Below are 43,105 nucleotides of genomic sequence, written 5' to 3'. Positions count from 1 at the left end.
AACTACTTCCAGGGGAGCGGCATCCCGTCTATGTTGGCGACCGTCCCAGGCGCTCCCTGCTGGCAGCGCCCCGTCCGGTGAAAAGCCCTCTAGATAGGGTCGCCAATTCCGTCAAACAGTTTTTTGAAACTTTCGTGAAAATTTGAGGAAAATCCTTTATTTACAGTGCATTACTATTCAACATCGGAGACGGGGCATCAGGCCAAAATCCGCGAAAACCGACTCAAATCCCGAATCAAGCTGCTGATTTGACACCAGAATCGGGTAATTTCCCTGATTCTGGAACGCGACTCACGCCAATGGCGCGATCACCTTATCCCCGGGGTGAGGTCCGGGGCGCTTGAAAGGCAACCAGCAGAACCTGAACTGACAATATGGCGAAGGCCGTGGCCAGGCTGGTCCACTGGGCAATGAAGCCGATCGCCGCAGGGCCAGTCAGCACCCCGGCAAAGCCGATCGATCCGGCAGCCGCGAGCGCGAGATTTTGCGGCATGATGGTCTGCCGCCCGACGGCGCTGTAAAGAAGCGGCACGATATTCGCCAAACCCGCCCCCACCAGCGCGAAGCCAGCGACGGCAAGAGTCCAGTGGACGGGCAGAATCGCGATCCAGAAGCCCAGCACCGCAACGATCGGCCCAAGGCCCAGCATGACCCGGTCGCCAAGGTGACGGACCAGACGGTCCCCCATCAGACGACCGGCGGTCATGGTTATGGCGAAGGCGACATAGCCCAGGCCCGCGCGCGCCGCGTCGAGATGGAAATGATCCGACAGAAGGAGAGCGCTCCAGTCCAGCACCGAGCCTTCCGCCATGAAGATGACGAAGCAGAACAGGCCGATCAGCAGAACGATACCGCGCGGGCGCGCAAAGGCCGGGCCGGAGGCGTTGCGTTCGTCCGTGATGTAAGGCGTCGAGAGGGTTACGCCGATGAGGATGGCGAGGGACACGAGCAGGATCGCGATCGCGGGCGCGACGCCGGATCCCATCAGGACGCTCATCGTGCCGGCGCCGAAGATGCAGCCCAGACTGTAGAAGCCGTGGAAGCCGGACATCAGGCGGCGGCCAAGGGTGCGTTCGGTGTGGATGCCGTGCAGATTGCGGGCGCAGCTGAGCAGGCCGAGCGAGATGCCGAGGGCAAACAGCGCCGCCGCCAGCAACCAGACCGAGGGGGCGAGCGCCAGCAGCGGCAGGATGAGGGCCACCGCATAGCCCGCGCCCGCAAACAGACGGCGGCAACCGAAGCGGCCGACAAGGCCACCGGCGATCGGCATCGTCGTCATCGACCCGGCGCCCAGCGCCAGCAGCGCCATGCCGAGTTGCCCGGCGTTGAGGCCGATCTGCGCCTGCACATGCGGGATGAGCGGCGCCCAGGCGGAAATGGCATAGCCCGGTACGACGAAGGCCAGACGGGTCGCCCGCAACAGGCCGGGGCGCGCGCTTTCCATGGTCGTCTTCGGTTCCAAATGCCGGTCCTTGCCCTGCTTCCTGTCGGCCATCCCCGATAGGCAAGGACAGGTCAAGGCATGCTACCAGCGCAGCAGACCGATCAGTTCCCCCTTCCACGGCCAGAGCAGGATGGCATTGAGCAGCAGCGTCACGATGCCGAACGCATATTCGACCACGCCGGGATCCAGCACGAAATTCCAGTAGCCGATAACGATGTTGAGCGGCACGCAGGCGAGCGCGGCGGGCAACACCGCCCGGTTCGCCAATATGAGCAAGGCCGCGACCACTTCCATGACCTTGATCCAGGCGAACAGGCCCGAATGGATCAGCGCCAGCGTGAATTCCTGCGCCAGCGGCGTGTTGCCCAGCGGCTGAAGATCGAAGGGGGTGAAATATTCCACCCCCGAAAAGAGGAACCAGCCGCCGAAGATGATCCGGGCGGCGGTGAAGGCCGCGCCGCTCCCGCGCCCCTGCGCATCGAGGGCGATCATGGTCAGAAGCCCGCAGGCGCCGCGTCGAGCAGGATCGTCTTGGTTTCCAGATAGAGATGCAGCCCCTCCACCCCGCCTTCGCGGCCGATGCCCGACTGCTTGAAGCCGCCAAAGGGCAGGCCGAATTCCAGCTTCATGCCATTCTGGCCAAAGCCCCCGGCCCGGATACGGCGGCCGATGCGATAGGCGGCGTCGGCGTCGTTGGTCAGCACCGATCCGTTGAGGCCGAAGGCGCTGTCATTGGCGATGCGGATCGCATCCTCCTCATCCTCCGCCGGGATCAGGCAGAGGACGGGGCCGAAAATCTCCTCCTGCGCGATGCGGCTGCTATTATCGACATTGGCGAACAGGGTCGGCTCGATGAAATAGCCCTTGTTCATATGCGCCGGGCGATTGCCGCCGGTGACGAGGTCGGCACTTTCGCGGCCCAGCGCAATATAGTCCTCCACCCGGTCCAGCTGCCGCTTCATCGCCACCGGGCCAAGCTGGGTATCGGGGGCGTCGCTATGGCCGATGCGGATGCCCTGCATCACCTTTGCGATGGCGTCGGCCAGTTCGTCATGCCGGTGCTTCGGCACGATGGCGCGGCTCAGCATCGCGCAGACCTGCCCGCTCATGATGGTGATGGTGTTGCCCAGGATCGCGGCGGCCACCTCGATCGGGAAGTCGTCGCGCACGATCGCCGCCGACTTGCCGCCCAGTTCCAGCGTGCAGCGCGCCACGCGCCCGGCGCAGACTTCGCCGATCCGCTTGCCCGCCAGCGTCGACCCGGTGAAAGTCACCTTGTCGATGCCCGGATTGCGGACCAGATGATCGGACGCATCGCGCCCGGCGGCGACCAGATTGACGACCCCGGCGGGCACCCCGGCCGCCTCCGCCGCTTCGGCCATGATATAGGCCTCCAGCGGGGTTTCCGGCGAGGGCTTCATGATGACGGTGCAGCCCGCGACCAGCGCATAGGCGACCTTGGCCGACATGATGCCATAGGGCGCATTCCACGGCGCGATCGCCGCGACGACGCCGGCCGGTTCCTGCACGACGATGGCGGTGTCCACCATATGCGACGGGCGGCGCTCCACGAAGGGATAGCTGTCCGCATAGCCGGCGATCGCCATCATCGTCGCGGTGGCGCCGCCGGTCATGATCGGCGCGAAGCTGGCGAGGCCGCCGACCTGCGCGGTCCAGGCGGCCGCCAGTTCGGGCGCGCGCTTTTCCAGTTCCGCGCCCATGCGCCGGACAATCGCGCCGCGTTCCGCCGGGGCCATGGTCGGCCATGGTCCTTCGTCGAAAGCCTTGCGGGCGGCGGCGACGGCGCGGTCCATATCCGCCGCATTGCCTTCCGCGACCTGCGCGACGACCTCCTCGCTATTGGGCGAGACGATGTCGATCATGCCATCGCCGGTCGATGCGACCCATGCGCCGCCGATGAACAGCCTGTCGGGATGGGCAATGCGAACGGCGTCGGGCAACATGATCAATCCTCTCCTGCCTGTGCGCCGCCTTCCCTGATCCGGGCGGTCGGCCAGCTGATGGAATCATCATAACGAACGTTATTATTATTGCAACGGCCAATCGGGCGGTTGGAGGGGGCGAGGATGGGGTGGCGTGTAGGATAGCGCCGAAGTTCACAATGTCGTCGGGGTAAAAAGGGCGGAACGCGCCTGCGAAGCGCTCGCGAAGCGTCTCCCAAGCGCCTGTGACGCGCCACCTGTCCCGGCGGAGACGCGCCTGCCCCGCGGCTGCAACGCCACGGGGAAGCGACAGGGACGCGCCAGCTTTGCGCCTGCGCCGCGCATGCCCCGCGCGTGGCGGAGGCGACCGATTTCAGGGGGGAGGATGGCTTCATCCGCCATGGTAGATCAGAAGAAATCCTACATTGTAAGAGTGTATCGGCGTGCGGGCGGTGGGACATATTCGGGATGGTGGGAAGGCGAGCAGAAGCGGCAGATCGCGACAGCGGCGCCTATTGTTCACGCGGAGGCGTTGCGATGTGCTCTGCGCCTTTGCGCGAATATGTTATGTGCTTTCGGCGCACGACGGCCATTCGCAGTCGTTCACGACCTTGTACTGCATAAGGAAAGCGTCCCCATAGGCTGGTCAAGCATTCACGATGGCCTTTCGCACTTCCCGCAATGTGCTAGCAAGCCTCAATGAAGAATCCAAAGCGATCAAAGTCGGCGCCGTTGGGGGACGTGTTCTATCCGCGCCACGACACCGTTTGCACCGACGCCTTTAGTCGTTTTCTTGGCGAATATCACGCCAACCTAGACCTCTTTTTCTTCGTTATCCATCTGGTCGCCAAAGCCGATGAAGCTCGCGTTACAGCTTCGACTGCTTTGCTGATGGCTGAAAGTGACCCGGCAAAACGGGCGCAATATGAGAAGATCATAATTCAGCCCGACGCGATGTTGGATCAACTAAAAAAGCATTCTACAGTTCAGTCACGCAATCTAACCAATGGTATCGTAAATGCATTCCAACGTTATTTTTCTGCTATAATAAATTCCGCAGCCATAAAGCGGCCAGAAATTATTTCATCATCCCAAACAATCAGAATAGATGATGTTCTCCGTTTCAAAAAACATAAAGAATTAATTGCATTCATAATAGATAGGAAAATTAACGAACTTTCTTATGGCGGCCTCAGTGATATGGAAAAATATTTTAATGATCGTCTGGGCGTTCGCATGTTTCCTGACAACCGTCAGCGGGAACTGTTGCGTCTTTTTGTCGAAGTTAGGAATATCAACGTTCATAATGGGGGGATCGTTAACGATATTTTTGCCAGCCGTGTGGGGATAGTGGAGGGTTTTGACTACGCCAAGGGCAAGACTTTCCACGTTGATATGGACGCGCTAGTAACTCTGTCCGAAAATGCAATGCGGGTCGCCATGCATATCGATGCAACTGTCGGCGCTAAGTTCAGCCTTCTGCGGAAAGCGCACCGAAGCTGGAAACAGCCGCAGAAAATGTCGATTAAGATTGAATCTAAGGTATTTAACCATGAGGCCGTTCACAAAGAGAGTGAGTAATTACTGCGTAGCGTCGCTTGATTGAGCGTCCGCTTTAGTAAATTCAATGTGCGAAGCCGTCATTCCGCTTCCCACCTGAAAGAGCAGAACATGGCTTCGACAGGCGCTCCTGAGTTTGTCGAAGGGCCGAACGGGGTTGGGTTATCCCCGATTGCGCGCATTCTGCACCGGAAGCATCTCAACACACGCCGCAATCCGAGTTCATGCCCCCCATGAAAAAGGCCCGCCCGCTTGTCGCGAACGAGCCTTCCTCCCCTTCCCTACGGCATCACCGATCCTTGTCCGGTCGCCGGAGATCGCCCCGGCCGGACAGGGATCAGAAATTCTTCTTCACGGTCACGGTCCATTCGCGCGGACGGCCGACGGTGCCGGTCACGACGCCGAAGGTGCCGACATTTTCCGCGACGCCATTATAGTAGAATTTGTCGAAGAGATTGGTGACGCCGGCGCTGAGCGACCAGTCCCTGTCCGCCGCCTGATAGGTCAGCCGCGCATTCACCAGGCTGGGCGGATCGATCAGATTATAGGCGTTGTTGACCGAATTATAATAGAAGTTGGAGCGCCAGGACCAGTCGATCCGCGGCGTCAGCGTGCCGTTGCCGCCCAGATCCGCTTCATATTGGATGCCGGCCGACAATTGCCATTTGCTGATGAAGGGGGCGATCATATCCTTCGTCACCAGCGTGGCGGGATTGGTGATCTTCGTATAATCGAAATCGAGATAGCCGACCGAGGCATCGATCGACAGGCCGTCGGCCGGATGGAATTGCGCTTCCGCTTCCCAGCCGAACACTTCCGCATCGCCCGCATTGGACGGGACGGAGCAGGACAGCACCACGCTTTCCGGGCACTGATAGCGGACAAGCTGCATATCCTTATATTTGTTGAGGAAGACGGCACCGTTGAGGCGCAGCATACGGCCCAGCAGGTCGGCCTTGAAGCCCGCTTCATAGGTAGTCAGCGTTTCCGGGCCGAAGGTCAGCACCTGATCCGGGGCGGACGGGCGCGGGTTGATGCCGCCGCCCTTGAAGCCGGTCGATATCTGGGCATAGGTCATCAGGTCGCGCGACCAGCGATAATTGACGCCCAGACGATAGTCGAGCCGATCGCCCTTGAAGGTGCCGGTCAGACCGTCCAGCCCCGCCAGCAGGAAATTGGGGGTGAAGAAGGCGCCGCTCGGCAGGCTGCCGTCCACATTGCGGCGGGAATAGCGGTACGTCTTCTTGTCGTCGGTGTAGCGCAGGCCGCCGATGATGTTGAAGGCGTCCGTCACATGAAATTCGCCATGGGCGAAGGCGGACACGCTGCGATTCTTGATCACGTCGTCGGACATGAAGTCGAACAACAGGGTCGGGATCTGGCTGCGGCCTTTGATCGTGTCGGTCGCGCTATAATAGAAGCCGCCCACGGTGAGATCGACCAGACCGCCCAAATTGGCGCTGAGGCGCAGTTCCTGCGTGAACTGTTCATGGCCATAGGTGAATTGCTGGAGCAGGATGGCGAGCGGCGATCCATCCACGTCGATCGCGCTGGTGCCATGGGCTTCGCGCCAGCCGGTGATGGATTTGAGTTTCAGGCTGTCGGACAGATCATAATCGATCGTGCCGGACAGGCCCCATGCCTTGACCGTGCTGGTCGGGCTGGCGGTGAAGCCGCCCGGTGCGACCTGGGTCGGGATGCCGAAGGCGGTCGTATAATTGCCGCCGGTCGCATAGGTGGCGTAGGAGGTGTAGCTCTTCGCCCCGGTCAGGAAGCGGCTGTCGAAGGGGATGCCGGCCGTCGCATCGCTGGCGTCATAGCTGCGCACCGATGGATTGTCGGCATAGAGCAATTTGGTGGCGACCACCTCGCTGTTGTCGCGCGACACATCGCCCACGATGTTGATTTCGAGCGGCGATCCGGCGGGGGCGTAGCGCAATGCGGCGCGCAGGCCCATCACGTCGATGCCGCCTTCGGTGCCGATCTTGCAATTTTTATTGCCGCTGCTGGCCGGGATGCCCGATGTCGGATTGACGCAGCCATAGTCGAGCAGGCTCATATAGCCGTCGACATTTTTCGACACGCCTGAGACGCGCAGGAAAAGGTCGTTCGTCAGCGGGATATTGGCGCTGCCGCGCAGTTCGATCCGGTCGAACCGGCCATAGGTCGCCTCGATAAAGCCGCCGGGGGTCGAATCCGGCTTTTTGCTGAACAGCTTGACCGCGCCGCCGACGCTGTTCTTGCCGGCCAGCGTGCCCTGTGGCCCGCGCAGCACCTCTACCCGTTCCAGATCGGTGAGGTCCATCACCGCGCCGAAGGTGGTGCCATAATAGATATCGTCGACATAGATGCCCACGCCCGGTTCCAGCGCGAAGCTGGCGTCGAGCTGGCCCACGCCGCGGATGAAGGCGGCGACGCTGTTGCCCTGAATGCTGGTCGCCGGGGCCAGCGCGACATTGGGCGCGAACTGGCCGAGATCGGTGACGCTGGTCTGGCTGCGCGCGGCGAGCGTATCGGCCGAGACGGCAGTGATCGCGATCGGCGTGTCCTGCAAATTCTGGGCGCGGAACTGGGCGGTGACGATGATGTCGGCGCTGTTGGCTTGATCAGTCGGTTGATCGGGTTGCGCCGTTTCCTGCGCGAAGGCCGGCGCGGCGGTCATGGCCGCGACCAGTGCCAGCGCTGCACCATGGCCCCGAAATGCGCACTTTCCAAAGGATGTCATGCTTGTCCTCCCTCTTTTCATGGCCGCAGGCATGGAGAGAGGGACCGGCGCCGCCTGTCGACGGCACCGGGCGGGCGGCGCTTGTGCGCCTGCCTTGCCCTGTCATCCTCTCATCCGCCCTGCTGGCCGGTTCTGCTTTGCAGTCCTTGTTGGAGGGGAGGACGCATCGCCTTCCCTCTCCTGCAATCAATAACGATCGTTACTATTATGTCAAGCCGGTTGGCGACTTTTTGCGGTGGCAAGCTGCGCCGCCGATACCCAGGCGCCATGGACCTGCGCCCGCATCGGCAGGGGCATGGGCACGCGGGCGATGGGGCCGGCGGCGATGGTATTGGCGTCCACGATCCAGAGCTCGGACCGGAAATCCGTGTCGCCGGTCTGGCGGTCGACCACCATCAGCAGCCAGCCTTCATGATCGGGCCGGGTCGAGGGCACATGCACCGGTTCGCTGATCGCCATGCCGGGTTCCAGCCCCATCATGTCGATCCGGCCATTGCCCGGCTCGATCTGCAACAGGGCGTTGAAGGCAAAGCCGACCGGACCGCCGAGCAGGGGCGGACCGCCCTGCGGATTCATCGACAGATACCAGGCCGATCGATAGGGGCGCCCCTGATCCGCGTCGCGCAGGCGGGGCATGTCGCCCGGCGGACCGACGACCCGCTCCTCATAGCCATCGCCCGGCTTTTCCATGTCGAAGGTCCAGCGGGTGAGGCCGCCCTGAATGTCGCGCTGGTCGCGCCGGATGCCCCCGGCCTCGCGCATGAAGCCAAAGGCATTGGTGTCCGACAGGCAGAGGTCGAGATGGATGCGGCCATCCTCCTCGAAGGCGTTGAGCAGGTGGAAGGCGGAAATGCCGGGGCGGCCTTTGAACCAGCGCATCTCCTCCACCTTGCCATAGCGGGGCATGATGCCGACCCAGCTTTCCAGTTCCTGCTGATGCGCCCAATGTTCGCCGCCCGCTTTCAAGCGATCAAGGTCGGCGGTGGTGGGGAAGATCGGGAAGATCGCGTAATTTTGCGTGATCGCGAAATCATGGATGGTCGAGCAATAGGGCTGATCGAACCATTGTTCCGACATCAGATGGCCGTCGCGATCGGCGATGGCATAGGCGATCCTGGTGGAGCAGAGGCCGTCCGCCTCATAGCCGAAGAAGAACATCTCCCCCGTGTCCGGATCGACGCGCGGATGGGCGGTGAAGGTCTGGGAGGTGAAGGCGCCATGATAATCCCAGCGGCCGATCGTCTCCAGCGTGTCGGGATCGACTTCATAGCCAAGCCCGTCCTCCTTGGTCATGAACAGGCGGCCGCCATGCCAGACCGGCGTCGTATTCGCGACGGTGCGGTCGCGGCCGGCGACGGCGGGGTCGTCGGTGAAGGGGTTGCGATAACGGCCGAACAGGGCGCGACGGGCGTCCTTCTCCAGCGCGTAGCGTTCGGTTTCGACATAGCGGATGGCATAGTCGACCTTGCCATCCTGAATCGCGAATTTCGCGACCATGCCGTCGCCCGACAGGACGATATCGTCGGCGAACATCGGCGCATGGGCGGGATCTGGCACGGCGCGGAAGAAGGCGCCGTCGATTTCAGGCGGAATTTCGCCGATCACGTCCAGATTGCGCGCCGACCATTCGACGCCAACGGGCGTGTTCAGGCCGATGAAATGGATGGTCTGGGGGTAGGCAGGCATGGCCTTTCGATCCTCTCTTATCTCGACTCATAGTAACAATCGTTACTGTTGTTGCCAAGAGGGAGAGTGGAGAGGCGCTTATTTCAGGTGTAGCGGCAGGCCGGCCGCGACGAAGATCACTTCGGGGCAATGGGCGGCGACCGCCTGGTTGATGGTGCCAGCCATGTCGCGGAAGCGGCGGGCCAGCGCATTGTCGGGGACGATGCCCAGCCCCACTTCATTGGCGACCAGAATGACCGGCCCTTTTGCATGGTCGAGCGCATCGATGAGGGCGGCGAGCGCAGCGTCCATGTCGCGCTCCGCCAGCAGCAGGTTGGACGCCCAGAGCGTCAGGCAATCGATCAGCAGGGTGTGGCCGGGCCGGGCTTGCCCCGCCACAACTTCCGCAAGATCGAACGGCGCGTCGATGGTCCGCCAGCGCGGGCCGCGATCGGCGCGGTGGCGATCGATACGGTCGACCATTTCGGCGTCCAGCGCCTGCGCGGTCGCGACATAGATGAGGTCGCCGGGCATCGCCTCCGCGCGCATCTGCGCATGGCGGCTCTTGCCCGACCGCGCACCGCCCAGCACGAACAGATGATTCATCTCCACGCCCAAGCCACTCCTCCCGCCAGCGCCGCCAACAGCAGGCAGGCCCGCCGGTAGAGGCGCAGCGCCCCGTCGATATCCTGCCCGTCCAGATCCCGGCGACCCGATCCGATCCAGTCCTTGTCATGGCGCACGCCGTCATAGGCGATCGGCCCGGCCAGCGACAGATCGAGCGCGCCCGCCATCGCCGCTTCCGGCCAGCCCGCATTGGGGGAAGCGTGGCGATGCGCATCGCGCAGCATGATGCGCCAGCCCCGCCCGGCCGCCAGACAGAGCAGCAGCCCCGCCAGCCGCGCCGGGATGAGGTTCAGCCCATCGTCCAGCCGCGCCGCCGCCCAGCCAAAGGCCCGCCAGCGGGCTTCCTTATGCCCGATCAGGCTGTCGGCGGTGTTGATCGCCTTATAGGCCCATAGGCCCGGCAGACCGCCGATCAGCAGCCAGAAGAGCGGCGCCGCCACGCCATCGCAGAAGCTTTCGGCCAGACTTTCGATCGCCGCGCGCGCCACGCCGGCGGTATCCAGTTGGGCGGTATCGCGGCCGACGATCATGCCGACCGCCGTGCGCGCCCGATCGAGATCGCCCGCGCGCAGGGGAATGGCGACGGCGCGGACGTGGCGATGCAGACTGCCCGCCGCCATGCCGGGCATCGCCAGCAGCGCGACCATGATCCAGCCCCAGCGGCCCAGCAGCAGATGTGCCATCCATTCCAGCAGCAGTCCGCCGCCGATCGTCACGGCCAGCAGGATCAGCACGCAGGCGACACCGCTCGCCCGCCGCGCGGCATCCGACCGTTCCGGCCGGTTCCAGCGTCGCTCGCACCCGTCGATGATCGCGGCGAACAGGCCGACCGGATGGCCGATCCGGCGCTGCACCGCATCGGGCCAGCCGATCGGCGCTTCCAGCGCCATGGCCAGCAGAGCGACCGGTTCAGCCATTGGACAGTGCCCGGTCGAGCCGATCCATTGCTGTCGCATCCTTCGGCAGGCCAAAGCGCAGCCAGTGCGGCTGGTCGGCAAAGGGGCGAGTCAGGATCGCCGCGCGCGCCAGCCGATCGAACAGCGCAGCCGCGTCGGCGCAGGCAACCAGCCGGAACAGCGGGCAGGCGCCGATCGGATCCAGACCATGGCGCCGCAACAGCGCATCCAGCGTCGCCGCCTGCGCATCTACTTTCGTCCGGGTCGCGTCGATCCACGCCGTATCGGCATAAGCGGCCCGCCCGATCGCCAGCGCGGCCGCGGATACAGGCCAGCTACCCAGCCGGGCGCGAAAGCGCGCGACGACTGCCGACGGCCCCAGCAGGAAACCCAGCCGCACCCCGGCAAGGCCAAAAAATTTGCCGAAGGAGCGAAAAATCAGCAGCCGCCTTCCCTCCCCTATCCGACTCGCCAGACTGAAGCCCGGATGGACATCGACAAAGGCTTCATCGATCACCAGCCAGCCGTTCGCGGCCTCCACATGGGCCAGCATCGTTTCCAGTTGCGCCGGCGTCAGCAGGCGACCGTCGGGGTTATTGGGATTGGCGAGCAGCAATATCTCGCCCGGCCCGCCGGGGCTTTCGTCAAGGGAGACGGGCCGCCCGGCCGGATAGATATCGCCATGGGTGCGATAGCAGGGCGTGGCATAGCGCGCCGCGCCGGGCAGCATGTCGGCGAGCATGCGCAGGCCGATTTCCGTGCCCGGCAGCGCGCAGATGTGGGCCGCATCCACCCCGAAATAGCGGCCGGCGCTGGCCTCCAGATCGACCCGCGCCGCTTCGTCGGGCAGGCTCGCCCAGTCGATCGGACCGGCGCGTTCTACCGGCCAGGGGTTGGGATTGATCCCGGTCGACAGGTCGATCCAGTCCGCTTCGCTGCCATAATGAAGACGCGCCGCATCCAGGCGGCCGCCATGATAGGTCCATGGGCTGGTCATAGCCGCCCCATGATGAGAGCCGCCAGCAACAGGCCGCTTTCCACCAGTTCGATGCCTGCACCATGGCCGTCGCCGGAGATGCCGCCTAGCAAAGTGCGAAGTCGCTTCATCCAAAGAAGGATCAGCAAGGGCGCGAGCAGCAGAGCCGGGACAAGCCAGCCCGCCGCCAGCAGCAGGACCGCCCAGCAAAGCAGGTCGACCGGTCGCACCGCATGCCGGAAGCGCGCGCCGAGCCCGTCATGCAGCGGCGGTAGCCAGCGGCTCCAGACCAGAGGCCCGATCCGCGCGGCAAAGGGGATGAGGATCAAGGCCGTCCATGCGCGCTGTTCCAGCAGGCCATGGAGCAGCACCAGTTTGGCCGCCACCTGCACCACCACCGCCACGACACCCATGGCGCCGACATGCGGATCGGCCAGTACCGCGCGGAGACTGTCCGGGCCTCTATGAATCGCGCCAGACGCATCGGCCAGATCGGCAAGGCCATCAAGATGCAGCGCCCCCGTCACCCAAACCCAGCCGACCAGCGCCAGCAGGGCGCCGGTCCAGGGATCGACCTGCGCACCGACCCACCCTGCCCCGCAGACCAGAGCCCCCACGACCAGACCCGCTGCCGGGAACCAGCGGATCGACGCCGCAAAATCGCTATCGTCCGCCGTCACGCGCGGCATGGGCAGGCGGGTGAGAAACTGGATCGCCAGCACCAGCTCCTTCATGTCGCCAGCCCGACGATCTGGCCCCAGCGCGGTTCGCCCGGCCAGACGCGCAGGGTGAGGCAGGCGGCATAGGGCAGGTCGATCGCCCATATCTGACGCTGGTCGAAGCCGCACAGGCTGGCCAGCGCAGCGCGCATCGCCCCGCCATGGGTGACGACCAGAGCGGGTTGCGACGGCAAGGCGGCGATGGCGGCCCTCACGCGCGCCACCAGCGCCGACCAGCGTTCCCCATCGGGTGGCGGGCTGGCATCCGGATCGGCGTGGAATTGGGCCAGCGCGTTCGCGTCCACTGTCGCAGGATCAGCCCCGTCCCACGCCCCGAAATCCAGTTCCCGCCAGCGCGCATCGATCCGGGGCGTCAAGCCGCGATCCTGCGCGATCACCGCTGCCGCCTGCGAAGCGCGGGACAGGTCGGAACAATGAATCGCCGACACTTCCAGCGCCCACGCACGCGCACGGCAGGCGGCGATGCCCGCATCGGTCGATGGCCAGTCGCCATGCCCCAGCAGACGCCCCGTTTCCACCGGCGCCCCATGCCGCATCAGATGGAGCAGCATGCCCTGCATCAGCCGGCCGACACGCCCGCATCGGCAAAGGTCGCCATCTGATCATGCATGGCCAGCGCGGAACGGATCACCGCCACGGCCACCGCGCCGCCGCTGCCCTCGCCCAGCCGCATGTCGAGATCGAGCAAGGGAGTCAGCACCAGTCGCTTGAGCAGGCGCCCATGCGCCGCTTCGGCGGAACGATGACCGGCGATGACATGATTGCAGATGTCGGGCGTACCCGCCGCCATCGCCCCCAGCGCGGCGGAGCAGACGAAGCCGTCCAGCACCACGGGGATATGATGATGGCGCGCCGCCAGCATGGCACCGGCCATCGCCGCGATTTCGCGCCCGCCCACGCAGCGCAGTGTTTCAAAGGCGGTCCTGGGCGCGTCGGCGTGGCAGGCCATTGCGAGGTCAAGCACCTGACGCTTCACCATCTGGCCATGAGCGTCAACGCCCGTGCCCGCGCCGACCCAGTCATCCGCCGTGCCGCCGAAGCTGCGCAGGCACAAAGCCGCCGCCGCTGTCGTATTGCCGATGCCCATTTCGCCCAGCAGCAGCAGGTCCAGCATCGGATCGACCGCATCGGCGCCGGCATTGAGGGCGGCGAGGCAATCCGCTTCGCTCATCGCCGGTTCGACGGTGAAGTCCGCCGTCGGCCGATCAAGATCGAGCGGCACGATGCGCAGGTCCAGTCCCGCCGCACCGGCCAGCGCGTTGATCGCCGCGCCGCCCGCCGCGAAATTGGCGACCATCTGTGCCGTCACTTCGGCCGGATAGGCGCTGACGCCATGGCGGGTCACGCCATGATTGCCGGCGAAGATCAGCGCCAGACCATGGTCGATCCGGGGCCGCACCCGCCGCTGCCAGCCGGCCATGAAGAGGGCGATATCCTCCAGACGGCCGAGCGATCCGGCCGGCTTGGTCAGTTGCGCCTGCCGGGCGGCGGCGGCATCGCGCGCTGCCTGATCGACCACGGGCAGGGACGCCAGCTTCGCCTCGAACGCGGCGATGGTGGGGAACAGGCTCATGCCGCGACGAAGCCGGGGGGCGGGGTGCGGACGATGAAATGGCCCTTCACCCCCTGTGGCCAGTCGGCAAAGGGCACGCGGCCATGCTCGCTGTCGGCATAATAAGCGGCATAGTCCAGGATCGCGCGCGCGGCCTCCTCATCCGGGGTGAAGCGGCCCAGCACATAGCCGACCTTGCCCGGCGCGCGCAGATGGACGGTGCAATGCTCCGAACAGGCGAACAGGCAGGGCATGTCCTGTACCGCGACGCCATCATAGCGGGGCGACTGGGCCTTTACCCGGTGCAGCGCCTCCACCAGCCGCGCGCCGCCGCGCACGCCCTCCGCATCTTCGCGGGCATCAGGCGAATGGCGGCAACTGTTGCACACCACCACCGCTGGCACATCCTCGACCGGCCGCAACATGGCTCAGGCCGCCTTCCGGCTGAAAAATCGATATTCGAATGACGCGCGCATCATGATCCCCGGTCCGTGACAGGACCGCGCGAAGACGAAACGACGATACCATGCGCACGGGCGCACGACATCCCCGCCGCGCTGCCGCACGGTCGGCTCGTCGTTGCGCGAGGGATGACCCCGTTCGGCCGGCACACCCTGTCCGGACGAAGAACGACCACGGCCGGCAGGTCTCCTGGCTTGCGGGTCAATGCCGGGGCGAAGCGCCTTCTCGGGACAGATACCCCAATGGCTTGTGCCTCGCTGGCTCGCCGCTCACAGTTGCAGGGGCAGCCGGGGTCTTGAACCCCGTTCCCTTTTGATCCCCTGGCGGGGAACCGGACGCAGGGCAGGCCCTATCGGACTATGCGGGGGCGATCAAGGCGCTTGAGGACATGGTCGGCGCCCTTGTCGCCGATCATGATGGCGGTCGCATTGGTGTTGCCGGCGGGCAGGGTCGGCATGACGGAGGCGTCGGCCACCCACAGGCCCTCGATGCCGATCACTGCCAGATCGGCATCGACCACGGCATGGGGATCGTCCGCCCGGCCCATCTTCGCGGTGCCCACCGGATGATAGAGCGGGATCGATGCCATCTGCACATAGGCGCGCAATTGTGCCGGATCGGTCAGGGCCGGACCGGGGCGCAGTTCGCTCTTTATATGTGTCGCGATCGGTGTCTCGTTCAGGATGGCGCGGGCGATGCCGATGCCCTCGACAATCTGGTCGATATCATCGTCGCTGCCGAGCTGGCGATGCTCTATCTTTGGGGGATCGAAGGGGTCGGCCGAGCGCAGGCTGATGCGGCCGCGATGGCTGGGGCGCATCAGCCCGACCAGCGTGGAGACAGATGGGGTCTTGCGCAGCATCAGGCGGCCGCGCTCGTCGAAGTCGAAGGCGAAGGCGGCGAAGCTGATCTGGAGATTGGGCGCTGGGAGATCGGCGCGGCTCTTAACGAAGGCCTGCGCGTGGCCGATCGCAGTGGTCAGCGCGCCGCGCCGGGCGAGGGCATAGCGCAGGACTTGCCATGCGCCACGCAGGCCCTGCGCATCGCTGTTGAGCGTGGACACATCGACTTCGTTGACGACATGGGTGCCGACATGATCCTGAAGATTAGCGCCGACGCCGGGGAGGTCGTGCACGATGGCGATGCCATGGGTGCGCAGATGATCGGCGGGGCCGATGCCGGACAACATCAGCAGTCGCGGCGTGTTCATCGATCCAGCGCTGAGGACCACGCCTTGGCGGGCGCGCAGCGTCTTTTCGACGCCGTCCTGCCAATAGACTATGCCGACCGCGCGACCGGCCTCTATCAGGATGCGCAGCAGTTGCGCGCCCAGCAGGATCGTCGGCGCCTTGCCGCCGCGCCGGTCGTGGAGGTAGCCGCGCGCCGCCGAACAACGTTCCCCTTTGCGTTGCGACACCTGCACATAATCGACGCCTTCGGCCTGTTCGCCGTTGAGGTCGAGCGATCGGGGGATGCCCGCCGCTTGTGCTGCCGCAATCCACTGGTCTGTGATCGGATAACGCGCGCGGCTTTCCGACACGGCGATCGGGCCGCCGGTGCCGCGCCATGTGTCGGCGCCGCGCTCATTATCTTCCATGCGTCGGAAATAGGGCAGGACCGCATCATAGTCCCATCCCGCAGCGCCCATCCGCGCCCATTCATCATAATCCCAGCGATGACCGCGAATGAACATCATGCCATTCAGCGCGCTGCCGCCGCCGAGCATCTTGCCCGCGGGCCATATGTCGGCCCGGCCGCCCAGCGACGGGTCCGGCTCGACCTGATGGCACCAGTCATAGGCAGGATTCTGCACGATGGCGCTGGTCAATGCCGGGATGCGCGACCGGACATGGCGGTCCGTGCCGCCTGCTTCGATCAGGGTGACGGACAGACCCGCTTCTGCCAGCCGTCCGGTCATCGCGGCCCCGGCCGATCCGCCGCCCACGACGATGATGTCAGTGTCTTCCATGATCGTTCCTAGAAATTGGACATGACGGCGGCGCTGGGCGCGTCGAGCGGCTTGCCGGCGGCCTTCAGCTTGCGTTCCCGTTCGCGGAGCGGCCCTTGCTCGGCGATCAGCCAGGCGTGGATGGCATCGACATCCCCCTCGCTCAGCAGATCGTCCCAGCGCGGCATGCCGTTGGGGAGCAGCAGCCCTTCGCGCACAATCTGGTTGAAGACATCATGCGTGCCCGGCTGCATCCGGCGCAGGTCCGGTGCGGTGGAACGGAGCTGGTTGCTGTGGCAGATGGCGCAATTCTGGAAGAACAGCCCCTGACCCCTGGCGATCATCGCGGGCGTGACGCCGGGCTTCTGCGCGGGGGGCGCGGACGCTGGCTCCAGCGGCGGCAAGGGCGTGGGCTGCGGCACCGGGCCGCCGTCCAGCCTGAACACCAATATGCGGTTGGCGTTACCGTTGCGATAGGCCGCCGAATAGCGCGGCACATAGCTCCACCCGCCCCCGCCAAAGCCCGCTGCGACCGCGATATATTGCACGCCCTTGACGCGATAGGTCATCGGCGCGGCCATGATCGCACTGCCGGTGTCGATGGCCTTGATCAGCTTACCAGTATCGGCGTCGCGGACGATCAGCTTGCCGCCGATCGTGCCATGGACGATCAGGCCCGACGCGGTGGAGAGCATGCCCATCCGGTCCTGCCAGCCCTCGGTAGGGACCGACCAGCGGGCCTTGCCGGTCAGCGGGTCGATCGCGCGCAACTCGCTACTATAGGGCTTGTCCTTCACCCATTGCATTTCGGGCAGCTTTTCCACCTGTTCCCGGATCGCGGGCGGCAAGGTGGGCAGCACCGCTTGCAATTGCGGGGTGAAGATCAGCGTCGTCTGGACGTTGAGCGCCTTGGGCCTGCGCGCTTCCGCCGGGGTGCCGGGGGGCACGGTGAACATCAGGTTCCCCATATCAAGCACGGAGGCATAATAGCTTTTGCGCTCCGCATCATAGGCGGCCGGATACCAGTTTCTCGCACCTGCGGAGGCCGGGAAGATGAGACGGGGGCCGTTCCAGAAATCGGTGCGGTCCGGCGTCATCTGCGGCACGCCATTCTTGTCGAACCCCTTGGTCCAGTTGGTCCGCACCAGCGGATTGACGCGCAGCGGCTTGCCGGTTTCGCGGTCCAGCACGAACAGATAGCCATTTTTGGGCGAATGGAGGATGACCGGGCGGACCTTGCCGTCCACTTCCATCTCCGTCAGCACCATCGGCTGGGTGGCGGTGAAGTCCCAGCTGTCGCCCGGCGTTTCCTGATAATGCCACTTCACCGCGCCGCTCTTCGCATCCAGCGCGACGATGGAGGACAGATAGAGATTGGTGCCGCCCTTGGGCGAGCGGGTTGCGATCGAATAGGGGCCGCCATTGCCGACGCCGATATAGACGGTGCCGAACTTGGGATCATAGTTGATCGCGTCCCACACGGTGCCGCCGCCGCCAATATCCCAGCGGCTCCTGGCGTCCCAGGTCTTGAGCGCAGCGTCGAGCGCCTTGTCCTCCTGCGGGCCCTTCGCCGGATCATGGGGCACGGTGTAGAACCGCCAGGCCTGCGTGCCGTCGGCGATGCGATAGGCAGTGACATAGCCGCGCGTGTCATATTCCGCGCCGGCATTGCCGAGGATGACGAGATCGCCTGCCACTTCGGGCGCACCAGTGCTGGTATAGCCGCGGCTGTGATCGACCACCGTGTCGACCTTCCACAGGGTCTTGCCGGTCTTCGCGTCGAGCGCGTAGAGCATGCCGTCGAGCGCGCCGACCATCACCTTGCCATGGGCCACGGCGACGCCGCGATTGGCCTGATCGCAGCAGGCGGACCGGTTCGCCTGCATGTCCACCTCCGGCTCGAAGGTCCAGAGCGGCTTGCCGGTCGCCGCGTCGAGCGCATAGACGCGGCCGAGATTGCCGCTGGTGTACATCACCCCATCGACCACCACCGGTGTCGCTTCCTGCACGCGGTTGGTGTTGAGATCATAGGACCAGGCAAGGCCGAGCTTTCCCACATTGTCCTTGTCGATATCGGTCAGCCGCGAATGATGGCTGCCCCACACGTCACCGCCGGTATAGGGCCAGTCGTCGCCTGCCCCCGCATCGCTGCCGCCGCGCGTGCAACCGGCCAGCGCCAATGCTGCGGCCAATATCAGAAACGCCCCTTTCACAGCGGCCAGCTTTCCTTGTGGGCCAGCATCACGTCGCGCAGGCTTTTCGGCTTGCGGCCGGTGATCCTTTCCACCCAGTCCGTCTTCTGCGCGAAATAGCCTTCGCGTATCGACTGGCCGAATGTCACCATGTCGTCGCTGGACCAGGGGATCGGGCCATCGGGGATGATGTCGGAGGCATGGCGCGGCGCGCCGAGCGAATCGAAATAGGCGAACATCGCCTCGTCATCGACCGCCTCTACGACGATCGGCTTGCCGGCCAGTTCGCTGGCCAGGGCCATCGCTTGTGGAATGGTGATGAGGTCGGGGCCGGTCAGCACATAGGCTTTATTCTCATGGCCCGGCTGGGTCAGCACGCCCACGGCGGTCGCGACACAATCGTCGCGGCTGACGAAGGCCACGGGACCATCCCCGCAATTGTCGGGCTTGCCGCCGAACATCAAGGCGGGGATCGTCATCGGGCCAGCAATCGCTTCGGCATATTGGCTGTCGCGCAAATGGGTCCAGGATGCGCCGGAGGCTTCGATGAGCTCTTCGGTCGCGCGATGGTCGTTCTTGACGATCGCCGGATTGCTGGGCGCATCGGCAGCGATGATCGAGGTATAGACGATATGCTGCACGCCAGCCGCAACCGCTGCCTCCACCGCATTTCGATGCTGGCCGACGCGGGTGCCGACGCGCGCCGTGCTGATCAGCAGCATCCTTTCTCCGCCGGCCATGGCGGCGGGCAGGCTGGTGGGATCGTCGAAATCGGCGAAGCGGACGTCGGCTCCGCGCGCGGCGAGATCGGCCAGCTTCGCCGGCGTGCGGGTCAGCAATATAGCGTCCTGTGGCGCGATCTTCTCCAGCAGCAATTCCGCCGCCGCCCGGCCGAACGAACCCGAAGCGCCTGAAATGATGATCTTCCCCATGCGTCCTCTCGCTTGCATGATCTGTCGTCTTGTTGCAGATAATCGTAACGAATGTTATTATTGCGTCAAGCCATAGATAATGAGGAGAGTGACTATCATGCCTTCCCTTCCGATCGAGGACCGGATCGCGCTGCAAGACCTGATCGCCGCCTATAGCTGGGCGCTCGATACCGGGGATGTCGACGGGCTGGTGGCCTGTTTCACGCCGGACGCGCGCATGGTGGAGGAGGTGTTCGACGATCCCGACATCTGGGAAGGGCATGAGGGGATTCGCGGCATCGCAGACCATTATCGTAACGCGCCGGGCTTTCCGGGGCGTCAGCATCATGTGACGCAGACGCAATATGAAGCGCAGGACGACGGAAGTTGCACGATGCGATCCTTCGCCTTCGTGACGGAATGCGAGGGCGAGCCGCCCTATCTGCTGCGCTTCGCTGGGTGGTATGACGATCATGCGGTGAAGGGCGCGGACGGCCAGTGGCGCTTTCATCGGCGAACGGTAAGGCTGTGGGATGGCGAGGTGTTGAAGAATTTCCCCGGTCGCGGGGCGTGGGTTCCGCGTAAACGGCCGGATTCGCTGATTATCAAGCGGTAACTGGTATATAAGGGCCGTTCGTCCTGAGCTTGTCGAAGGACCGTTCTTTCTTTCGAGATTGCGAAGAAGAACGGGGCTTCGACAGGCTCAGCCCGAACGGGGGATAGGGTTTGTTATTTAACCAGCACCCAACTGAGGGCAGTCATGATGCGACTGTCGGGTGCAACGGTGCACTGGCCGATCTTATCCAACGCCAGTTCGGCAAAGGATTCCGGCCATGATGCGCCGGAAAGGTGCGCTAATCTGGCAACGGCAGCGCCATCCGACCCACAGTTAGCCGTCATACGCCCATTATCATGACAAACCAACGCAACCCCGCGATAGCCCGCCTCGGCCGCGATCTCACCGACCAGCAGTTCGTCACTCCGCCGTGTCACGGCAAAGATCGCCGCCGGTGCAGAAGCGAGCAAAGCCTGCATCTGCCGCACCCGATCGCCATCCAGCGCCACAGCCTGTCCGCCCAGATATTGCACATGGGCGGCGAAGCGGCGGCCGGCCGCCAATTGCGCATCGTGCAGCAGAAGCGGCGACGTAGCCGCCTCTGCCCGCCCGCCAACCAGCGCTGCCGAAGCGACCGCCGCGCTCGCCAGAAAGCCGCGTCGCGACAGGTCGATCATGGCTTTGCCCCCTTGGCCAGATGCTGCGCAATCAATTGCAGGTCCGCGTCGCTCACTTCTCCGCGCGGGATGGCGGGCATATTGCCGATGCCCATGCGCGCCGCCTGCACCACATAATCGACTGTCAGATCGGTGCGCTTTTCCAGCAGGGGCTGGTCGGCCCGCCGCGCCAACAGGCCCGTTCCCATGCCGCCCGGCCCATGGCACATGGCGCATTTTTCCAGATAGAGCCTCTCGCCCGGCGCCGCTTGCGGCCGCGACGAAAGGGTTTCGGGCGCGGGCAAGGGCGGTGGTCCCTTTGGCGCCTCCTTCGGCGTCTCGGTCGCGCGGCCACAGGCGGCCCCAGCCAATATCAGCGCGGCGCCCGCCAGCGCGATCATGCCCCGGCGCATCAGCCCTGCCCTCCCGCACGGCTGCTGGGCCAGATGCCGCTCTTGCCCGGCGCGATGATGCCCCTGGGATCGAGCGCATCCTTCACCTTGCGGTTGAGCTGCCCCAGCGCGCCCTTGTTATAATCATAGGTGCCCGCGACCGCGTCCATATAGTCGAGATGGGTGCGATATTCGCCATAACCCTGCGCCTTCGCGTCGGCGATCAGATGTTTGAGGAAGGGATCGACCCGGCCCATCAGGTCCGCATCATCCTTGTTGATCAGCACGGCGTTGACGTTGATGAGGTGGCGCTCGCCAAAGGCGAAGCTGGCCTGATAATCCATGCCATATTCCTTGTAGCGGGCGTAGGTGCGCTGGAACTGGGCCTGCGCCGCCGCGCCCGATTGCGGCAGGATCGGCGAGAAGCCGATATGGCCGCCCCGCCCGCTATGCCAGTTTGCATTCTGCATCGGCATGGTGAGCGGCGTGCCGGTCCAGCCGGTCGCCTCCAGCGGCTCGCCCGTCTTCCATGTCGTGGGGCGCAGCGACATGGGCTTCAGCTTGCCCAGTTCCTGCTCCAATATGGCATAGGCCGCCTTATTGACGGACTCGCGGCCGTAGAGGCGCAGGCTCACCCCCCACCAGCCGACGTTGAATTTCTTGCGGATCGCGGCGATCACATCATCGGGCAACGCGCCGGGCTTGTCGGTCCACTGGTCGCGGGTGGTGACCACGGCGGCGGCGCGCAGCCAGTTGCCGATGGTGGGCGACTGCTGCAACAGCCCTTCGCGCCGCAGCGGCGCGATCGCGTCGATGAGTGGCCCCAGATCCTCCGGCCGGTCGAATTCCAGATCCATGCCCATCAGTGATTCCGGCGCGGGCATCAGCCACAGGCCCATCTTCGTCACGATGCCGAAATTGGACTGGACGAACATCTGGTCCCAGCCGGGGCCGAAGCCGAAGCGATAAAGCTGCCAGGTCGGCGCGCCATCGAGCGCGCCCATGCCGGTGCGCACGACCATGCCGTCCGCCATCACCGCCTCTATCCCGCAGATGCGGGTCGCATGTTCGCCATAGGGGGTATAGCCCATGCCGCGATCCAGCGCATTGCCGACCACCGATCCCCAGCTATTGCCGGGCACCGAGAGCCAGTGCTTCATGCCTTTGGATTTCAGGAAGTCGTAGAGATCGTAGAAGCCGACGCCCGGCTCCAGCAGGACCGTGCCGTTCGCCTCGTCATAATCGATCTTCTTCATCCGGCTGAGGTCCAGCACCACCGATCCCGCCATTAGCGGCGCCGACCCGCCATAGCCCAGATTCTTGCCCCGACTGATCGGCCAGAGCGCGACGCCCCGTTCGGACGCGATGCGGACGATCGCCTGAATCTCTTCCACCGTCGCGGGGGCGACCGCGCCGGCGGGATGGTGGCGGGCGTCGTCGATGGCGAACTTGTCCTGATAGCTGGCCTGATCGGCCTCATCGAAAAAGACATGATCCTTGCCGACGATCGCCGCGAAGGCGGCGATGGTGGCGGGGGAGAGCGTTTGGGCCATGCTGTGTCTTGCCTTGTGGTGAAAGGGGTTCAGGCCGCCGCGGTCCAGCGCGTCCGCGCTGGCGGGCGCGCGCCGCCGTCGAGCCGCAGGACTTCGCCATTGATCATGGGCTGGCGGATCAGGAACAGGGCAGCCTCGGCAAATTCCTCAGTCGTGCCGGCGCGGCGTGGAAATTCCATGCCGCCGACCAGTTCATCGACCAGCGCTTGCGGCATGTCCGCGGTCATCGGCGTCGCGAAGAAGCCCGGCGCGATGCCGACGCAGCGGATCGCATGGCGCGACAGGTCGCGCGCCCAGATCAGCGTCAGCGCGGCGAGCGCCGCCTTGGACGCGGCATAGGCGCCCATGCCCTCCTGCCCTTCAAAGGAAGCAATCGAGCAGGCATTGAGGATCACGCCGCGTGTCCCATCGGGACCATCGGGCATATTGCCGATCATGCGATGCCCGACATGCGCGGTGACGTTGACAGCGCCGATCAGGTTGACGTCGATCAGGCGGCGGAAAGCGACGACATCGCCAGGCCCCGCAGGCGTGGCGATGGGTCCGATGCCGCCAATCCCGGCCATGTTCGCCAGGATCGAAACCGGGCCGATCTGCGCCATGGCGGCGCGCACCGCCGCCTCATCCGTGATGTCGCACAGGATCGAACGCACGCCTGGCATGCGGCTGGCCTGCAAATCGAGCACCACAATATCGGCGCCTGCGGACAGCAAGTTGGACACCAGTGCGGCGCCTAAACCCGATGCGCCGCCGGTGACGAGCGCCGTCTTGCCTTGTACATCCATCTCACCTCACTCGCCGACCATGTCGATCTATTAATAACGATCGTTATCATCTCGTGCTATGACCTGATTGTCAAGCGGACGGCTGGAGGGCGAGCCTGCAAAAAGCGCTTGCCTGCCTGTTGCATCAGATTGTATGCTAGTGATACATATTGCAGGAGCAGGACCATGGAAGAGCAGGACGTCGTTTCCGTACATGTCGAGGACCGCATCGCCTGGGTGAATTTCGCCCGCCCCGCCAAGCGCAACGCGATGAGCCCGACGCTCAACCGGCGCATGATGGAAGTGCTGGACGAACTGGAGTTTCGCGACGATGTCGGCGTGCTGGTGCTGGGCGGCGAAGGCAGCGCCTGGTCGGCAGGCATGGACCTGAAGGAATATTTCCGAGAAACCGAAGCCAAAGGCCTGCGCGGCGTGCGCAAGTCGCAGGCGGAAAGCTATGGCTGGTTCCGTCGCCTGCGCTGGTATCAGAAGCCGACGATCGCGATGGTCAATGGCTGGTGTTTCGGCGGCGGCTTCGGTCCGCTCTTCGCCTGCGATCTCGCCATCTGCGCGGATGAGGCGCAGTTCGGTCTGTCCGAAATCAACTGGGGCATATTGCCCGGCGGCGGCGTGACCAAGGTGGTGGTCGACCTGCTCCCCATGCGCGACGCCATGTGGCTGACGCTGACCGGCGACCTGATCGATGGCAAGGCGGCGGCGGCGATGCGGCTGGTCAATGAAAGCGTGCCGCTGGACCAGCTCAAGGCGCGGACCACGCAGGTTGCCGAACTGCTGCTGAAGAAGAACCCGGTCGCGCTGAAATTCGCCAAGGATGCTGTTCGCCGCGTGGGCACCATGACCTATGACGAGGCGGAGGATTATCTGGTCCGCATGCAGGAAGCCGCCAATTTCCATGACAAGAGCGAAGGCCGCAAGGAAGGCATCCGCCAGTTCATCGACGAAAAGAGCTATAAGCCCGGCCTGGGCAGCTATGATCTGGAAAAGGGCAAGGCTTCAGCATAGATTTTCATATCTATGATATATCCATATCCGTGAAGTTATGGCAGGGTGATCCGCTATCAGGAGAAGGATCACCCCATGCCCATCGCCACCACCCATGTCGGCAGCCTGCCGCGCGGGGACGCTCTGACGCCCCTGCTGCTCGCGCGGGACAAGGGCGAAGCCTATGACGCCGTTGCCTTCGACGCCGCGGTGCAGAGCGCCGTCACCGATGCGGTGGCGAAGCAGCGGGAAGCCGGGGTCGACATCGTCAGCGACGGCGAATTGGGCAAGGTCGGCTATTCCACCTATATGATCGAGCGGCTGTCGGGCTTTGGCGGGCATATCGACCGCAAGCCCGCCGCCGACCTCGCCCCGCTGCCCGAACTGCGACAGAAGCTGGCGGCGATCATGGGCAGCCAGGAGTTCACCCGCGCCTCCTGCATCGGGCCGGTGAAGCTGGTGACGCTCGATCCGCTGCATGAGGATATTGCCCGGTTCAAGGCGGCGCTGGCGGCGGGCAAGGATAGCGGCCGGGCCTTCATGAATGCCGCTTCGCCGGGCCTGATCACCGCCTTTCAGGTGAACCGCCATTATCCCAGCCATGAAGCCTATCTGGCCGATCTGGTCGATGCGATGCGGGAGGAATATGAGACGATCGTGGCGGCGGGATTCGACCTGCAACTCGATTGCCCGGACCTCGCCATGTCGCGCCACACCGGCTATCAGGAGGCGAGCGAAGAGGAATTCCTGAAGATCGCGGCCGCCAATGTCGAGGCGCTGAACGCCGCCACCGCCAATATCCCGGCGGACCGGATGCGCATGCATATCTGCTGGGGCAATTATGAAGGGCCGCACGATCATGACATTCCGCTGGAACGGGTGATCGACATCATCCTGCGCGCGCGCCCGGCGACCGTGCTGTTCGAAGGGGCCAATCCCTGCCATGAGCATGAATGGACGGTCTGGCGCGATGCGGCCGATCGCGGCGTGCTGCCCGGCGACAAGATATTGGCGCCCGGCCTGATCGACACCTGCTCCAACTATGTCGAGCATCCCGAATTGATCGCCCAGCGGATCGAGCGCTTTGCCGGGATCGTCGGCAAGGACCGGGTGATCGCCAGCACCGATTGCGGATTTGGCACTTTCGCGGGCTATGGGAAGATCGACCCGGCCGTGACCTGGAAGAAGCTGCGGTCGCTGCGCGCGGGCGCCGATATTGCGGATGCGCGGCTATGACGGCGGACGAACGTCGCGCGATCGAGCAGGATTGCGCCCGGCTGGTGGCGCTCTACGCCAATCTCAACGATGCCGCGCGCTGGGAGGATGTCGCCGCGCTCTATGCCGAAGATGGGCGGATGGCCCGGCCCACCGCGCCCGATGACTGGATTGTCGGGCGGGACGCGATCCTGACCGCTTTCCGCAGTCGCCCGGCGCGCGCCACCCGCCATGTCTGTTCCAATATCGTGATCGATGTGCTGGACGAAAGCCATGCCAGCGGCGAAAGCGCGATGTTGTTGTTCACGGGCGATGGAGCGCCTAAAGTCGGCAGCTTTCACGACCGTTTCGTGCGGGTACAGGGGGAATGGCGCTTTGCCGAAAGGCGGGGCAGCCTGACATTTTAAAGGGGTAAGCCGCACATGAATGGCTCCACGCCGTCCACCGTCAAATCGGCGATGCGTACTATCGACATCATCGAATATGTCGTCGCGCGCCCGACCGGCGTGGTGGCGCAGGAAATCGCGGCGGGGCTGGCGATACCGGTCAGCAGCCTGTCCTATCTGCTGGCGACGCTGGTGGAGCGGGACTATCTGGCGCGGGACGGGCGGCGATATCTGCCCGGCGGCGCGCTGGAGCGGCTGGCCTCGCCACGCATCGGCCTGTCGCTGGCGGACAAGGTGCGGCCGCTGGTCAAGTCGCTGCGGTTGCAGCTCAACGAGACGGCCTCCTTCTTCGTGCGCGACGGCTGGCAACTGGAGGCGATCGTCACCGAGACGGCGGAACAGTCGCTGCGCTATTCGATCAGCGTCGGCACGCGCAGCCCGATCCATTGTCTGGCGGCGGGCAAGGCCTTGCTCGCCGCGCTGCCCGACACCGAACTGGACGGCTATTTCACGCAGGCCGCCCTGCCCGCCTTCACGCCCAGCAGCATCACCGACACGGAACGGCTGCGCGCCGAACTGACGGAAGTGCGCGCCACCGGGATCGGCCGCACCCGCGAGGAATATACGCCAGGCATTTGCGGGCTGGGCATGGCGGTGATGGCAGGCGACATCGCGATCGGCGCCTTTGCCGTCGCCATCCCGCTGCCGCGTTTCAGCGCGGAACTGGAGGCGCGTGCGATCGCCAGACTGGCGCAGGCGGTGGCGCTGTTCACGGCGGCGGAGGGGCCTGTGGATTGAGGGGGTAACGGATTTTGGGTGTTAGGAGGCTGTCCGCTTTCCTTAGCCCTCTCCCGTTTTTCACGGGAGAGGGTTGGGTGAGGGTCTTTCTTCTCGCTGGCGGCAAGCTACTGCCCAGAAAGAAGAAAGACCCTCACCGACTGCGACTAGGCAGCAAGCTGCCAAGTCTCCGTTGCCTCTCCCGCGAAAGCGGGAGAGGGTGAAAGGGATGACTGAAATTGCCTGCTATTGGCCGCTTCTCCCTCCCTTCACGCTAAATTTGTTCCAGCATCCAACACCCCCGAGAGCCATTGCTCAGCCCCCTCACCCATAAAGCCGTTCGTCCCACCAGACCGGTTCCGGCAGGTCGTGGTTTATCCCGGCCGCGTCCGGATGCTGCGGATTGATGAGGATGTTGCGCTCGACCCGCGCGGGGATGGAGGGGACGAGCAGGATGGCGCTGCGGCGTTCGCGATACCATTGCAGGCCGAAGGCCTTGCACAGGCTTTCATCCTTGCCGTCCCAGCCGGGATGGGCGGCGGGTTGGAAGATTTCGTAGCTTGTGCCGTTGGGGATGGTGATGCGGATATAATGCTGGTTGGGCGGCAGCACGCTGCCCGCATGGACCAGCTTTTCCAGCATCGCGGTCGAATAATGTTCCGATGTGTAGAGGATCGGGCAGGCGGGCGTGTTCCATCGGCCGGGATAGAGGCGCGCGCCTTCGCTGTCGTAGATCGGGTGGACGCCGTCGGGGTCGCCGATGCGATAGGCGGTCAGCACCCGATCGGTAACGCCACCCTTCACACGCCCCCGCCATAGGCCGCGCGACCGAGCAGGTTGATGACCAGATCGGCGCCGGGGCTGGTGGCGAGCGCCACGTCGAGCGGGGCCTTGCCGTCCAGCATGGGGTGCGGGCGGCTCAGAAATTCGCGGGCGCGCTCCGGCTCCTGATAGATGTCGAGCGCGAAGCTGAACACCTTGGCAAGGCGTGCGAGCCGGTCGCCCTCCTCGCTGGTCAGGCGTTTGGAGGGAGACTTTCGGCGGCGCTCCAGTGTCGCCTTGGGGATCAGGCGGAATTTGAAGCGCGCGTCACCGGGCGCAACCGTGTCGGCCAGATGATCGAGCGCGGCGACGGGCAGGCCGCTTTCGATCGAGGCCGGAAGCGCAAGGCGCGAGGCGTGGAGGCCGGCCTTTACGCCGAGCAGCGCTTCGATCGAATAGGGTTGGGTGGCCATATGCGCTCCTGCCTCAGTTGGGGTTCATATAGGCCTCATATGAGGTTGGGGCAAGAGGCGCGGATGATTGCCTCATTCAGGACAGACATAAGCGGAGTGGGCCTCCTTCGGAGGCACCCACCCCCGGCCCCTCCCTGAAAGGGAGGGGAGGAGGAAGGCCAACGAAAACGGGGGACGCCTTTCGGCATCCCCCGCTCCAACCCCGCTCGGGTATTCGTAGACCGATTATGCGGCCTTGGTGCGCCAGCCGTCGGCATAATTGTCGCGCGCGGCTTCCGAATAGGGGACCGAGGATACGATCGCCTTGATTTCGGTCTGGACGTGCGGTTCGACGGTCGGCTTGGACGTACCGCCATTGGGTTCACCCCAGAGCAGCGTCACTTCGGTGCCGGGTGCGGCGAACTCGGCGTCGACCATCGCCAACGCCAGGAAGCGGCCGGCGTTGATGGTGTAACCGATCCAGGTCGACAGGCCGACGGTCTTGCCGTCCTTCAGCACTGCGTCATAGGGGTGCATGCAATAGACGGCGCTGGGGAATTCCAGGAACTTCGCCTTGTCGCCGGTCTGGAGCATCGAGCTCATGACGCGGACGATATCCTCATTGTCCAGGGCCAGCGTCACCTTCTGGCGGTGCGGCTGATCCTTGATCTTTTCCAGCGCTTCGCGTCCGACGAATTCATGGTCGAACTTGACCATGATGCCATAGCCCAGCTCCCACGGGTTCAGGTAATAATCCTCGATCTTGTCGGAGACGAAGCTGCCGCCGAGCGAGCATTTGCCTTCATAGCTGTTCTCACCGATCCATTCGCGGAAGCCCTTCGAGCCTTCGCCGGTGTAGGTGGCGGGCAGCGGGGAAGGAATCCAGCCCGATTCCAGCGTGTTCGACGAATAGGTACGGCCGCCACACAGGGTCAGGCCATAATCCTTGCCCGCTTCGATCAGCGCGTTGCGGACGGTGTCATAATCCTTCCACGGGCCGAACAGCTCATAGCCCGGCTGGCCGGCCATGCCGTGACGCAGCGCGCGCACTTCGACGCCGGCGATGGTGATCGGCGCCATGTGGAAGAATTTCAGGTCCGGCGGGGTCTGGCCCATCGCCTTTTCCAGCACCGGCATGGCGTTCGGGCCCTGGAGCTGGAAGCGATAATTGCGGCGATAGCCCTGCTGGTCGAGCGGGCGGGCGATGGTGCGTTCGTCGCGTTCCACCTTCACGTCCCACTTGCCGGTCGAGGCCCAATATTCGACCCATTCGATCGAGGGTGCGCGGCCGACCAGTTCGAACTTTTCTTCTTCCAGATAGAAGAGGATGACGTCGCCGATCACATAGCCTTCGGGGGTGACGGGCGCGAACTGCTTGGCGCGGTTCGGCACGAAGCCCTTGAAGCTGTTGGGGGCGAGATAGGCGAGCATATCGAACGCGCCGGGGCCGGTGACGAGCAGGTCGACCATGTGGAAGCTCTGGTTGAACAGGACCGAGCTTTCCGCCCAGCTGCGCTGTTCGTCACGCCAGTTGCTATATTCGCCCGGCACGCCCGGATAGGCGTTGGGGCCGACCTGCTGGTTACGCAGGAATTCCACGATGTCGCCCTTTTCATCGAGCAGCTGTTGCAGGGTCTTGTCGGTCATTCAAACCTCTCCTTCGACTTGATATTGGACATGTATCGGGGCGGGTTGGCCAAGCCATTCCCGGACGATCTGGTTAAAGGCCTGCGGCGATTCCGCGGGCATCATATGGCCGGCATGCTCGACCACCCGCAGCCGGGCATCGGGAATCGCGGCGGCAATCGCTTCATGCTGGCCGACCGGGGACCATTGGTCCTGGCGACCGACAGCGACAAGCGTCGGGCAGGCGATGGTCGGCAACAGCCCATCCACCACCGGGCGATGGAGCAGCGCCTCGATCTGCGCTTCGAACGTCGAAATGCCCGCCGAAACGGCCATGGCATATAGCCGGTCCATCAGCGCTTCATCGCGCAGGCCGGCAAAGCCCATCATCGGCGGCAGCCACTCCGTAACCAGCGCGGCCATGCCCTGCACCCGGCCCAGATCGCGCAGCCGATAGCGGCCGTCCTGCTCGCCGGGCTTGACCGGATGGATGCCGGTATCGACCAGCGCCAGCCGCTCGACCCGTTCCGGCGCCTTGCGGATGACTTCCAGCGCGACGCGCGCGCCCATGGAGTGGCCGAGCAAGGCGCAGCGTTCAGGCATCTGGGCAAGGGCATAGTCCGCCATCGCCTCGATCCGGTCGGCGCCGCCATAAAAGCCATCGATCACCATGCTGTCGGGAATGGCCGCCAGCGTCTCACCGAACATGCGCGAATCGCAGATCAGCCCCGGAAGGATGACCAGCGGCGTCATTGCGCCCTTCTCCGATGATTTCGCACTCATGAATATTTCATCTATACGAATCTTTGCGGATGGCCTAGAGGGAAAATGCGCCGGGGATACAAAGAGCGCAACGCGATGCGCCAGCCTGCCCCCGGAACCAGTCCTATCGGGAGAGAATCATGAGCCTGCCGTCGATCCATCCGAACTGGGATTTGCCGCCGAAGGGCATGACCGACGGCTATTCTCTGGAAATGACCGCCAAGGATATGGAGGCGCTGGTCGAAGCCGCGCCCGCGATGGCGGCGGAAACGCCGGTCGCCGTCACCTTCCTGCCCGGCGAGTCGCTGGAGGCGCGGATTGCCGCGACGAAGGCGGTGCGCGATCTGGGCTTTGAACCGATGCCGCATTTTTCCGCGCGCCGGCTGGAGTCGGGCGATGATTTCGAGAGCTATCTGGCGGCCGTCGTGCGCGAAGCGGGGGTGCGCCGCTGCTTCGTCATCGCCGGCGACCCGGCCGAGGCGGCCGGCCCCTATAGCGACAGCATGGCGCTGATCCGCACTGGCGCGTTCGAGCGGGCCGGGATCAAGGCGATCGGCATTGGCGGCCATCCCGAAGGCCATCCCAATATGAGCCGCGAACAGACGTTCGAGGTGCTGATCGACAAATGCGCCGAAATTGCCAGTCGCAACATGGCGCCGCTGATCGTCACCCAGTTCGGGTTCGACGCCGCGCCAATCCTGCAATGGCTGGTCGAACTGCGCGCGCGCGGAATCGATGCGCCGGTGCGGATCGGCGTGCCCGGCCCGGCGGGCATCAAGACGCTGATGCGCTTTGCCGCGCGCTGCGGCGTGGGTGCATCGACGTCGGTGCTCGCCAAATATGGCATTTCGATCACCAAGCTCATCGGCACCGCCGGCCCGGACAAGCTGGTCGACGCGCTGGGTCAGGCGCTTGGCCCCCAGCATGGCAAGGTGCGGCTGCATTTCTATCCGTTCGGCGGCCTGACCCGCACGGTCGAATGGATCAATGATTATACGGCCCGCCCCTGAGCGCGCCGATCAGTGGAGAGAGACGAACGTGACCGAAATCTGCACCCTCACCCTGCAATGCGACGACCGGCCGGGGCTGGTCGCCGATGTCGCGACCTTCCTGACGCGGCAGGGCGGCAACATCACCGACGCGCAGCAATATAATGACAAGTTGACCGACCGCTTCTTCATGCGGGTCGAATTCGAGATCGGCGACGGCGATATCGCGGCGCTGGAGAGCGGCTTCACATCGCTGGCGCAGGAACGCGGCATGGACTGGACCCTGCGCCGCCGCAGCGAGCGGCAGAAGGTGTTGCTGCTGGTCAGCAAGTTCGACCATTGCCTGGGCGACCTTCTGTATCGCTGGCGCATCGGCGAGCTGGACATGGATGTGGTCGGCATCGTCAGCAACCATCCGCAGCATGTGCTGACGACGTCGCTGATGGGCGACCTGCCCTATCATCACCTGCCGATCACCAAGGACAGCAAGCCGCAGCAGGAAGCCCAGATCAAGGCGATCGTGGACCAGAGCGGCGCCGACCTGATCGTGCTGGCGCGCTATATGCAGATATTGAGCGACGATCTGGCCGGCTTCCTGTCCGGCCGGTGCATCAATATCCACCACAGCTTCCTACCCGGCTTCAAGGGGGCCAAACCCTATCATCAGGCGCATGAGCGCGGCGTGAAGATGATCGGCGCGACGGCCCATTATGTGACCGCCGACCTGGACGAGGGGCCGATCATCCATCAGGATGTCGAAGCGATCAACCATGCCGATACGCCCGACGATCTGGTGCGCAAGGGCCGCGATATCGAACGGCGCGTGCTGGCGACCGCCGTGCAGCATCATCTTCAGGGGCGGGTCTTCCAGAATGGCGCACGCACTGTCGTCTTCAAGGCCTGAGGCCGTGGCGCAAAGGATCGACGGGCGCGCGCTGGCGCGTGCCCTGTCGGCGGAGACGGCGGCGCGAGTGGCCGCCTTGCACGCCCGCACCGGCCATGCGCCCGCGCTGGCGGTGATATTGGTCGGCAGCGATCCCGCGAGCGAAGTCTATGTCGGGCGCAAGGTGGCGGAATGCGCCAAGGCCGGCATCCGGTCGGTCGAACATCGGCTGCCCGGCGATACGGTGCAGGCGACATTGATCGACCTGATCGACCGATTGAATGGCGACAGCGATATCGACGGTATATTGATCCAGCTGCCGCTGCCGCCGCAGATCGATGCCGCGCGCGTGCTGGACCGGATCGATCCGGCCAAGGATGTCGATGGCTTCCATCCGGTCAATGTCGGGCGGCTTTCCACCGGGACCGGCGGTCTCGTCCCCTGCACGCCGTTGGGCATCATGAAGCTGCTGGACAGCGTCGTGACGGATTATCGCGGGCTGGATGTCGTCGTGATCGGCAAATCCAATATCGTGGGCAAGCCGGTCGCCATGCTGTTGCTGGAGCGGGAGGCGACCGTGACCGTCACCCATATCGAAACGCGCGACCTGCCCGATATCGCACGCAAGGCCGATATCATCGTGGCCGCTGCCGGAGCGCCGCATCTGGTGCGCGGCTATTGGGTGAAGCCGGGCGCGATCGTGATCGATGTCGGCATCAGCCGGGTCGCCCAGCCGGACGGATCGACCCGGCTGACGGGCGATTGCGCCACCCATGAACTGGACCATGCACGGGCGGTGACGCCGGTGCCGGGCGGCGTGGGCCCGATGACTATCGCCTGCCTGCTGAGCAACACGATAACAGCCGCAGAGAGAGCCCGACATGACTGAAACAGGATGCACGACGATCGTGCGGGTCCGCGACCTGCCATTACTGGCCGATATCGGCATCAATCCCGACGAGATCGGGCGGCGACAGCCGCTGGTGATTTCGGTCGACCTGACGCTGGAGGCCGGGCGAATCGAGGGGATTGGCGAGACAGTGGATTATCGCCGCGTCGCACAGGCGGCCGAGGAACTGGCGCTGGTGCATATCCCGCTGATCGAGACTTTCGCCCAGCGGTTGGGCGACCGTTGCCTGGCCATGCCGGGCGTCATCCATGCGCGCATCAGCGTCGACAAGCCCTTCGCCATCACGCGCGGGCTGGCCGGGGTGGAAGTCTGCATGGGTCGATGAAGATCAGGGGCGTTCAGCCATCGTCGAGCGCCCCCTTTCTCTCAATCCTTTTCGTCCGCGACCTGCAACCGCGCGGTGATCAGCACCAGCGCGGCGAGGCCCGAACCCAGTGCCAACAGCAGGGACGTCACGCCCCTGCCCGCGCCGAAGGCCAGCAACTGCCCCGCCATGAACGGCCCCAAGGCTGCACCGCAGCGGCCGAAACCGATCACCGCGCCCGTGCCCGTCGCGCGCAACGTGGTGGGGTAGATATTGGCGATCAGCGCATAGAGGCCCACGACCGCGCCATTGGACAGGAAACCGAGCAGGAAGGCGGCGGACTGCAACAGGATGATGTCCGCAGGGACCGCACCGAAAGCGGCGACCGCGATGGTGGCGCCGACAAGACCGGTGATCACCAGCGGACGCAGGCCCAGACGCGGCGAGAGGAGGCCCAGCACCAGCCCGCCGGTCGCACCGCCCATGTTCATCACCACGGACACGATCGTCGCCTGTGACGGATCGAAGCCCAGCGCCACGACCAGCGAGGGCGTCCAGCCCAGCGCATAATAGAAAGTCATCATATGCAGGCCGTACATGGCGATCAGCGCGATCGTCGTGGCGCGATAGCGATCGGTGAAAAGGGTCGCCATCGCCGCCTTTGGCGCGTCGATGGTGGCGATGCGCGCAGCATGCGGTTGGCCCAGCCGCCCGAGGATGGCATTGATCCGCGCCAGCGCATCCGGCCCGCCGCGCGTCGCCAGCCAGCCGATCGATTCCGGCAGGAACAGCAGCACCAGCGGCACGATCGCCGCCGTGGCCGCCGCCCCGAACAGGAAGATCGATTCCCAGCCATGATGTTTGAGCAGTTGCGCCGCCGCCCAGCCGCCGACGATGCCCCCGACCGGATAGCCCGCCGCCATGATGCTGACGGCCAGATCGCGGCGCTTCCGGTTGGCGAACTCGGCCGACAGCGCGTTGATCGATGCCAGCACCGCACCAAGGCCAAGGCCGGTAAAGGCCCGCAACAGGCAGAGCAGCACGATATTGGGCGCGAAGGCCGAGGCGAACATGCCCAATATCATGATGGCGAGGCAGAGCAGCACCTGCGGTCGCCGGCCGATCCGGTCGGCCAGTTGGCCCAGGGTCAGCGATCCGATCACCATGCCGGCCAGCCCGGCCGATACGACCAGCCCGATCGCCCCCGGCCCGACATCCCATTGCCGCGCGATCCCCGGCGCGGCGAAAGTGACGGCCAATATGTCGAAGCCGTCGAGCGCGCTCAAAAGGAAGCAGATGGCGATCGCAAGGCATTGCGGCCAGCGCATCGGCCGGGCGGCGAGAATGGCACGCGGATCGTCCGCCGGCAGGGCAATGGTCTGGGTCGATGCCATGGCGGCGATCCTCTCCTGTTCGTTCTTGCGGCCAATACTGTATGCTTATGACACAGTTGTAAACCGGCGATGCGCGTCTTTCCGTCATGCCATCGCCGCCCGCATCCCGGCTTGTGCAATCGGCAGAATAAATATAACGATCGTTATTAATAAGGGGAGAGACATGGATGGCGGCGACCAAGGATAGGATGACCGGGGGGCAAGGGGAACCCAGTCTGGCATTGGGCATCGCCTTTGGCTTCCTGTCGTCACTGGGGCCGCTGGCGATCGATCTCTATCTACCCGCGATGCCGGGCATGGCGCGCAGCTTTGCAGTGGATACAGGCGGGATACAGCGCACCCTGTCCGCCTTCTTCCTGGGGCTGGCGCTGGCGCAGATACCGCTTGGGACGCTGGGGGATCGCTATGGGCGGCGGCGGCCTTTGCTCGGCGGGCTGACGCTGTTCATCCTCGGCTCGATCGCCTGTGCCGCGGCAACCAGTCTGGATCAGTTGATCCTCTGCCGCTTCCTTCAGGGTATGGGGGCCTGCGCAGGAACGTCGAGCGTGCGGGCGATGATCCGCGACCGGTTCAATGGCCATCGGGCGGCGAAGCTGATGGCCTTCACTTTCCTGATCATCGGCATTTCGCCGGTATTGGCGCCCTTGGCCGGCAGTGTCCTGCTCCAGATGATGTCATGGCGCGGGCTGTTCGCACTGCTGGCGGGCGGGGGCGGGATCGCGCTGCTGGCCGTCCTGCTCTTCCTGCCGGAGTCGCTGCCGCCCGAGCGGCGAATACCTCAGTTGCCGATGCTGGCCAGCTATCGCCAGTTGCTGACCAGTCCGGCCTTTCTTGGCTGGACCATGGTCGCGGGTCTGGGGACGACCATCCCCTTCGCCTTCGTGACCGCCGCGCCCTTTCTCTACACGCAGGGCTTTGGCCTGACCGCGCATCAGTATAGCCTGTTGCTGGCGCTCAATGCAGGGACGTCGATCGTCGCCACCCAATTTGCGCCGACGATGATGCGGCGGCTGGGCGCGCGGCGACTGGTGACGGTGGTCGCGTTGATCGCGATCGGGGCCTCGGCGTTGATGGCGCTGACAAGTGTCTCGCTCGCTGTCTCGATCGCCGCGTTCCAGCTTTATGCCATGCTGCTGTTCGCACTGGCCGGGCTGGTCCTGACCCCGGCGGCGATTTCCGCGCTGGATGCTGCTGCGGGCGGTGCGGGTGCGGCCGCCGGTTTGCTCGGCACGCTGCAACTGGCGATCACCGCGCTGGCGAGTGGCGCGGTGTCGCTGTTGCCGTCCATGGCGGTGCTGCCGCTGACCCTGCTGCTGGGCGGCAGTTTCACGCTGATGGCGCTGGTGATGCTGGCGCTGGGACGGCGGCAGGCGGGTTAGCCGACCTGCGCCAGCCAGTCGGCCAGATTATAATGGTTGCTGACCCGCGCGATGCGGCCGTCGACAATGTCGAAGAAGGCGCCGACGCGCAGCCGGTAGGTCTGGCCGCTGGCCGGCGGCAGATCGCCGTCGGTTTCCAGATAACGGCCCTCCAGCAGGAACTCCGCCGCACCGCGCGTACCGTCGGCGGAGGTCAGGAAGACCGGATCGATCACCTGCTCGCTATAGCAGCGGTTCATATGGGCGAGGAAATCGGCGAAGGCCGCCTTGCCCATGCGCACCGCGCCCTGCGAGGGTTCATGCATCACGTCGTCGGTCAGCAGATCCAGCATTGCGGCGGCGTCCCCGCGGTTGAAGGCGTCATAATAGCTTTGCAACAGGGCGTTGCTCATGCCTTGTCCCCTGCCTTCAGGCGATCGGCGTGCCAGCGCAGATGATCGGCCATGAAGGTCGAGATGAAATAATAGCTGTGATCATAGCCATCGCGCAGCGTGAGCGTCAGCGGGATACCGGCTGCCTCGCACGCGCTGCGCAGCAGGTCGGGGCGCAGTTCCTTTTCCAGGAAAGTGTCGGCCGCGCCCTGATCCACCAGCAGCGCCGGGACGCGCGCGCCATCTTCGATCAGCGCGACGGCGTCATGCTTGCGCCATGCCGCCTTGTCATCGCCCAGATAGCCGCCCAGCGCCTTCTGCCCCCAGGGCACCTGCGACGGTGCGACGATCGGCGCGAAGGCGGACACGGCCTTGAACCGATCTGGCAAGCGCAGGCCGATGGTCAGCGCGCCATGGCCGCCCATGGAGTGCCCCATGATCGACTGGCGATCCAAGTCGGCCATGGGGAATTGCGCGGCGATCAGCGCGGGCAATTCGTCCGTGACATAGGACCACATGCGGTAGTTGGCGGCGAAGGGTTCTTGCGTCGCATCGACATAGAAGCCTGCGCCGAGGCCGAAATCATAAGCGCCATCGGGATCGTCCGCAACGCCTTCGCCGCGCGGCGAGGTATCGGGCGCGACGAAGATCAGGCCCAATTCCGCGCAAAGCGCGCGAAACTCGCCCTTTTCGGTGACATTGGCATGGGTGCAGGTCAGGCCCGACAGATACCAGACCACCGGCATCTTCGCGCCCTCTTCATGCGGCGGAACATAGACGGAGAAGGTCATGTCCGTGCCGGTAGCGGCGGAGGCATGCCGGTACACGCCCTGCACGCCGCCAAAGGCGCGATTGGTGCTGACCGTCTCCATCAGAAAACGACGACCGAACGGATGCTCTTGCCCGCGTGCATCAGGTCGAAAGCGGTGTTGATCTCCTCCAGACCCATGACATGGGTGATCATGGGATCGATCTCGATCTTGCCGGTCATATACATGTCGACGATCTTGGGCACGTCGGTCCGGCCCTTCGCGCCGCCGAACGCCGTGCCGCGCCAGTTGCGGCCGGTGACGAGCTGGAACGGCCGCGTCTCGATGGTCTTGCCCGCTTCGGCCACGCCGATGATGATCGACGTGCCCCAGCCGCGATGGCAGGCTTCCAGCGCCGTGCGCATCACTTCGGTATTGCCGGTGGCGTCGAACGTATAGTCGGCGCCGCCGTCGGTCAGTTCGACGATCTTCGCGACGGTGTCCTCACGCGACAGGCCCTTCGAATTGAGGAAGTCGGTCATGCCGAACTTGCGGCCCCATTCCTCGCGATCGGGGTTGATGTCGACGCCGATGATCTTGTTCGCACCGGCAAGGCGTGCGCCCTGGATCACGTTGAGGCCGATGCCGCCAAGCCCAAAGATGACGACATTGTCGCCCACCTGCACCTTGGCCGTGTTGATGACCGCACCCACGCCCGTCGTCACGCCGCAGCCGATATAGCAGCTGGACTGAAACGGCGCGTCCTCGCGAATCTTGGCCAGCGCGATTTCGGGCAGGACGGTGAAGTTGGAGAAGGTGGAGCAGCCCATATAATGGTAGATCGGCTGGCCCCTGTAGCTGAAGCGGGTCGTGCCGTCGGGCATGAGCCCCTTGCCCTGCGTCGCGCGGATCGCGGTGCACAGGTTGGTCTTGCCGCTGAGGCAGCTTTTGCACTGGCGGCATTCGGGGGTGTAGAGCGGGATGACATGGTCGCCGGGCTTGACCGAGGTCACGCCCGCGCCGACTTCGCGCACGATGCCCGCGCCCTCATGGCCCAGCACCGACGGGAAGATGCCCTCGCTGTCGAAGCCGTCGAGCGTGTAGGCGTCGGTATGGCAGATGCCGGTCGCCATGATTTCCACCAGCACTTCGCCGGCCTTGGGACCTTCCAGATCCAGCTCGACGATTTCGAGGGGCTTCTTCGCTTCGAAGGCGACGGCGGCGCGGGTTTTCATGGGGCAACTCCGACAAGGACAAGAATGGTGGGATATGGCGGAAAGAGCCGCCCGGCCGCAAGACCGGGCGATCCTTCCCCCATCGTGCCCCCGCTCTAGCAATATCCCACTGGCGCGATAAGGAAGCATATGGGAAATTCATTATTACATTGACGGGATAATCCATGCGCCGCTGGGAAGGCATAGATGAATTTGTGGCGGTCGCGGCGGCCGGCAGTTTCAAGGCCGGGGCGGAGGCATTGGGCGTATCCACCACCCATATGAGCCGCGCCATCGCCGGGCTGGAGGCACGGGTGCAGGCACCCCTTTTCCATCGCACGACCCGCACGGTGCGGCTGACCGATACGGGACGGCTGTTCTTCGACCATTGCAGCCGCATCGTCGCCGAGCGGGACGAGGCGATCGCGATGATCAGCGAAGGCGGTGAGCCGCAGGGAGATATCCGCATCACCTGCTCGACGGCGATGGGCGAGCGGTTCATCGCGCCGATCGTGCAGCGTTACGCCGCGCAGCATGCGAAATTGCGGGTGACGATCGACCTGACCAACCGGGTCGTCGATCTGGTCGGCGAAGGCTATGACCTTGCCATCCGCACCGGGCAACTGGCGGAATCACGACTGATCGGCACGCGCATCGCGTCGCGCCGACTCTATAGCTGCGCCTCGCCCGACTATCTGGCGAAGCATGGCGTGCCGGTGAAGCCAGCGGACCTGGCGCAGCATGAATGTCTGGCCGGGACGACGCCGCTCTGGCGGTTCAGGCGTGGCGGGCGGGATGAAACGATCCGGCCCAAGGGGCGCTGGCGCTGCAACAGCGGCAGCGCGGTGACGGAAGCGGCGCTGGCGGGCATGGGCATATGCCAGCTGCCCGAATTCTATGTGCTGGCCCATCTGGCGTCGGGCGCGTTGCAGGAGGTGCTGGCCGATTTTCGTCCGGATGAGGAGCCGATCTGGGCCGTCTATCCCCAGCGCCGCCATCTGTTGCCCAAGATCAGCGGATTGCTGGACCTGTTGCGGCAGCAATTGCCGACCGCGCTGACGCCCTCGCCCTAATCGGCCTCGCCATCGGGCCGGGTGAATTCCAGGAAGCGGCTGTTGCCGTCCGCATCAGTCGATTCGAGCGTATCGACCAGAGTGTCGAGATACTGGTTGAGCGTTTCCACTTCCCTGGCTTTCAGGTCGGAGACGAGATAGGTTGAAACCTTGTCCGTCTGCGGGCGCATCAGGCGGTAGAGGCGCTGGCCTTCGTCAGTCAGGACCAATATCTTGCGGCGCTTGTTGGCGGGATCGCGCTCCACGGTGATGCGGCCATGTTTCTGGAGCGCGGCGACGGCGCGTGACACGCTCATCGGGTTGACGCCGGTCATTTCCGCCAGTTCGTGGCTGGCCGAATTGGGAAAACGGCCGAGCAGCATCAGCAGGCGAAACTCATTGAGGCTGATCTTGTAGCGATGCTCCAGATAGGTGGAGAAGGGCGCCATCAGCTTGTTCGCCAGCCGCAGGACGCGGTGCAGCGTATCGGCGGGGCTGGTTTCGGCCTGCGCCGATATCGTCTTGGGCGGGCTGCTGTTCGACATGGTCTTCCGATAGGGCATTTGCCGGCGCTCAAGTCAAGCCGACTATCGCGCAGCCCACGCTGGTAAATTTGCCGTCCGCCACATGATAATGAATATATTGGCGCATCTGCTGCACTTGCCCCTTGGCGATCGGCATGAACTGGTCGAGGCCCTGCGCGGCAAGTGTGGCCGCATCCAGATCCTGCGTGGCTTCGACCCGGATGATCCCTTCCAGCGCGACCAGTTCGTCGCTGGTGGCGAAGCGTTCGATCGTCAGCGTCTCGATGACATGGGCGTGCAGGAAGCCGTAGAAGCGCTTGAATGCTTCCCGCGTGCCAAGATCGACGCCGAAGAAACGGATGCTGGCGCCCGGCGCGTAGAAATCGAACACCGTGTCATAGTCGCGATCGTTGAAGGCCTGCGCATAGCGGTCATAATCGGCGCGATTCATGGCGCTTTCCTCTTCCTTGGCTCTTGTTCTTTTAATAACGATCGTTATCGTAACCGCAAAGCAAGGCTATGCGCCAGCGGAAAATATAAGGGAGAGGATGATGGCTTATACACCACAGGAGCAGCGCAATCTGGATCTGGTGCAGGCGATGTTCGACCATGTGCTGATACCCATGGATGGCGACGCGGCGGACCGGTTCATCGCGCCCGACTATATCCAGCATAATCAGTGGGTGGATACGGGGCTGGAACCGCTGAAGGCGTTCTTGCGCAAGGTGCGGGGCGAGAATCCGGAGGCGGTGCATGACATCAAGCGGCGCTTTGCCGATGGCGACCATGTGATCGTCCATTATCATGTCCGGCGGTTCGACGGCGATCCGGGTTTTGCGGTGATGGATATCTTCCGCATCGAAGGCGACATGATCGTCGAGCATTGGGACGTGGTGCAGGATGTGCCGACGGACAGCCCCAATCCCCACTCGCCCTTCTGAGCCGGAGAAAGAGCATGCGGTTCAAGGACAAGATCATATTGGTCGTCGGCGGCAATAGCGGCATTGGGCTTGCCAGCGCGCAAGCCTTTGCAGCGGAGGGCGGGATCGTGCGGCTGACCGGGCGGGATCAGGCGACGATCGACGCGGCGGTGGCGGGAATCGACGGCGCGCGCGGTTATAGCGCGGATATTGCCGATCTGGACGCGATGGAGGCGGTGATCGCCGATATCGCGGCGCAGGACGGGCGGATTGATACGCTGTTCGTCAATGCGGGCGTGGGTGGCTTCGCGCCGATCCGCGACCTGACGCCGGCCGATTGGGACCATGTCCATGGCGTCAATCTGCGCGGCTGCGTGTTCGCCATACAGAAGGCATTGCGGCTGATGGGTCGGGGCGGGTCGATCGTGGCGACGGGGTCGATCGGCGGCCATGCCTTCGTGCCCGGCAACACTGCCTATGCCGCGGCAAAGGGCGGGCTTTATGCGGCGCTGAAGGTGATTGCCGGCGAACTTGTTAGCGAGGGCATCCGCGTCAATCTGGTCAGTCCCGGCCCGATCGAGACGCCGCTGCTGCACCGCAATCCGGGTATGAGCGGGGCCGATGTGGACAATCTGCGGGAGGCGATGATCGCGGCCGTGCCGATGAAGCGCATGGGCCGGGCGGAGGAAGTCGCGCTTGCCGTTCTGTTTCTGGCTTCGGAGGAAGCCAGTTTTATCACCGCCGCCAATCTCTTTGTCGATGGCGGCACGTTGGAATTAGGGTGATTGGGGAGTTGGGATGATGGATATGTTTTCGACGCTGGATAATCCGCGACTGGAATTCGCGATGGAGGTGCGGCTGCAATTTCCGCGCGTGCAGATGATCGCCAACACCCCCTGGGGCGGCAACCGCAGCGCGGTCTATGTCGAGAGCGGCACGTTCGAGGGGCCGAAGATCAAGGGCAAGGCGGTGCCGGGGTCAGGCGGCGACTATGCCTATTTCCGGCCGGACGATGTGGCCGTGTTCGATGCGCGTTACATGCTGGAGGAGGAAGATGGGACGCTGATCCTGCTCAACAATCGCGGTTTCCTGTGGGGGCGAAAGCCGGACACGATGGCGCGCTTGCGCGACTGGGCCTTTGCCGACGGCGCGCCGGTGGAGCAGCAGGATTATTATCTGCGCGGCAATCCCAGCTTCGAATGTCCGGTCGGCAAGCATGACTGGCTGACCAAACATGTGTTCATCGGCGTGGGCGAGCGGCGATCGGACGGCAATGTGCTGCGCTATTACGCGCTGACTTGATTGCGAGCGGAGCGGGCCGAAGGCGGGCGAAGCCCAACTAATCCATTGGCGCACCATGGATTGCTTCGCTTCGCTCGCAATGACGGAGGTTGTTAGAGCGAAATCAGCGCATCCAGCGCGATGGCGCCCTGACCCTGCGGATAAACGATCACGGGGTTAAGATCGACTTCGCGGATCGCTGGGGTGGCAGCGACCATCTGGCCGAGGCGCTGGACGATGTCGGCGACCGCGCCGATGTCCATTGCCGGGGCGCCGCGGAAGCCGTCGAGCAACGGCGCCATGCGCAGGGTGCGGATCTGCGCGATGATCGCGTCGCGGGTCAGGTCAGGCGGGAGCAGGCAGACGTCGTGCAATAGTTCGGCCGCGACGCCGCCGAAGCCGACGAGGATGGTCGCCCCCCAATGCGGATCGTTGCGCGCGCCGACGATCAGTTCGACGCCCTTTGCCGCCATCCCCTCTACCAGCACGCCGTCCAGCAACAGGCCGGGGCGCGAGGCGGCCAGATTGGCCATCAGCCGATCCCATCCGGCCGCGACGGCATGCGCATCGGCGAGATTGATAATGACGCCG

At 64.5% G+C, this 43,105-nt stretch carries 45 protein-coding genes and 1 riboswitch (1 of these 46 running past the window's edge); of the genes, 15 read left to right on the top strand and 30 right to left on the bottom strand.

Features of this window, described 5'->3' with window-relative positions:
• Positions 1-313 precede the first annotated feature (313 nt).
• The 3 genes from BMX92_RS14190 to BMX92_RS14180 all read right to left on the bottom strand — a co-directional run bounded on the left by BMX92_RS14190 (position 314) and on the right by BMX92_RS14180 (position 3,408).
• Positions 314-1,462 carry an MFS transporter gene (locus BMX92_RS14190; RefSeq protein WP_218145788.1) on the bottom strand — a complete coding sequence of 383 codons (1,149 nt, stop codon included), beginning with the start codon at positions 1,460-1,462 and terminating at the stop codon, positions 314-316.
• A gap of 63 nt (positions 1,463-1,525) precedes the next feature.
• Complete coding sequence (locus tag BMX92_RS14185) at positions 1,526-1,936, bottom strand: hypothetical protein (protein WP_093017555.1); 411 nt, start codon at positions 1,934-1,936, stop codon at positions 1,526-1,528.
• Between the two features lie 2 nt (positions 1,937-1,938).
• Positions 1,939-3,408: an aldehyde dehydrogenase gene (locus BMX92_RS14180; protein ID WP_093017552.1), complete on the bottom strand. Its 1,470-nt coding sequence runs from the start codon at positions 3,406-3,408 to the stop codon at positions 1,939-1,941.
• Between the two features lie 678 nt (positions 3,409-4,086).
• Here BMX92_RS14180 and BMX92_RS14175 point away from each other — a divergent pair.
• Positions 4,087-4,968, top strand: coding sequence for a hypothetical protein (locus tag BMX92_RS14175; protein WP_093017550.1), 882 nt, complete (start codon positions 4,087-4,089; stop codon positions 4,966-4,968).
• A 316-nt stretch (positions 4,969-5,284) separates the two neighbouring features.
• Here BMX92_RS14175 and BMX92_RS14170 read toward each other — a convergent pair whose 3' ends face one another.
• The 12 genes from BMX92_RS14170 to BMX92_RS14110 all read right to left on the bottom strand — a co-directional run bounded on the left by BMX92_RS14170 (position 5,285) and on the right by BMX92_RS14110 (position 19,662).
• A complete protein-coding gene (locus BMX92_RS14170; RefSeq protein ID WP_093017548.1) occupies positions 5,285-7,672 on the bottom strand; it encodes a TonB-dependent receptor in 2,388 nt (795 codons plus the stop codon).
• 210 nt (positions 7,673-7,882) lie between these two features.
• Positions 7,883-9,358 (bottom strand): carotenoid oxygenase family protein, encoded by a 1,476-nt coding sequence (locus tag BMX92_RS14165; RefSeq protein ID WP_093017546.1) that lies wholly within the window; start codon positions 9,356-9,358, stop codon positions 7,883-7,885.
• A 78-nt stretch (positions 9,359-9,436) separates the two neighbouring features.
• A complete protein-coding gene (gene cobU / locus BMX92_RS14160) occupies positions 9,437-9,943 on the bottom strand; it encodes a bifunctional adenosylcobinamide kinase/adenosylcobinamide-phosphate guanylyltransferase (protein ID WP_093017544.1) in 507 nt (168 codons plus the stop codon).
• Positions 9,940-10,881 carry an adenosylcobinamide-phosphate synthase CbiB gene (gene cbiB, locus BMX92_RS14155; protein ID WP_093017542.1) on the bottom strand — a complete coding sequence of 314 codons (942 nt, stop codon included), beginning with the start codon at positions 10,879-10,881 and terminating at the stop codon, positions 9,940-9,942. Before cbiB ends, cobU begins: the two co-directional genes overlap by 4 nt.
• Complete coding sequence (locus BMX92_RS14150) at positions 10,874-11,857, bottom strand: threonine-phosphate decarboxylase (RefSeq protein WP_093017540.1); 984 nt, start codon at positions 11,855-11,857, stop codon at positions 10,874-10,876. The genes cbiB and BMX92_RS14150 overlap by 8 nt, the downstream gene beginning before the upstream one ends.
• A complete protein-coding gene (locus BMX92_RS14145) occupies positions 11,854-12,570 on the bottom strand; it encodes an adenosylcobinamide-GDP ribazoletransferase (RefSeq protein WP_093017538.1) in 717 nt (238 codons plus the stop codon). The genes BMX92_RS14150 and BMX92_RS14145 overlap by 4 nt, the downstream gene beginning before the upstream one ends.
• Positions 12,567-13,136 (bottom strand): histidine phosphatase family protein, encoded by a 570-nt coding sequence (locus tag BMX92_RS14140; RefSeq protein ID WP_093017536.1) that lies wholly within the window; start codon positions 13,134-13,136, stop codon positions 12,567-12,569. The genes BMX92_RS14145 and BMX92_RS14140 overlap by 4 nt, the downstream gene beginning before the upstream one ends.
• The gene (gene cobT / locus BMX92_RS14135) at positions 13,136-14,149 is read right to left on the bottom strand and encodes a nicotinate-nucleotide--dimethylbenzimidazole phosphoribosyltransferase (RefSeq protein WP_093017534.1); all 1,014 of its coding nucleotides are present in this window, start codon (positions 14,147-14,149) and stop codon (positions 13,136-13,138) included. The genes BMX92_RS14140 and cobT overlap by 1 nt, the downstream gene beginning before the upstream one ends.
• A complete protein-coding gene (locus tag BMX92_RS14130) occupies positions 14,146-14,553 on the bottom strand; it encodes a DUF1636 domain-containing protein (RefSeq protein ID WP_093017532.1) in 408 nt (135 codons plus the stop codon). Before BMX92_RS14130 ends, cobT begins: the two co-directional genes overlap by 4 nt.
• 198 nt (positions 14,554-14,751) lie before the next feature.
• A riboswitch (cobalamin riboswitch) is annotated at positions 14,752-14,941 on the bottom strand.
• The gene (locus BMX92_RS14120; protein ID WP_093017528.1) at positions 14,940-16,559 is read right to left on the bottom strand and encodes a GMC family oxidoreductase; all 1,620 of its coding nucleotides are present in this window, start codon (positions 16,557-16,559) and stop codon (positions 14,940-14,942) included. Its footprint overlaps the riboswitch before it by 2 nt.
• Positions 16,560-16,567: 8 nt before the next feature.
• Complete coding sequence (locus BMX92_RS14115) at positions 16,568-18,751, bottom strand: PQQ-dependent dehydrogenase, methanol/ethanol family (protein ID WP_093017526.1); 2,184 nt, start codon at positions 18,749-18,751, stop codon at positions 16,568-16,570.
• Complete coding sequence (locus BMX92_RS14110) at positions 18,748-19,662, bottom strand: NAD(P)H-binding protein (protein WP_093017524.1); 915 nt, start codon at positions 19,660-19,662, stop codon at positions 18,748-18,750. Before BMX92_RS14110 ends, BMX92_RS14115 begins: the two co-directional genes overlap by 4 nt.
• A 97-nt stretch (positions 19,663-19,759) precedes the next feature.
• Between BMX92_RS14110 and BMX92_RS14105 the strand changes: the two genes are divergently transcribed.
• On the top strand, positions 19,760-20,257 hold the full coding sequence (locus BMX92_RS14105) for a nuclear transport factor 2 family protein (RefSeq protein ID WP_093017522.1): 498 nt from the start codon (positions 19,760-19,762) through the stop codon (positions 20,255-20,257).
• A gap of 113 nt (positions 20,258-20,370) precedes the next feature.
• Here the strand turns inward: BMX92_RS14105 and BMX92_RS14100 are convergent, their stop codons facing one another.
• The 4 genes from BMX92_RS14100 to BMX92_RS14085 are packed head-to-tail and all read right to left on the bottom strand — an operon-like array spanning position 20,371 to position 23,583.
• The gene (locus BMX92_RS14100) at positions 20,371-20,874 is read right to left on the bottom strand and encodes a hypothetical protein (protein WP_093017520.1); all 504 of its coding nucleotides are present in this window, start codon (positions 20,872-20,874) and stop codon (positions 20,371-20,373) included.
• Positions 20,871-21,266, bottom strand: a complete 396-nt coding sequence (locus BMX92_RS14095) for a c-type cytochrome (RefSeq protein WP_256213434.1) — start codon at positions 21,264-21,266, stop codon at positions 20,871-20,873. The genes BMX92_RS14100 and BMX92_RS14095 overlap by 4 nt, the downstream gene beginning before the upstream one ends.
• Entirely contained in the window at positions 21,266-22,798 is a 1,533-nt protein-coding gene (locus BMX92_RS14090) for an FAD-binding oxidoreductase (RefSeq protein ID WP_093017516.1), read from the bottom strand. Before BMX92_RS14090 ends, BMX92_RS14095 begins: the two co-directional genes overlap by 1 nt.
• Positions 22,799-22,827: 29 nt before the next feature.
• Positions 22,828-23,583, bottom strand: coding sequence for an SDR family NAD(P)-dependent oxidoreductase (locus BMX92_RS14085; protein WP_093017514.1), 756 nt, complete (start codon positions 23,581-23,583; stop codon positions 22,828-22,830).
• Between the two features lie 165 nt (positions 23,584-23,748).
• Between BMX92_RS14085 and BMX92_RS14080 the strand changes: the two genes are divergently transcribed.
• The 4 genes from BMX92_RS14080 (at position 23,749) to BMX92_RS14065 (ending at position 26,963) form a co-directional block, all read left to right on the top strand.
• Complete coding sequence (locus BMX92_RS14080) at positions 23,749-24,585, top strand: p-hydroxycinnamoyl CoA hydratase/lyase (RefSeq protein ID WP_093017512.1); 837 nt, start codon at positions 23,749-23,751, stop codon at positions 24,583-24,585.
• Between the two features lie 75 nt (positions 24,586-24,660).
• Positions 24,661-25,800, top strand: coding sequence for a cobalamin-independent methionine synthase II family protein (locus BMX92_RS14075; protein WP_093017590.1), 1,140 nt, complete (start codon positions 24,661-24,663; stop codon positions 25,798-25,800).
• Positions 25,797-26,186, top strand: coding sequence for a nuclear transport factor 2 family protein (locus BMX92_RS14070; protein ID WP_177185050.1), 390 nt, complete (start codon positions 25,797-25,799; stop codon positions 26,184-26,186). The genes BMX92_RS14075 and BMX92_RS14070 overlap by 4 nt, the downstream gene beginning before the upstream one ends.
• Before the next feature lie 15 nt (positions 26,187-26,201).
• The gene (locus tag BMX92_RS14065) at positions 26,202-26,963 is read left to right on the top strand and encodes an IclR family transcriptional regulator (RefSeq protein ID WP_093017510.1); all 762 of its coding nucleotides are present in this window, start codon (positions 26,202-26,204) and stop codon (positions 26,961-26,963) included.
• A 303-nt stretch (positions 26,964-27,266) separates the two neighbouring features.
• Here the strand turns inward: BMX92_RS14065 and BMX92_RS14060 are convergent, their stop codons facing one another.
• The 4 genes from BMX92_RS14060 to BMX92_RS14045 all read right to left on the bottom strand — a co-directional run bounded on the left by BMX92_RS14060 (position 27,267) and on the right by BMX92_RS14045 (position 30,565).
• The gene (locus BMX92_RS14060; protein ID WP_177185049.1) at positions 27,267-27,746 is read right to left on the bottom strand and encodes an RES family NAD+ phosphorylase; all 480 of its coding nucleotides are present in this window, start codon (positions 27,744-27,746) and stop codon (positions 27,267-27,269) included.
• Positions 27,743-28,177 (bottom strand): antitoxin Xre/MbcA/ParS toxin-binding domain-containing protein, encoded by a 435-nt coding sequence (locus BMX92_RS14055; RefSeq protein WP_093017508.1) that lies wholly within the window; start codon positions 28,175-28,177, stop codon positions 27,743-27,745. Before BMX92_RS14055 ends, BMX92_RS14060 begins: the two co-directional genes overlap by 4 nt.
• 225 nt (positions 28,178-28,402) lie before the next feature.
• The gene (locus BMX92_RS14050) at positions 28,403-29,803 is read right to left on the bottom strand and encodes a syringate O-demethylase (RefSeq protein WP_093017506.1); all 1,401 of its coding nucleotides are present in this window, start codon (positions 29,801-29,803) and stop codon (positions 28,403-28,405) included.
• Positions 29,804-30,565, bottom strand: coding sequence for an alpha/beta fold hydrolase (locus tag BMX92_RS14045; RefSeq protein WP_093017504.1), 762 nt, complete (start codon positions 30,563-30,565; stop codon positions 29,804-29,806).
• Positions 30,566-30,684: 119 nt separating this feature from the next.
• Between BMX92_RS14045 and BMX92_RS14040 the strand changes: the two genes are divergently transcribed.
• The 4 genes from BMX92_RS14040 to BMX92_RS14025 are packed head-to-tail and all read left to right on the top strand — an operon-like array spanning position 30,685 to position 33,651.
• The gene (locus BMX92_RS14040; RefSeq protein WP_093017502.1) at positions 30,685-31,554 is read left to right on the top strand and encodes a methylenetetrahydrofolate reductase; all 870 of its coding nucleotides are present in this window, start codon (positions 30,685-30,687) and stop codon (positions 31,552-31,554) included.
• Between the two features lie 28 nt (positions 31,555-31,582).
• Positions 31,583-32,437: a formyltetrahydrofolate deformylase gene (purU, locus tag BMX92_RS14035; protein WP_093017500.1), complete on the top strand. Its 855-nt coding sequence runs from the start codon at positions 31,583-31,585 to the stop codon at positions 32,435-32,437.
• Positions 32,406-33,305 carry a bifunctional 5,10-methylenetetrahydrofolate dehydrogenase/5,10-methenyltetrahydrofolate cyclohydrolase gene (locus BMX92_RS14030; RefSeq protein ID WP_177185048.1) on the top strand — a complete coding sequence of 300 codons (900 nt, stop codon included), beginning with the start codon at positions 32,406-32,408 and terminating at the stop codon, positions 33,303-33,305. Before purU ends, BMX92_RS14030 begins: the two co-directional genes overlap by 32 nt.
• On the top strand, positions 33,298-33,651 hold the full coding sequence (locus tag BMX92_RS14025; RefSeq protein ID WP_093017496.1) for a dihydroneopterin aldolase: 354 nt from the start codon (positions 33,298-33,300) through the stop codon (positions 33,649-33,651). Before BMX92_RS14030 ends, BMX92_RS14025 begins: the two co-directional genes overlap by 8 nt.
• 41 nt (positions 33,652-33,692) lie before the next feature.
• On the opposite strand, the gene BMX92_RS14020 is transcribed toward BMX92_RS14025, so the two are convergent.
• Positions 33,693-35,024, bottom strand: a complete 1,332-nt coding sequence (locus BMX92_RS14020) for an MFS transporter (protein ID WP_093017494.1) — start codon at positions 35,022-35,024, stop codon at positions 33,693-33,695.
• Positions 35,025-35,212: 188 nt separating this feature from the next.
• Between BMX92_RS14020 and BMX92_RS14015 the strand changes: the two genes are divergently transcribed.
• A complete protein-coding gene (locus BMX92_RS14015; protein WP_256213433.1) occupies positions 35,213-36,403 on the top strand; it encodes a multidrug effflux MFS transporter in 1,191 nt (396 codons plus the stop codon).
• Here BMX92_RS14015 and BMX92_RS14010 read toward each other — a convergent pair.
• The 3 genes from BMX92_RS14010 to BMX92_RS14000 are packed head-to-tail and all read right to left on the bottom strand — an operon-like array spanning position 36,400 to position 38,758.
• Complete coding sequence (locus BMX92_RS14010; RefSeq protein WP_093017490.1) at positions 36,400-36,795, bottom strand: ketosteroid isomerase-related protein; 396 nt, start codon at positions 36,793-36,795, stop codon at positions 36,400-36,402. The two genes, BMX92_RS14015 and BMX92_RS14010, sit on opposite strands and share 4 nt — an antisense overlap.
• Positions 36,792-37,646 carry an S-formylglutathione hydrolase gene (gene fghA / locus BMX92_RS14005; RefSeq protein WP_093017488.1) on the bottom strand — a complete coding sequence of 285 codons (855 nt, stop codon included), beginning with the start codon at positions 37,644-37,646 and terminating at the stop codon, positions 36,792-36,794. The genes BMX92_RS14010 and fghA overlap by 4 nt, the downstream gene beginning before the upstream one ends.
• On the bottom strand, positions 37,646-38,758 hold the full coding sequence (locus BMX92_RS14000) for an S-(hydroxymethyl)glutathione dehydrogenase/class III alcohol dehydrogenase (protein WP_093017486.1): 1,113 nt from the start codon (positions 38,756-38,758) through the stop codon (positions 37,646-37,648). Before BMX92_RS14000 ends, fghA begins: the two co-directional genes overlap by 1 nt.
• A 164-nt stretch (positions 38,759-38,922) precedes the next feature.
• On the opposite strand from BMX92_RS14000, the gene BMX92_RS13995 reads away from it, so the two are divergent.
• Complete coding sequence (locus tag BMX92_RS13995) at positions 38,923-39,810, top strand: LysR family transcriptional regulator (protein ID WP_093017484.1); 888 nt, start codon at positions 38,923-38,925, stop codon at positions 39,808-39,810.
• On the opposite strand, the gene BMX92_RS13990 is transcribed toward BMX92_RS13995, so the two are convergent.
• Both BMX92_RS13990 and BMX92_RS13985 read right to left on the bottom strand, forming a co-directional pair.
• Positions 39,807-40,352, bottom strand: a complete 546-nt coding sequence (locus BMX92_RS13990) for a MarR family winged helix-turn-helix transcriptional regulator (RefSeq protein ID WP_093017482.1) — start codon at positions 40,350-40,352, stop codon at positions 39,807-39,809. The genes BMX92_RS13995 and BMX92_RS13990 overlap by 4 nt on opposite strands.
• Before the next feature lie 10 nt (positions 40,353-40,362).
• Positions 40,363-40,764, bottom strand: a complete 402-nt coding sequence (locus tag BMX92_RS13985; RefSeq protein WP_093017480.1) for a nuclear transport factor 2 family protein — start codon at positions 40,762-40,764, stop codon at positions 40,363-40,365.
• 100 nt (positions 40,765-40,864) lie between these two features.
• Here BMX92_RS13985 and BMX92_RS13980 point away from each other — a divergent pair, with 100 nt between their 5' ends.
• The 3 genes from BMX92_RS13980 to BMX92_RS13970 are packed head-to-tail and all read left to right on the top strand — an operon-like array spanning position 40,865 to position 42,535.
• Positions 40,865-41,254: a nuclear transport factor 2 family protein gene (locus tag BMX92_RS13980; protein WP_093017584.1), complete on the top strand. Its 390-nt coding sequence runs from the start codon at positions 40,865-40,867 to the stop codon at positions 41,252-41,254.
• 14 nt (positions 41,255-41,268) lie between these two features.
• Positions 41,269-42,018, top strand: coding sequence for an SDR family oxidoreductase (locus BMX92_RS13975; protein WP_093017478.1), 750 nt, complete (start codon positions 41,269-41,271; stop codon positions 42,016-42,018).
• A gap of 13 nt (positions 42,019-42,031) precedes the next feature.
• Entirely contained in the window at positions 42,032-42,535 is a 504-nt protein-coding gene (locus BMX92_RS13970; protein ID WP_093017476.1) for a DUF3237 domain-containing protein, read from the top strand.
• A 92-nt stretch (positions 42,536-42,627) separates the two neighbouring features.
• Here the strand turns inward: BMX92_RS13970 and BMX92_RS13965 are convergent, their stop codons facing one another.
• Positions 42,628-43,105 carry the final stretch of an acetate--CoA ligase family protein gene (locus tag BMX92_RS13965; protein WP_093017582.1) on the bottom strand. Its footprint extends 1,655 nt past the window's final position, so the window shows 478 of its 2,133 coding nt (coding positions 1,656-2,133); the start codon falls outside the window, past its right edge; it ends in the stop codon at positions 42,628-42,630.

The organism is Sphingobium sp. YR768, from assembly GCF_900111125.1.
Classification (GTDB): Bacteria; Pseudomonadota; Alphaproteobacteria; order Sphingomonadales; family Sphingomonadaceae; genus Sphingobium.
This window is presented reverse-complemented; position numbering and strand designations above follow the sequence as displayed.

What these genes read in the sequence shown, in the direction of transcription:
- BMX92_RS14185 (WP_093017555.1), bottom strand. Translation starts at nt 1,936, where the DNA reads ATGATCGCCCTCGATGCGCAGGGGCGCGGGAGCGGCGCGGCCTTCACC.
- BMX92_RS14180 (WP_093017552.1), bottom strand. Translation starts at nt 3,408, where the DNA reads ATGTTGCCCGACGCCGTTCGCATTGCCCATCCCGACAGGCTGTTCATC.
- BMX92_RS14175 (WP_093017550.1), top strand. Translation starts at nt 4,087, where the DNA reads ATGAAGAATCCAAAGCGATCAAAGTCGGCGCCGTTGGGGGACGTGTTC.
- BMX92_RS14170 (WP_093017548.1), bottom strand. Translation starts at nt 7,672, where the DNA reads ATGACATCCTTTGGAAAGTGCGCATTTCGGGGCCATGGTGCAGCGCTG.
- BMX92_RS14165 (WP_093017546.1), bottom strand. Translation starts at nt 9,358, where the DNA reads ATGCCTGCCTACCCCCAGACCATCCATTTCATCGGCCTGAACACGCCC.
- cobU (WP_093017544.1), bottom strand. Translation starts at nt 9,943, where the DNA reads ATGAATCATCTGTTCGTGCTGGGCGGTGCGCGGTCGGGCAAGAGCCGC.
- cbiB (WP_093017542.1), bottom strand. Translation starts at nt 10,881, where the DNA reads ATGGCTGAACCGGTCGCTCTGCTGGCCATGGCGCTGGAAGCGCCGATC.
- BMX92_RS14150 (WP_093017540.1), bottom strand. Translation starts at nt 11,857, where the DNA reads ATGACCAGCCCATGGACCTATCATGGCGGCCGCCTGGATGCGGCGCGT.
- BMX92_RS14145 (WP_093017538.1), bottom strand. Translation starts at nt 12,570, where the DNA reads ATGAAGGAGCTGGTGCTGGCGATCCAGTTTCTCACCCGCCTGCCCATG.
- BMX92_RS14140 (WP_093017536.1), bottom strand. Translation starts at nt 13,136, where the DNA reads ATGCAGGGCATGCTGCTCCATCTGATGCGGCATGGGGCGCCGGTGGAA.
- cobT (WP_093017534.1), bottom strand. Translation starts at nt 14,149, where the DNA reads ATGAGCCTGTTCCCCACCATCGCCGCGTTCGAGGCGAAGCTGGCGTCC.
- BMX92_RS14130 (WP_093017532.1), bottom strand. Translation starts at nt 14,553, where the DNA reads ATGTTGCGGCCGGTCGAGGATGTGCCAGCGGTGGTGGTGTGCAACAGT.
- BMX92_RS14120 (WP_093017528.1), bottom strand. Translation starts at nt 16,559, where the DNA reads ATGGAAGACACTGACATCATCGTCGTGGGCGGCGGATCGGCCGGGGCC.
- BMX92_RS14110 (WP_093017524.1), bottom strand. Translation starts at nt 19,662, where the DNA reads ATGGGGAAGATCATCATTTCAGGCGCTTCGGGTTCGTTCGGCCGGGCG.
- BMX92_RS14105 (WP_093017522.1), top strand. Translation starts at nt 19,760, where the DNA reads ATGCCTTCCCTTCCGATCGAGGACCGGATCGCGCTGCAAGACCTGATC.
- BMX92_RS14100 (WP_093017520.1), bottom strand. Translation starts at nt 20,874, where the DNA reads ATGATCGACCTGTCGCGACGCGGCTTTCTGGCGAGCGCGGCGGTCGCT.
- BMX92_RS14095 (WP_256213434.1), bottom strand. Translation starts at nt 21,266, where the DNA reads ATGCGCCGGGGCATGATCGCGCTGGCGGGCGCCGCGCTGATATTGGCT.
- BMX92_RS14090 (WP_093017516.1), bottom strand. Translation starts at nt 22,798, where the DNA reads ATGGCCCAAACGCTCTCCCCCGCCACCATCGCCGCCTTCGCGGCGATC.
- BMX92_RS14085 (WP_093017514.1), bottom strand. Translation starts at nt 23,583, where the DNA reads ATGGATGTACAAGGCAAGACGGCGCTCGTCACCGGCGGCGCATCGGGT.
- BMX92_RS14080 (WP_093017512.1), top strand. Translation starts at nt 23,749, where the DNA reads ATGGAAGAGCAGGACGTCGTTTCCGTACATGTCGAGGACCGCATCGCC.
- BMX92_RS14075 (WP_093017590.1), top strand. Translation starts at nt 24,661, where the DNA reads ATGCCCATCGCCACCACCCATGTCGGCAGCCTGCCGCGCGGGGACGCT.
- BMX92_RS14070 (WP_177185050.1), top strand. Translation starts at nt 25,797, where the DNA reads ATGACGGCGGACGAACGTCGCGCGATCGAGCAGGATTGCGCCCGGCTG.
- BMX92_RS14065 (WP_093017510.1), top strand. Translation starts at nt 26,202, where the DNA reads ATGAATGGCTCCACGCCGTCCACCGTCAAATCGGCGATGCGTACTATC.
- BMX92_RS14055 (WP_093017508.1), bottom strand. Translation starts at nt 28,177, where the DNA reads ATGGCCACCCAACCCTATTCGATCGAAGCGCTGCTCGGCGTAAAGGCC.
- BMX92_RS14050 (WP_093017506.1), bottom strand. Translation starts at nt 29,803, where the DNA reads ATGACCGACAAGACCCTGCAACAGCTGCTCGATGAAAAGGGCGACATC.
- BMX92_RS14045 (WP_093017504.1), bottom strand. Translation starts at nt 30,565, where the DNA reads ATGAGTGCGAAATCATCGGAGAAGGGCGCAATGACGCCGCTGGTCATC.
- BMX92_RS14040 (WP_093017502.1), top strand. Translation starts at nt 30,685, where the DNA reads ATGAGCCTGCCGTCGATCCATCCGAACTGGGATTTGCCGCCGAAGGGC.
- BMX92_RS14030 (WP_177185048.1), top strand. Translation starts at nt 32,406, where the DNA reads ATGGCGCACGCACTGTCGTCTTCAAGGCCTGAGGCCGTGGCGCAAAGG.
- BMX92_RS14025 (WP_093017496.1), top strand. Translation starts at nt 33,298, where the DNA reads ATGACTGAAACAGGATGCACGACGATCGTGCGGGTCCGCGACCTGCCA.
- BMX92_RS14020 (WP_093017494.1), bottom strand. Translation starts at nt 35,024, where the DNA reads ATGGCATCGACCCAGACCATTGCCCTGCCGGCGGACGATCCGCGTGCC.
- BMX92_RS14015 (WP_256213433.1), top strand. Translation starts at nt 35,213, where the DNA reads ATGACCGGGGGGCAAGGGGAACCCAGTCTGGCATTGGGCATCGCCTTT.
- BMX92_RS14010 (WP_093017490.1), bottom strand. Translation starts at nt 36,795, where the DNA reads ATGAGCAACGCCCTGTTGCAAAGCTATTATGACGCCTTCAACCGCGGG.
- fghA (WP_093017488.1), bottom strand. Translation starts at nt 37,646, where the DNA reads ATGGAGACGGTCAGCACCAATCGCGCCTTTGGCGGCGTGCAGGGCGTG.
- BMX92_RS14000 (WP_093017486.1), bottom strand. Translation starts at nt 38,758, where the DNA reads ATGAAAACCCGCGCCGCCGTCGCCTTCGAAGCGAAGAAGCCCCTCGAA.
- BMX92_RS13995 (WP_093017484.1), top strand. Translation starts at nt 38,923, where the DNA reads ATGCGCCGCTGGGAAGGCATAGATGAATTTGTGGCGGTCGCGGCGGCC.
- BMX92_RS13990 (WP_093017482.1), bottom strand. Translation starts at nt 40,352, where the DNA reads ATGCCCTATCGGAAGACCATGTCGAACAGCAGCCCGCCCAAGACGATA.
- BMX92_RS13985 (WP_093017480.1), bottom strand. Translation starts at nt 40,764, where the DNA reads ATGAATCGCGCCGATTATGACCGCTATGCGCAGGCCTTCAACGATCGC.
- BMX92_RS13980 (WP_093017584.1), top strand. Translation starts at nt 40,865, where the DNA reads ATGGCTTATACACCACAGGAGCAGCGCAATCTGGATCTGGTGCAGGCG.
- BMX92_RS13975 (WP_093017478.1), top strand. Translation starts at nt 41,269, where the DNA reads ATGCGGTTCAAGGACAAGATCATATTGGTCGTCGGCGGCAATAGCGGC.
- BMX92_RS13970 (WP_093017476.1), top strand. Translation starts at nt 42,032, where the DNA reads ATGATGGATATGTTTTCGACGCTGGATAATCCGCGACTGGAATTCGCG.